The sequence below is a fragment of the Streptomyces daliensis genome, assembly GCF_054782395.1.
In genome coordinates, this window is sequence record NZ_BAAGSO010000135.1 from 1 (window position 1) to 41,056 (window position 41,056).

Consider the following 41,056-nt stretch of genomic DNA (forward strand, 5'->3'; position numbering starts at 1 on the left):
GGGGCTGGGGCTGGGGTTGGGGTTGGGGTCGGGGGCTGCGGGCTGAGAACCGGGGGCTGACTTTCGGGGGCGGAAGACGTGGTGGATGGGGGATCGGGGGTTCGGGGACCGGGGACTTTTCAGGGGTGGACGTCGGGGGCCGGGGGCTGGGGGGAGTCTGGATGTCGAGGCTGTCCAACCGAGGGATTCCATCGGTTGGACAGCCTTTTCCTGTGTCTGTTTCTGTGCTCGCGGCTGTTGCCGTGCGCCGAGCGTTCGCCGGGGGGAGGCGCCGCTCCGGCCGGGGGCGACCGGAGCGGCGCGGGGAAGGGTGTCCCGCCGCTCGGGGTGACGGCAGGGCCACCGTGGCCTCATGGGGTCACCCGGTGATCGGTCCCGCCCGCGGTGGTGACGGAGTCGGCGACGCCCAATGCGGTGCCGACCGTCGTCACGGTCTCGTTCGGGACAGGTGCGCGTACCCCGCCGACGGTGTGGCCGGGTACGACGGTGAACAGGCCCGTGTCCGGAGTGCCGAGCTTCTGGACGGGTGCCTGTGCGCCGGATGTGGAGGTGCTGACCACGCCGATCATCGCGGCGATGCCGATGCCTATGGCGATGCCAACGGCTATGGCGACGGCGATGGCGAGCGCGGGAAAGAACACGGGTGCGGGGCGTGAGCGCGTTCCCGAACCGTTCGCCCACTGTACGTCGGCGGGGCCCGCGATGGTTGGCCCGGATCTGTAGAGGGGACGCCCCTCGCCCACGGGTCCCTCGCCCACGGGTCCCTCGCCCACAGGCCCCGCGAGGCGGGAGGGGCTCGGCGTGCCCGAGGGGGCCCGCGCCTCCGCCGGGGCCAGGGCGCCCGGCGTGTCCGGGACCCGTGGTGTGTCCGAGGCGCGTGAGGCGTCCGGCCCGTCCGGCGCGTCCACGGAACCCGGTGTGTCCGAGCCGTCCGCCGCGCCCAAGCAGCCCGGCGTGTCCAGCGCGCCCGCGGCACCGCGCCGTGGGAACCGGCTCATCTCATGGCCTTCCGCGCCCGCCGCCCGCCGGACCGCGCGGTCTGCACATGGACGGCCCGGGAGGTGAGCGCCCGCGTGCCCACGGGCGCCCTCGGCGCCGGCACCGGGACCGGCACCGCGGCGGAGTCGTGCGCGATGTGTCCGTCGCGCAGCCTGACCTCGCGCGGCAGGGACGAGGCGAGGGCGTGGTCACGGGTGGCGACGACGACCGTCGTCCCTGCCCTGTGCCACGTGTGCAGCAGGCCGACGACCGCCTCGGCCTCGTCCGCTTCGAGCCCGCCGGTGGGCTCGTCGGCGAGCAGCAGCACCGGACCGCCGGCCATGGCGCGGGCCAGCGACACCCGCCGCCGCTCACCGGCGGAGAGCTGGTGCGGCTGGTGGAGCAGCCGGTGGCCGAGGCCGGCCCCGCGCAGCGTCAGCTCTGCGAGCTGCCGCCGTTCGTCGCGGGACCCGCCGCCGAAGAGCAGCCCGTCCGCGACGGTGTCCAGCGCCGCGACGCCGGAGGGGAGGCGGTCCCGCTGGGAGACGAAGCCGACCGTCTCGGCGCGCAGCGCCAGCAGTTCGCGGTCGCTCAGCCGGGCCACCTCGCGCCCGTCGACGCGGACCCTGCCCGCCGACGGGCGGCACAGGGCGCCCATGGTGTGGAGGAGAGTGGACTTGCCCGACCCCTCGGGCCCGACGACGGCGAGCAGTTCGCCGCGCCGGACGACCAGGTCGGCCGTGTTGAGTGCGGTGACATCCCCGTACTGCTGGGAGGTCCTTGTGAGTTCGGCAATGGGCGGGATCATTCGGGAACCACCACTTCCAGTCCCTCTTTGATGCCCTTTCCGGACACCTCGACCTTTCCGTTCGCGAACATGCCGAGCTTGACTGGCAGGTACTCCGACGTACCGTCGGCCTTCTCCGTCTCGACGGAGTAGCCGCCACCCGACTCGGCCAGCAGGGCGTTGACGGGCACCGCGAGGACGTCCTTCTTGGCCTCGGCCTGGAGGATGACGTCGACGCCGGCCGCCTGGTAGCGCCCCAGTTTCTTCTGGTCCTCGATCTTCAGCTCGACGGGCAGCGTGGCCTCGTCGTTCCCCTCGTCGCTCTCGCCGCCTCCGCCGCTTTCCCCGGAGCCCTGGGAGCCGGGGGAGGTCGGGGTGCCGACGTCGGTGACCTCGGCGTCCACGGTCTTTCCGTCGGGCAGTTCGATCTGGGCGCGCGTGCCGTTCTCGACGAGGTCCTCGTACTGGGTGTCGAGGTCCACGGTGACGACGCGTTCGGTGCCCGACCAGGTGAGCAGTTCCTCGCCGCCCGCGCCGCCCGTGGACGCCGTCACCTCCGTCACGCGCCGGGAGCCGCTCGCGACGACCGCCTCACCGGAGGCGACGACGCCGGTGGCGGAGCGGTTCAGGTCCCCCTGCCACTCCTGGACGGCCGCGGCGGTGCCGGAGGTGAACTCCTCGTCCACCGTGATCCCGGAGTAGCCGAGGGCGTCGAGGTTGCGCTCCAGCATCTCCACGTCGTTGCCCTCGGAGCCCACCGTCAGCTCGCGGTACAGCGGGGTGGAGCCGTACAGCAGCGGGGTCTTCTTCTCGTCCACGCTGTAGACGGTGTCGCCGCGCTCCAGCACGTCGCCGTCGTCGGGCAGCCAGGTGATGACTCCGGCTCCGCTTCCGGCGCTCTTGCTCCCGCTGCTCCCGCTGCCCCCGCCGCTCGCGTCCCGTACCTTCTCCGCCTCACCGAAACCGAGGCTTCCGTCGACGGTCTCGGTGCCGGTGAGCGTGGTCCGTTCCACGGGCGTGGTCGTCGTGGCGGTCTTGGCCGTGGCCGTGCTCGCCGGGTCCGCGTCGTCGCTGAAGGCGCCGGTGGCGGCCGTTCCGGCCGCCGCGACCGCGGTGATCGCGGCGAGTAGGGCCAGCGGGCCGCGCTTGCCGCGGGGCTTGCGTCTGTCGACGGGCGCCCGTACTTCCCCGTCCTCGTCGGCGGGCGGTAAATTCTCGTCTCTCAGCCGTGGATTCTCGGACGCGTCGGGGTGATTTCCTGTCTGTTCCTGTACGTTCACCGTCCACCGTCCTTGGTCATGCCGAATCCAGAAGCGACGTGCGTTCGGACGCCGTCGTTCCCTTTTTGCGGACCAAAGAATTCCGGAACGGTGGCGGGGCGCAGGCACGGGCCGGACCGGCTCGGAAGCGGTATCCCCGAATCCGTTCCGGCGGAGGGTGCCGAGGCGAGTGTTCCCGTGAGTCTGCGCCAGTGCGAGGTGAACATGGAGAGAGTTCTATGCGGTCGGTGGTTACACGGCGGGAACGGCCGCTGTATCTTCGCTGTTATCCCGCCTCGGGCAGAGTGACCCCATGCGCGTGCTGATTGTCGAGGACCACAGAGAACTGGCCGAGACCGTGGCCACCGGGTTACGGCGCGACGGCATGGCCGTCGACCTCGCATTCGACGGCGAGGAGGCCCTGGAAGCGGCCACCGTTCACGACTACGACGTGATCGTCCTCGACCGCGACCTCCCCCGTATGCACGGGGACGAGGTGTGCCGGACCCTGGCGCGGCAGGGCGGCCGTTCCCGGGTGCTGATGCTGACGGCGGCCTCCACCATCGAGGACCGGGTCGACGGGCTCGGGCTCGGGGCCGACGACTATCTGCCCAAGCCCTTCGCCTTCGCCGAACTGATCGCGCGGGTACGGGCGCTCGGCAGACGTTCGCAGCCCGCCGTTCCCCCCGTGCTCACCCACGGGGACATCTCCCTGATCCCGGCCCAGCGCGTCGCACGGCGCGGCGGGCGCAGGCTGGATCTCTCGCCCAAGGAAATGGCCGTCCTGGAGCTGCTGCTCGCGGCGCAGGGCTCGGTGGTCTCCGCCGAAGAGCTGCTGGAACGGGCCTGGGACCAGGCGGCCGACCCGTTCACCAACACCGTCAAGGTCACCGTCAGCCGCCTGCGCCGCAAGCTGGGCGATCCACCCGTGATCGAGACGGTTCCCCATGCCGGCTACCGCATCTGACCGCCCGCGCCCGCGCCTCATCCGCTGGTCGGCCCGGCTGCGGCTCACGCTGCTCTACGGGACCCTCTTCGTGCTCTCAGGAGCGGCGCTGCTGGCGTTCACCTACTTCCTGGTGGCCCGCAGTCCCGCTTCCAAGGGCAAGAAGATCCAGACGTACGGGAAGCAGAGCGGTCTCTCGGACGTGCAGCCCGATCTCAAGACGCACCTCAGCAGCATCGTCTCCGAGCAGCACGAGGCCGAACTCCGGGCCCTGCTGACCGAGTCCGGCATCGCGCTCGCCGTCATGACAGCCGTCTCGGTCGGGCTCGGCTGGCTGGTCGCGGGACGCGTGCTGCGTCCGGTGAGCCTCATGGCGGACAAGGCCCGCCGGATATCGGAGCAGAACCTCCACGAGCGGCTGGCCGTCACGGGCCCCGCGGACGAGCTGAAGGACCTGGGCGACACCTTCGACGGCCTGCTGGCCAGGCTGGACACCGCGTTCGAGGCCCAGAAGCGGTTCGTCGCGAACGCCTCGCACGAGTTACGCACGCCCCTCACCCTCCAACGGGCCATGATCGAGGTCGAACTGTCGGCGCCGGACGCCGACGCGGAGTCGCTGCGCGCGGTGTGCGAACGGGTGCTGGCGGCCGGGGAGAGCCAGGAGCGCCTGATCGAGGCGCTGCTGACACTGGCCAGCAGCCAGCGCGGCCTGGACCGCCGGGAGGCGTTCGATCTGGCCGAGGTCGTCGGCGACGTACTGCTGGACCGCTGGCAGCCGGAGCGCGAGGCGCGGCTGAAACTCGACTCGTCGCTCTCGCCCGCTTACACGATGGGGGACTCCCGGCTCGTCGAGCGGCTGGCCACCAACCTCGTCGAGAACGCCCTGCGTTACACCCCCGAGGGCGGCTGGATTCGGGTCTCCACCGGGCTGGAGGCGGACTGGCCCGTGCTGCGGGTCTCCAACAGCGGCCCGAAGATCCCGCACGAGAAGATCCCCGTGCTGTTCCAGCCGTTCCAGCGCCTGGAGTCGCGTTCCGGTTCCTCGGACGGGCACGGGCTCGGCCTGTCCATCGTCGCCGCCGTCGCCACCGCGCACGGCGCCGAGACCAGCGCGGTGTCCGGGCCCGAGGGCGGGCTCTCCATCACCGTCGTCTTCCCCGCGTAGACGGCGAAGCGCCGGTTCCGGTCCGTGGCCGGCCGCTGCTGGTGCTGCCCGTCACCGCTGTGCGGAGTGCCCTGTCCAAAAAGCCCGTGCCGGACGGCCGTTTTCCCGTGTTCCAGGGGCCGTTTCCGGCCGCCCGGGGCCCGGCGCGCATGCCCGGATGTGCCCGCCTGTGCCCGTCCCGTGCGCCGGAGTGCCCGTCACCTGGGCACGCCTGCCCGATCGCGGTCGGGTTCGACGGAAGCTCATAAGTGCCTTGTATAAAGGGGACGTTGGCCTTCCGCCACGATGGTACGATCATGAAACTTGTCAGGCGGGCTGACGGCGCGTGAGGCGCGATGAAGCCATGTGGATCAGCCCTGCGAGCCATCACCTCCGAGGAGCATCAAGCCAGCAGTGGGGCACAGGACCGGCACCCGGGAAGCGGAAGCCGCCTCCTTGGCCAGCCGAGAAGGCGCCCGCGCCCCGGCCAGTCGCTTGAAGAGAGTGTTATGACCCAATACATGCAGGATCCAGCGCTCTGGGCTCTGATCGCTGGAACTCCTCTTGCCGCTGCCGCGATCTATCGCGGGCGAAAACTGAACACGCGACTGCGCGAGGAGAACTCGGGGCTCCGGGACTACTACGCAGCTCTGGAGAGCGGCCACTCCGCAGCCGTCGCCGAAGCGCAGAGCAACGCGGAGGAAGCCACCAAGACCGCGCTGAAGACGGCGATGCGGACCCTCCAGGGTCTGGCGAACGAGCAGCAGCTGGTCATCTCGCGGCTCCAGAAGAAGTACGGCGACTCCCAGATACTCCAGGACCTGCTGGAGATCGACCACACCAACACGCAGTTCGGACGACGGGCCCAGTCCATCGCCGTACTCTGCGACGGGTGGCTGGGCCGCCAGCGCGCCGTGGCCTCCGTCTACGACGTGGCCCGCAGCGCGAAGGGCCGCATCAAGCACTACACCCGCGTCGAGATCCGCTCCCAGAGCAACTTCGCTGTGGTCAGCCGCGCCGTGGAACCCGTGGCACTGGCGCTCGCCGAGCTGCTGGACAACGCCACCAGTTACTCGGCACCCGAGACGCAGATCGAGATCAACATCCGCTCGGTCCCCAAGGGCGTCTGCATCATCGTCGACGACGCGGGTGTCGGCATGAACGAGGAGGAGAAGACCCGGGCCGCCCGGCTCCTCTCCCCGCAGCGGGCCACGGGCGTGACCGGCCTCGGCAACCCGCCGCAGTTCGGCTTCGCGGTCATCGGCGTGCTCGCGGCGCGGTACGGATTCAGCGTCTCCGTGGACACGGAGTCCCCCTACGGCGGCGTGCGCGCGGTGCTCCTCCTGCCCGAAGAGCTTCTGACGACCAGCATCCCCGAGCCGGAGAAGACGCCAGCAGCCAGCATGGAAACTCCGCAGACACCGCCGCAGGCAGCGCAAACCCCCGAGGTGACCGCGACCACGTCTGGCGGTCTGCCGAAGCGCCGACGCAAGGGCGCCATGGCCATCGTGCCGCCGTCCGACGCTCCGGGTTCCCCCGCCCGGTCCAGCGAGGAAACCGCGTCGATCATGGGCGCGTTCCAGCGGGGCACGCAGTCGGGCCGCGCGGCACACACGAACAGGGAAGGGCAGGAGTTTCAGTGAACAACGATCTGTCGTGGATGCTCGACAGCGCGCTGGAAGTACCCGGCGCGCGGCACGCGATCCTGGTCTCGGCCGACGGCCTGCTCATGGCGCGGTCGAACGACGTCGAGCGGGACCAGGCGGACACCGTCGCCGCCGCCATGAGCGGGATGCAGTCCCTCAGCCGCACGGTGGCGGGCTTCTGCGACCCGCGGCCCGGCCTCGAATGGCGCCAGACGCTGGTCGAGTTCAACGGCGGCTGGGTCTTCCTGATCTCCGCCGGTGAGGGCGCCTACCTCGCGCTCTCGGCCTCCGCCGACGTCGACATGGCCGACATCACCTTCCGTATGCAGCAGCTCGTCGGCCAGCTCGGCAAGGTGCTCACGACGCCACCGCGCGAGAACGCCGACAGCCGGGTATGAGCAGCCCCGACGAGCTCGGACCGACCGACGACGGATTAGTACGCCCGTATGTCATCACCAACGGGCGCGGACTCCCCGAGAGCGATCAGTTCTCCCTGATCACCTTGGTCACGATCTCCGGCGACCAGGAGCCACCGAAGGTCCTCTCCCCGGAGAAACGCAAGCTGTGGGACCTCTGTGCCGGAGGTTTCCTGTCGGTTGCGGAGATCGCGGGGCACATGGAACTGCCCATCGGCATCGTCAGGCTCCTCCTGTCGGACTTGGCGGAACAGGGTCACCTCCTGACCCGGGCCGCGCCGCCTCCCGCTCAGTTCGTCGACAGGCAGATCCTCCAGGAGGTGCTGTATGGGCTCCAGGCTCGCTTTGGATAAAGACGTGTACGTACGTGACGAAGTGCAGACGGCGGCGAAGATCCTCGTCGTCGGCCACTTCGCCGTGGGCAAGACCACGCTCATCGGAACCCTGTCTGAGATTCCCCCGCTGCGCACGGAGGAAACCATGACGCAGGCAGGTTCCGGAATCGATGACCTGAAAGGTGTCCGGGGGAAGACCACGACCACCGTGGCCATGGACTTCGGCCGTCTCACACTGAGCGAGAAACTCGTTCTCTATCTGTTCGGGACGCCGGGTCAGCAGCGCTTCATCCAGGTGTGGGAAGACATGACCCGGGGCGCGCTCGGGGCATTGGTGCTCGTGGACCCCGAGCGCCTCGAAGAATCCTTTCCCGTTATAGACCTGATCGAACAGTACGGCCTGGCATACGCCATTGCCGTCAACCATTTCGACGGTACTCAGAGCCGGACCAAGGAAGAGCTGAGGGAAGCACTCGACCTGTTTCCCGAAACGCCCGTCATCACCTGCGACGCCCGCGACCAGAAGTCGTCCGCAGGTGCTCTGATCACCCTGGTCCAATATCTGATGAACCGTGTCCCCTAGGAGCCCCCGAATGGAAACCCAGCCAGATCTCCAGGCCCCGCCGCCCGGCTGCCCCGCACACCAGGGCGGCGGCCAGCAGGGCGGAGGCGCAGTTCCGCTTTACGGGCCGGAATTCGCAGCCGCGCCCGAAGCGTTCTACGCCTTCCTGCGCCAGTACGGTGCCGCGGGGCCCGTCGAGCTGGCCCCGGGTGTCCAGGCCAGCCTCGTCACCCGGTACTCGGCAGCGCTCCAGGTGCTCCAGAACCCGGACCTCTTCGCGAAGGACTCGCGCCGCTGGCGCGCCCTCAACGAGGGCCGGGTGCCCGAGGACAGCCCCGCGCTGCCCATGCTCGCCTACCGGCCCAACTGCCTGTTCTCCGACGGCGCCGATCACGCGCGGCTGCGCCAGGCCGTCACCGACAGCCTCGCCAAGCTCGACCCGCACCGCCTGAGCCGGCACGTCGAGCGCGTCGCCGACTACCTCATCGGCCAGTTCAGCGCCCAGGGCAGTGTGGACCTGCTCAACGAGTACGCCAAGGTGCTGCCGCTGCTCGTCTTCAACGAGCTGTTCGGCTGCCCCAGCGAGATCGGCGACCGGCTCGTCCACGGGATGTCCGGCATCTTCGACGGTGTGGACGCCGAGCGGGCCAACGCGGAGCTCAGCCAGGCCCTCATCGAGCTGGTCACCTACAAGCGCGCGCACCCCGCCGAGGACGTCACCTCCTGGCTTATCGAGCACCCGGTGCGGCTGAACGACGAGGAGATGGTCCACCAGCTCGTCACCCTCATGGGCGCGGGCACCGAGCCGGTGCAGAACGTGATCGCCAACGCGCTGCGTCTGCTGCTGACCGACGAGGGCGGCTCGGCGCTCGGCGGCGGCCTCCTCGTCGAGGACGCGATCGACGACGTGCTGTGGAACAACCCGCCGCTCGCCAACTACGCAGCGCACTACCCCGTGACCGACACCGAGCTGGACGGCGTACCGCTGCGCGAAGGCGACCCCGTACTGATCAGCTTCGCGGCCGCCAACACGGACCCCTCGCTCTCGGACTCCCGTCAGATGCTCAGCAAGCGGGCCCACCTCGCCTGGGGCGCCGGGCCGCACGCCTGCCCGGCCAAGGACCCGGCACGGCTCATATGCGTCGCGGCGGTCGAGAAACTGCTGAATCAGCTGCCCGATATCGAGATGTCCGTGCCCGTCGAGAGCCTGACATGGCGTCCCGGGCCGTTTCACCGGGCACTGAACGAACTTCCCGCCCAATTCACGCCGGTAGTGGCGGAAAAGCCCAAGCCTGCCCCGTTCGTGCAGGGGTCCGTCCCTCAGCCGACGCCGCCCCAGCCCACCGCGCGCGGGCGCCAGGGTAGTTGGTGGAGTTCCTTCCTGTCGTGGTGGAAGGTGTAATACCTACAGTGTGACACTCAAGACACTCTGTGTTGCATGCATGTTCAACCAAAGGGGTAGATCGGGCGGGATAACCTCTGGTCCCGCTAAGGAGCCTTTCGTGGTGCCTGCCGCTGCCGACATATCCGTCGACCGCCGTCACCTGGTGTCCCTGTTGAACCGTCTGCGCACACCAAAGGGCCAGGCCGCGCCGTACCCCTTGTACGCGGAACTCAGGTCAATGGGAGATGTCGTTCCCGCTCCCTGGGACGGATTCCTGGTGACCGGTTTCGACGTGTCCGGCCAGATTCTCCGTAACAGGTCATGGCCGGTACCGGACTCCTCCTGGCGCGCCCGCCAGGAGGAGTCGGTCCGCTGGCACACGCCCGCCTCCATGGAGATGAGCAAGACCCTGGCGGGCCTCAACGGGCCGCAGCACGCCCGGCACCGGCGCTCACTCGGCCGGGTCTTCGACCGGGGCGTCATCGACACGCTGCGCCCCGTCGTCGAGCAGGCCGTCGGGGAACTGCTCGACATGCTCGGCGAGCGGCTGCACGAGGGCGAGGCGGACTTCGTGGCGCTCGTCAGCGAGGAGCTGCCGGTGGTCACCGTGGGCCACTGGCTCGGCATCCCGGCCGCCGACCACGCGCTCGTGCGGCAGTTCACCCACGACCAGGTCTACGCGCAGGAACTGCTGCCCACGAAGAGCCAACTGGCCCTCTCCGAAGCCGCCTCGGCCGGTCTGCGCGACTACTTCACGGCCTTCGTGCGCGACCGCCGCCGAAACCTCTCCGACGACGCGCTCTCGGGCTGGATCCGGACGTGGGACGAGCTGGAGCCCGACCGGGAGGCGGCCGACGACGCGCTCCAGCGCCTGACGATGTTCGTCACCATCGCGGCTCTGGAGACAGCGGCCACGCTGCTCTCCGCCGTGGTGTGGCTCCTGGACGCCAACCCCGAGCAGCGGGAGTGGCTGCGAGCGCACCCCGAGAAGGCGGGGGACGCGGTCGAGGAAGTGCTGCGCTACGACCCGGCGATCCACGTCAGCTCGCGGACGGCGCCGGAGGACACCGAACTGTGCGGGGTCCGCATCCCCAAGGACTCGCTGGTTCACGTCATGATCGGGGCCGCCAACCACGATCCGCGCAGGCATCAGGACCCGGAGACCTTCGACGTCCGCCGCAAGACCGGGCACCTCGCGTTCGGCGGCGGCCCGCACTACTGCCTCGGCGCCGCGCTCGCCCGCCTGGAGGCGACGACGCTCCTGCGCGGACTCCTGCGGCGCTTCCCCACCCTCCGCGTCAGCTCGCCGCCGTCCTTCTTCCCGCGCGTCGCCTTCCGGCGGATGGCCGAGCTGAACGTCGTCACGGCGTGAGCGGTACGTGGCCCGCGAGGAGCGCGCGGCGCGCCAGGAGTGCGAAGAGTACGTACAGAGAGCACCGGGAGAGACCATGTTCGCGGACCTGAAGAACCTCGACGTCGTGCGGGAAGGCCCGGTGCTGCACGTCGCGTTCGACGACCCGGACAACGGCAACGTCGTCACCGAGCCCCTGCTGGACGACCTGCTCACGGTGCTCACGGCACTGCCCGACCTGTCCGATGTGCGGGTGCTCGTGCTCTCGGGAACGGGCAACGACTTCTGCCTGGGCGGGGACCGCCGCGAGTTCACCGCGATGGTCGAGGAGGACGCGACGGGGGAGGGGATACGGGCCTCCGGCGACAAGGCGCGCCGGGTCTGCGAGGCGCTGTCCGCCTCCCGCGCCGTGACCATCGCCCGGGTGCAGGGCCAGGCGGTCGGCGCGGGGGTCGCCCTCGCGCTCCACTGCGACCTGAGGGTCGGCTCCGAGGACTCCCGCTTCCGGCTGCCCGAGCTGGCGCTGGGGCTGCCCACGGCGTGGGGCGGCGCACTCCCGCGCCTCCTGCACGAGGCGGGCGCCGCGCGGATACGGGAACTGATCCTGACAGGGCGCGCGTTCGGCGCGGAGGAGGCCGAGCGGCTCTCCGTGCTGCACCGCGTCGTCCCGGCTGACCAACTGGACGATGCCGTACGGGACTGGTCCAAGCCGATCGTGCGCCGGTCACCGACCGCGCTGCGGGTCACCAAGGCGCTGCTCAACTCGTACTCGGCGGGGACCCGGCTCGCCGATCCCGCGCTGCTGGACGCGGAGCTGATGGCGTCGGTGATCGCGTCGGGGCACTATGCGCGTTCCGTCGCGCGGGGCGGCGCGTAGGCGGTGGCGTGACGTGCCGTGTCGCGCGCGGCGGCGAGCTGCGGGGCGGGGTGGGGCCCGGGTTATCCGTGGGCGGTGCGCGCGGGGGCGTGCTCCGTGGCGGAGCCGACGTCGGGGTGGACCGCGAGAATCCTGACCAGCCCGCTGCGGTCCAGCGCGCCGAGCACGGCGGGGCCCGTCGCGACGACACGCAGCGCGCCACCGCGGGAGCGGGCCCTGCGGTCGGTGGCCACGAGCAGGGCCAGCAGCCGTACGTCGCAGTGGGCGACGGCCGACAGATCGACGACGAGCCGGTCGGCGGCCCCGTCGGCGAGGTGCGGCAGCAGCGTCCGGCGCAGCTTCGGCAGGGTGCTGAGCCCCGGGCTGCCGTGGACGGCGACGATGGACCACCCGTCGGCGGGGTGAGGCGAGGGCGGTGGTGGCGGGGAGGCATGCGAGGGTGCGGGCACGTGCTCCTGCCGTAGCGCGCTCCGGTCCGGACCTGGATCTGGGGGCGGGGGCTGGGACGGGAGCGGGGTTGGGCGGGGGTCGGTGGGTGCGGCAGGTGCACCGGTGCTCAGGTCCACCACGCGCCTCCTCCGGGCAGGCTCGACAAACCGTCTGACGGCCGGAACCGGGGCCTTGTGACCAGCGTAGACCGACCGGTAGAGGTGCCGACAGGCCAGAACCGGACTGCCTTCCACCGCAACAGCCGGGAGTGTGGCCAGCGTCTCGTTCCCATGGGAGAACCGCTTTCCTCTCAGACCTCTCTGAACACATGGAAAGTCCGGTAATTCAGACAGGTGGGGACGGCAGTGGACAAGAACCGGAGTCCGCGTATCAGCGGCATAGCGGTGACAGTGGGCACGACGACCACGCTGCTGGGGCTTCTGCTCGGGCTGCTCGTGCACGGCACGGGCTACGCCGGGACGAGCACGGGTCTCCCTCAGCGCGACACCGCCACCGCCCCGCCCGCCGAGCCGAAGAAGAAGCGGAAGCCGGTCGCGACGTCCATCTCGCACGGCGTGCAGAAGCCCGGGCCCGGAAGCGCGGGCGAGAGCGCGGAGAAGGGCGAGGGGAAGGGCGCAGGGAGGGGCGAAGGAAAGGGTGCGGAGAAGAGCCGTACGCCCCTCGCGCTCACCCTGGACGACGGGCCCGACCCGACGTGGACGCCGAAGGTGCTGGACCTGCTGCGGCAGGAGCGCGTCAAGGCGACGTTCTGCCTCATCGGCCCCAACGCGGAGCGCAACCCCGACCTCGTCAAGCGGATCGTCGCCGAGGGGCACAGGCTGTGCGACCACTCCATGCACCACGACACGGGCATGGACCAGAAGCCGGTCTCCTACCAGTCGAAGGAGATCCTCGACGCCAAGCGCATGATCGACAAGGCGTCGGGCGGGGCGCCGCTGCGCTACTACCGTGCGCCAGGCGGCGCGTTCACCCCCGAGAGCCGCAAGATCGCCGCCAAGAACGGCATGCGTCCGCTGGGCTGGACAGCGGACTCCGACGACTGGCGGCTGCCGGGCGCCGAGACCATCGTCGGCACCGTGCGGCAGCAGGTCGCCGACGGCGCCCGCATCATCCTCATGCACGACGGCGGCGGCGACCGCTCCGAGACCTACGCCGCGCTGGAGACCCTGATCCCTCAACTCAAGCAGGACGGTTACGCCTTCGGCTTCCCGGAGGCGTGAACGCGCTCTCCGGCCGCCCGGCCCTGTTCCGCGGGCTTCCGTGGGCCGGGCGGCGGGAGAAAAGCGTGCGGCACCTGCCTGCGGACAGCGGATCCGGACATGAAAAAGGGCCTTGCCTCACCGTAGTGAGAACAAGGCCCGTGACCTGCGAAAACGCTGGTCGGGACGGCGGGATTTGAACCCACGACCCCTTGACCCCCAGTCAAGTGCGCTACCAAACTGCGCCACGTCCCGGTGCCCGTCCGGCTGGGGTGTTCCCCTGGCCGCTCGCGCACAAAGAACAATACATGACGCGGAGTGGTGCTCGCGCACCCCTCCCACCAGGAACGCGCCGGTCCGCGGCGTACAGGGACGGACGGCGACGCGGGGGGCCCGCCCGGTCTCGATCCGGCCCCCCAGTGGTCCGTGCCCGGGGCTCTGTCCAGGGCCGGAACCGTGCGCGGGACTGCTCCCGGAACCGTCCCCGGGACGCGCCCGGGGCGGGTTTGTGCGGGTGGGCGCAGGGAACTGCGAGACCTGTCCACCGTGCCCTCCGAGGTTCTGGAGTCGACCGTGAGCCGGTCCCGCATCGTGATCGTTGGAGCTGGATTCGCCGGGTACCAGGCGGCGCGCACCCTGTCGCGCCGGTTCCGTGGCGCGGCGGAGATCGTGCTGGTGAATCCCAACGACTACTTCCTCTACCTGCCCCTGCTGCCCGAAGTGGCCGCCGGGGTGCTGGAGCCCCGGCGGGTCTCCGTATCGCTGGCCGGGACGCTCCGTAACACCCGGCTGGTGCTCGGCGAGGTCAGCGGCGTGGACCTCGACGGCAGGAAGATCACCTACACCGATCCCGAGGGACGCGACGGAGAGCTGGAGTACGACCGGCTCGTGCTGACCGTCGGCAGCGTGAACAAACTGCTGCCCATCCCCGGCGTGGCCGAGCACGCACACGGCTTCCGGGGCATGCCGGAGGCGCTCTACCTCCGCGACCACGTGACCCGGCAGGTCGCCCTCGCCGCCAACGAGTCCGACCCGGCCGAGGCAGACGCCCGCTGCACCTTCGTCGTCGTCGGCGCCGGGTACACCGGTACGGAGGTCGCCGCGCACGGCAAGCTGTTCACCGACTCGCTCGCCAAACAGCACCGGCGCGCGGGAAACGGCCTCCGTGACGACGCCCGCCCCCGCTGGATGCTGCTCGACATCGCCCCCCGCGTCCTCCCGGAACTCGACCGCAGGCTGTCGAAGACCGCGCACCGCGTCCTGCGGCGGCGCGGCGTGGACGTCCGCACGGAGATGTCCGTCAAGGAGGCCACGAAGGAGGGAGTCCTCCTGGACGACGGCGAGTTCATCCGGACACGCTCGCTGATCTGGTGCGTGGGCGTGCGCCCCGACCCGGTCGTGGAGCAACTGGGGCTGGCGACGGAGCGTGGTCGGCTCCTGGTCGACGAGTACCTGGAGGTGCCGGGCCACCCCGAGGTCCTGGCCTGCGGGGACGCGGCGGCGGTACCCGACCTGACCAGGCCGGGGGAGTTCACGCCGATGACGGCACAGCACGCCTCCCGCCAGGGCAAGGTCGCCGCCGACAACGTCGCGGCGTCGCTCGGGCGCGGAAAGCGGCGCCCGTACAAGCACCACGATCTCGGCTTCACCGTCGACCTCGGCGGGATCCAGGCCGCGGCCAACCCGCTCCACATCCCCCTCTCGGGGCCCCTCGCGAGCGTGGTCACCCGCGGTTACCACCTGGCGGCGATGCCGGGAAACCGGGTCAGGGTGGCGGCCGACTGGCTCCTGGACGCGGTACTGCCGCGCCAGGCCGCGCAGTTGGGGCTGGTGCGCTCCTGGTCCGTGCCCCTGGACACGGCGTCGCCCGAGGTCGCACGGGTGCCGGGGGGACCCGCGCGGGCGGGAGCCGAGCAGGGAGGGTCCGGAGCCGGGACCTAACCGGGACCTTGAGGCGGGGCCGGGCGGGATGAGCGGGGTGGGTCCTTCGTTCACCCGTGTGAGGGAGCGGCGTATCCACAGCCTCGCACTCATCCACTGAAAGCAAGCCCTCGCTACGCGGTGTGACCATCCCGGCTACCTTCATCTCCAGACGGCCGACGAAAGACGTCGGCCAAGGAAGAAGGGAGCCGGACCTATGCACGGGGGACTGCCCATCATCGGCATCAGCGTTCTGGCCTACGCCGCCGTGGGCGCCGTAGCCGTCTTACGCGGCGGCCTGACGGGGCTCCGGCGCCACCGCGCACGGGGCGGCACCACAGGGGATGCCAGGAGCGGCACGACCGGGGGTGCGGCATGCGCAGCGGCGTGACCGTGATCATCCCAGCTCACGACGAGGAGGCGGGACTGCCCGCCACCCTGGAATCGGTGCTGCGCCAGACCCTCCCGGCGGAGCGCGTCATCGTCGTGGACGACGAGTCGAAGGACCGCACGGGCGAGGTCGCCCGTGCCCACGGCGTCGAGGTCCTGCGGCCACCGAGCAACCTCGGCAGCAAGGCGAAGGCCCAGAACCACGCCCTCCCGCACTGCACCACCGAACTCGTGCTCGCCGTCGACGCGGACACCGTCCTCGCCCCCGACTACATCGAGCGGATCGTCCCCGCCTTCGAGGACCCGGACGTCGTGATCGCCGCGGGAAACGTACAGACCCGCTTCACCCGGACGGTATGGGAGCGGGGCCGCTCCACCGAATATCTCTTCGGCTTCCACTGGCACAGACCCATCCAGCAGCGCGCCAACAGCCCGATGGTGTGCTCCGGCTGCTGCTCCGTCTTCCGCCGCCGCGTCCTCGCGGACTTCGGCGGCTTCCCGGAGCGGACCATCGTCGAGGACATGGACTTCACCTGGACCCAGCAGATCGCCGGCCGCCGCGCGAGATACGTGGGCGAGGCGGTCGCCTGGGCCGCCGACCCCGAGACACTGTGCTATCTGCGCAAGCAGGTCTGGCGCTGGATGGCGGGCTTCTGCCAGAACGTGCGGCTGCACACGGGGCGGCTGATCCTGCGCAAGCCGATGCTGGCGCTCTGGGTCCTGCTCGCCATGCTGGAGATCCTCACGGCACCCCTGTGGTGGAGCGCCCCCTTCGTCCTCACCCTGGCCCTGGACCACCCGGTGCTGCCCACACTTGCCTGGTGGTTCGGCGCGGAACTGCTCTTCACGGTGCCACCACTGGTGTACGCGGCACGCAGACGCCGGCTGCCCCTGAGAAAGGTCCTGCTCGACATCCCCTGCGTCTACCCCACGAAGATCGTCAACCTCGTCTACGCGTGGAAGGCCGTCCTGGTCGAGCTGATCCTCGTGCCGCTGAGGCTCTCGCGAGGACTGACGGTCTACGAGAAGGGGAGGGGCTCCGCTCCGGGAAACGATCCGATAGCGCGGCCGCCCGTGCCCTGCCCGCCACCTGGCCTTCCGGCCTGACTTGCCCCGCCTCGCCACTCACGGCGCGGTGGCCGGGGGAGACGTGGGTGCGCCGAGGGCGAGAGGAAGCCCCGCGTAGTTCTCGGCCAGCTCCGCCGCCGCTGTCGGAGACGTCGCGATGCGGTCGAGCTGGGCGAGCTGGAGGCGGGTGTCGAAAGCGGACTGAGCAGGGGAGGTGTGCAGCGTGGTCGTCATGAAGTACGAGAAGTGCTCGGCGCGCCAGACACGGCGAAGACACGTGGCCGAGTAACCGTCGAGACCGCCGGTGTCGCCCGAGCTGTAGAACCGGGCGAAGGCGTCGGCCAGCACGGCGACATCGGCGACGGCGAGGTTGAGCCCTTTGGCACCCGTCGGCGGAACGATGTGCGCGGCGTCGCCCGCCAGGAACAACCGCCCGTGACGCATGGGTTCGACGACGCTGCTGCGCATGGGCAGCACCGCCTTCGAGGTGATGGGCCCGCGCCGCAGACGCCAGCCGGGGTCGTGGGTGAGAGCGAAACGGGCGTCCAGCTCGTCCCAGATCCGCTCGTCCGGCCACGATCCGGGATCGGTCCCGTTGGGGACCTGGAGATAGAGCCGGCTGACCGAAGGAGACCGCATGCTGTGCAGCGCGAACCCGCGGGGGGAGTGCGCGTAGATCAGCTCGTCGGAGGAGGGAGGGGCGTCGGCGAGGACGCCGAGCCAGGAGTAGGGGTAGTCACGCTCGTAGGTGCGGGTCACCTCGGCGGGCAGGGCGGAGCGGGACACGCCGTGCGAGCCGTCGCAACCGGCCACGAAGTCACACGACAGCGCTCGTTCCCGGCCCTCGTGGGTGTAGCGGACGGTCGCGTGACCGCTGCCGGTGGTTGTGCCGCTGCCGCTGGTTGTGCTTGCGCCCGTGATGTTCGCGGGCCCCGGGTCGATGCCGGTGACCTCGGCGTCGAAGAGGAGGGGCGCGCCGTCGGAGAGTTCGGAGAGCTGGAGGGAGATGAGGTCTTTGACGATCTCGGTCTGGGCGTAGATCATCACGCGGCGCCCGCCGGTCAGCGCGGGAAAGTCGAGGCGCTGCGAGCGTCCGTCGAACCGCAGCTCGATACCGTCGTGCACCAGACCCTCGCGCTCCATGCGGGCCCCCGCACCGCAGCGGCGCAGCACGTCCACGGTGGCGTGTTCGAGCATCCCGGCGCGCTGCCGCTGCTCCGCGTAGGCGCGGTCACGGCCCTCCAGGACCACGCAATCGACTCCCGAGCGGTACAGCAGCCGCGCCAGCAGCAGACCTGCCGGACCGCCGCCGATGATGCCGACGCGGGTGTGCCGAGGAACGCGCTCCGGCTCGCTCATGGGACCGATCGTGGCAGCAAGCGCGCCGCACTGACCAGACCGCTACCGGTGCGGGGCCGGTGCGCGAACGGGGCGCGGCCGGTGCGTGGAGCCGTGCGGAGAGTCAGCAAGGGGAGAGGGGCCAGAACTTACGGAACGCTGACAGGCGAGCGGAATCAGGGGGAAACGGAATGAACGGACCTAGCGTGAGCGCATGCGCGTATTGGTCACCGGCGGAGCCGGATTCATCGGCACCCACATCGTGGACGTGCTCGAAGCGACAGGACACGAGGCCGTGGTGTTCGACACGGCCGCGGGAGAGAGGGGAATCACCGGTGACGTCCGTGACGCGGACCGCCTGCCCGGCGCTCTGAGAGGAGTGGACGCCGTCTGCCACCAGGCCGCGATGGTCGGGCTCGGCAAGGGCTTCTCGGACGCCTCCGCGTATGTGAGCAACAACGACCTGGGAACGGCGGTACTCCTCGAAGCCATGGCGGGCGCCGGGGTGGGCCGACTGGTGCTGGCGGGGTCGATGGTGGTGTACGGGGAGGGGCGGTACCGCTGCCCGGCCCACGGGGAGGTCCGGCCCGGTCCGCGGTCCGTGCCGGATCTGGACAGTGGACGCTTCGAGCCTCCGTGCCCGGAGTGCGGGGCAGGACTGGAACCCGAACTGGTGGGGGAGGAGGCCCCCGTCGACCCCAGAAACGTCTACGCCACGACCAAGCTGGCGCAGGAGCACCTCGCGGCGGCCTGGGCGCGGGCCACGGGCGGCCGGGCTGTCAGCCTGAGGTACCACAACGTCTACGGCGACGGAATGCCGCGCGACACCCCGTACGCGGGAGTCGCCTCGTTCTTCCGCTCCGCATTGGAGCGGGGCGAGTCGCCACGGGTGTACGAAGACGGCGCGCAGCGGCGGGACTTCGTCCACGTCGAGGATGTGGCGGCGGCGAACCTCGTCGCGCTGGAAGCACTGTCCGAACGGCCGGAGGGTGAGTTGCGGGCCTACAACACCGGCAGCGGGCAGCCGCACACGGTAGGGGAGATGGCACACGCGCTGGCGGCGGCGCACGGAGGGCCCGAGCCGGTCGTCACGGGGGAGTACCGGCTCGGGGACGTACGGCACATCACCGCTTCCTCCGAACGCTTCCGGCGCGAGCTGGGCTGGCGGGCGCGCGTCGACTTCGCGGAGGGCATGACGCGTTTCGCCAAGGCCACGCTCGCCGGGGGCTGAACGAGGAAACGGCACACGCTGCCCGTGCCCGCCCCTCGGGGCACGGTGTCGCCGTCACGTCTCTGCCGTCGCACCGTCGGCTTCTGGCGGGCGGGGGATGTACGGGAAGGGGGTGGGGTGAGCGTGGGGTGGGGTTGGGGGAGGGGGGGGAGGGGCCCCACCCCCCCAGCGGCCGGGTTCAGAGCGCGCCCGGGAGTGTGACCTCGAAGCGGCAGCCGCCGGGGACGTTGCGTACGGTTGCCCGTCCTTCGTGGGCTTCCACGATGCCGCGGACGATGGCCAGTCCGAGTCCGGCGCCACCGGGCGGGGTGCGGGCGTCGGTTCCGCGCCAGCCGGTGTCGAAGACGCGGGGCAGGTCGTCGGCGGGGATGCCGCCGCAGCCGTCGGTGACCGAGAGCACCACGGCGTCGTCCTGGCGGTGTGCGGCGACCGCGACCGTGCCGTCCGCCGGAGTGCGGTGGATGGCGTTGACGAGGAGGTTGGCGAGGACCCGGGTCATCTCCCGGCCGTCGACCTCGACGGGGACGGGCTCCACCCCGTCGTCGGCCAGCCGCACCCCCTGTTCGGCGGCGAGGGGGTCGGCTCCGGCGATGGCGTCGCTGACCAGGTCGTAGACGGACATCCGGGCAGGGGTGAGGGCGAGTGAGCCCGCCTGGATCCGGGAGAGTTCGAAGAGGTCGCCGACCATGGAGGAGAGCCGCTCGACCTCGCCGCGGATCTGCCGGTGGTAGCGGCCCGGGTCCTCGGCGATGCCGTCCTCCAGCGCCTCCGCCATGGCACGCAGCCCGGCGAGAGGGGAGCGCAGGTCGTGGGAGATCCAGGCGACCAGTTCCCTGCGGGATGCTTCGAGGGAGCGTTCGCGCTGGCGTGAGGCGGCGAGCCGGGCGCTGGTGTCGGCCAGTTGGCGGGAGAGGGAGGCGAGTTCCGCCGGCATGGGGGTGGTGGGTTCGACGAAGCCGCCGTTCGCGTCGGCTTCCGCGGCTTCCGCGGCTTCCGCGGTTTCGCCGGGCGCGGCGACGGGTGGGGTGGCCCCGGCCAGGGTGCGGGCGGCCTGTTCCAGGGCGCGGTGGCCTCCGATGACCCAGCGGCCGAGCAGCAGCGCCGTGCCCGTGGCGGTGACCGCGGCCACCGCGCACACGGTGGTGACCACGCCGAGGTCGTGCTCGTTCAGGAACATCGCCCAGGCCACCGACAGTGTGCCCGCGAGCGTCGCGCCCACGGCCACCAGCGTCAGCACCGCGAGTGAGACCGCCACCGAGCGGCGGCGCAGTGCGCGCAGGGCCAGCGCGCCCGCGAGGCCGACGGTGGCGGCGCCGACCGCCGCGTACAGCGCGATCAGCAGCAGATCACGCACCGTCGCCACCCGCCCCCTGGGCCGAGTCGTCAGCACGGCGAGCCTCGTCGGCTCCGTCGGCCCCGGCCATCCCCTCGGCCTCGGCCCTCGTCCCGGGACCCGGCCCCGAGGTCACCCCAGCCTCGGCTTCCGCGCCCGCGCCCGTCCCCGCCGTGCCGTCGAAGCGGTAGCCGACGCCCCAGACGGTGGCGATCAGCCGAGGCGACGCGGGGTCGGCCTCGACCTTGTGGCGCAGTCTCCGTACGTGCACGGTCACGGTCGACAGGTCGCCGAACTCCCAGCCCCACACGTCGGCCATCAGTTCCTCCCGGCCGAAGGCGCGCCCCGGGTGGCGCAGGAAGTGTTCCAGCAGGTCGAACTCGCGCAGCGTCAGCGCGAGCGGCCCCCGCGGTCCGGTAGCCGTACGCGCGGCCGGGTCGAGGGTGAGGCCACCGCCCCGCAGCAGTGGCCCCTCCGGCGGCGGGGCCGCTGCCCTGCGCAGCACGGATTCGACGCGCAGCACCAGCTCGCGCGGGCTGAAGGGCTTGGTGACATAGTCGTCGGCCCCCACTTCGAGGCCCAGGATGCGGTCCTCCTCGTCGCCGCGTGCCGTCAGCATCACCACGGGGACAGGCGCGTGCCCGTGCTCGCGCAGCCTGCGGCAGACCTGGAGTCCGTCGAGGCCGGGCAGCATCAGGTCCAGCACCACCAGGTCGGGCGGCGCGGTGCGTGCCCGCGCGAGCGCGTCCGGGCCGTCGGCGGCCCGCTCGACGGTGAAGCCCGCCCGGTGGAGGTAGCCGGAGACGACCTCGGTCACGGTCGGATCGTCGTCCACGACGAGGATCCGGCGCCGACGGGCGTCCGGGGACGGGGCGGGGGGCTGGGGTCGCATGTGGCCGAGTTTCGCACCCGTACGGGCGCACGGAACGGTTCCGGTGAGGTCAGAGGGCGGACGTCCGTGTTTCGTAAGGACAGGGTGTCCGGTATGCCCGAAGTGTGCTCGTAGGGTGAGGCAGATGACCAACTCCCACTCCGTGCGGGGGGATCTCGTCCTCCCCTGCCTGAACGAGGCCGACGCGCTGCCCTGGGTACTGGCACGCGTCCCGGCCGGATGGCGGGCCATCGTCGTCGACAACGGCTCGGACGACGGCTCCGCCGACATCGCCCGCGCCCACGGGGCCACCGTGGTCCACGAGGCGCGGCGCGGCTTCGGCGCCGCCTGCCACGCGGGACTGACGGCCGCCGAGGCCGAGTTCGTGGCCTTCTGCGACTGCGACGCCTCCCTCGACCCCGGCATGCTGCCCCGCGTCGCGCGGCCCGTCCTCGACGGAGTGGCCGACCTCGTGCTCGCACGCCGACGGCCGACGGCGCGCAGCGCCTGGCCGCTGCACGCGCGCCTCGGCAACAGGGCGCTCTCGCGCATGGTCCGGCGCCGTACGGGCGTCCGGCTGCGCGACCTGGGCCCGCTGCGCGTCGCGCGACGGCAGCCGCTGCTGGACCTCCAGCTCTCGGACCGGCGCAGCGGATACCCGTTGCAAATGGTGGTGCGGGCCGCTGACGCGGGCTGGCGCATCGAGGAGACGGAGGTCGACTACCTGCCCCGTACCGGCAAGTCGAAGGTCACCGGCACATGGCTGGGCACCTGGCACGCGGTACGCGACATGAGGGCGGTCCTGCGATGACGGCCTTCCCCGCACCAGCCGAGACCGCGAAGACGACGGCCTCTCGCGAACGGACCCGCGAACGGACCCGCGGACGGACCGGGGCCGGGACCGGTCAGGCGACGGCCTCTCGCGCACCGGCCGGGGCCGACGCCGACGCGCGGCCCGCGCCCCGCGAGCCCGGCGATCGGCCGCTCTCACCGGTCACTCTCCTGGTGATCGCCAAGGAGCCGGTCCCCGGCAAGGTGAAGACGCGGCTGACACCCCCGTACACGCCCCGCGAGGCCGCGCTGCTCGCCGAGGCGGCGCTCGCGGACACGCTGGCGACGGTCGCGCGGCTGCCCGTGCGGCGGCGCGTGCTGGTACTGGCCGGGCGCCCGGGTCCGTGGCTGCCTGCGGGCGGCGGGTTTGACGTCGTGCCGCAGAGCGGGGGCGGCCTCGACGAGCGCATCGCTGCGGCGTTCGCGCTGTGCGAGGGACCCGCGTTGCTCATCGGCATGGACACGCCCCAGGTCACGCCCGAACTCCTCGCCCCCGTCACGGCCCCCGACGCGTGGCACGGCTGCGACGCCTGGTTCGGCCCTGCCGAGGACGGCGGGTTCTGGGCCCTGGGCCTCGCGCGGCCCGTCCCCGGCCTGGTCCGGGGTGTCCCGATGTCGCGGGACGACACGGGCGCCGTGCAGCGCGAGCGGCTCGTGGCAGCCGGTCTCACGGTGCGGGACCTGCCGGTGCTGTGCGACGTGGACACCGCCGAGGACGCGGCACGCATCGCCGCGCTCACCTCCGACCACTGCTCCTGTCCCGGCGGCCGGGCCTCTTGCTCCGGCCGGGGTTCCTGCTCAGGTCACCGCTCCCGTTTCGCCGACGCGCACGCGGGTCTCGGCCGGGTGGTGGTGCCGTGAGCGCGCCTCCCGCGCCCTGGTGCACGGACCCGTACGCCGACGCGCTGCGCATCGGCCGCGGCCCCCTCTATCTGCGCCGTCAGGACGGCTGGCTGCTGCCGCTGGAGGTGGAACGCTGGTGTGCGCGGGCCGACTCCGCCGACATGAGCGTGCTGCGACGCTGCACGGGCGCGGTGCTCGACATCGGCTGCGGCCCGGGACGGCTGGTCGCGGCGCTCGCCGCGCTGGGCCACCCCGTACTCGGCATCGACCCGTCACCCGCGGCTGTCGCCCGTACCCGCGGGCTGGGCGGTACGGCGCTGCGGCGCTCGGTGTTCGAGCGGCTGCCGGGGGAGGGGCGCTGGAGCAGTGCGCTGCTCCTCGACGGGAACATCGGCATCGGCGGCGACCCCGTGGCCCTGCTGACCCGCGTGGCGGAACTCCTCGCGCCCGGCGGACTGCTGCTCGTCGAGGCGGCGGCGGACGAGGTCGAGGAGACGGTGGAGGTACGCCTGGACGACGGCAGTGGCGGGCGCGGGCCCGCCTTCCCGTGGGCCCGTCTGGGCCGGAAGGCACTGCGCGCACGGGCTAGGGAGGCGGGCTGGAGCGTCCTCGACGAGTGGTCGGGCGGCGAACTCTCCCCGCACCAACTCCGCCCGCACGAGCCCCCCAACCACGAGCCCCCCAACCACGAACCTCGCGCCCACCAACCTCGCGCCCACCAACCCGCCGACCGTGAACCGTCCCGCTATGAACGCCCCTTCCTCTGCCTGCGCAACGACCGGCCCCCACCGGCCCGGCCCGTGACCGTCCCGCGCACCAGCAGTACGCAGGCGGTGATCAGCACCGTCGCCACCAGCGTCAGGGCCCAGCCGCGCGGATAGTCCAGGGGCAGCACGGTCGGGTTGCGCGGGACGCCGGGGCGCAGCAGCACGGGCAGGGCCACCAGGGTCAGACAGCCCGCCGTGATCAGCCCTCCGCGCAGTACGCCCCGGCCCCCGCGCGGGAGCGCCCTGCGCAGTAGCAGCCCGCACAGCAGCACGAGCGGCGCGAGCAGCAGATCGTGCACCCCCACAGCACCCGCGAGCCACAGCGCGGTCCAGCCCGCCGTGCCCTCGCGGGTGCCCGACGCCAACAGCCAGACGCCCACGGCCAGCAGAGCCGTACCGGTGACCCCGAGCGAAACCCGCACCCTTTTCACGACACTCCCCACGTCATCCTTCACGGCGGTACCTCCATCCGGTGCACCCACTTGGTCTGGAGGACGCCGGGTCGGTTGGGCGCGATGATCCGGGCCGGGTAGCCGTGGTCGAGGTTGAGCACCTCGCCGTTGAGACGCAGCGCCAGCAGCGTGAGCGGATCGCGCGCGTAGCCGGGGCCCATCTCCATCACCCGGTAGTTGCCGGTGCGCTGGAGGGAGACCACGCGTACCGAGGCATCCGACGGCGCCCCGGCGCGGTCGAGCAGGTCACGGACGCGTACCCCGCTCCAGTGTGCCGACTTGCTCCAGCCCTCCACGCACGCGATGGGCAGCTCCGCCGGGTGCTGGGGCAGTGCCCGCAGCTCTTCCAGCGTCAGCTCGTACGCGCGGGGGCCCGCGACGGTCAGGCGCCACTCGCGTACGGCCGTCGCCGAGACGCGCGCGGCGGCGGCCGTACGGTTCACGGGCAGGCCCTGAGTACCGTGGTCCTGGTGCCGTGGTGCGAGCAGGGTCAGCTTCCGCAGCGGGGTCAGGGTCTGGCCCACGGTCACCACGGTCACCGCGCCGACAGCCGCGCCCACGCCCAGCATCAGCGACCTCCGGTCCCGTGCCACGGCCTCCGCACGTCCGTCGGAGGCCGCTTCGGGGGTCGCTTCGAGGGCCGCGTCGGAGGTCGCTTCCGTCACCCCTCTCCGGCGCCAATGTGCCGCGACGAGCGGCAGCTTGACGGCGAGATGGAGCAGCAGCGAGCCGGTCAGCACCCAGGCGAGGGCCCAGTGCACCTGCCGGAAGGAGAACGGCCACGGGTACCACTGCACGGTGTTGAGCAGCCCCATGAAGAGCTGCAACAGCGCTGTGGACACCAGCACCGCGATCGACAGCCGCTCCAGCGCGTGCCGGACACCGCGTACGGGCGGCCACTCGAAGAGCCGGGGATACACCGTCCACAGCTTGGCCAGCAGCAGTGGCACCGCTGCGATGCCGGTGGCCACGTGCAGGCCCTGCGTCAGCCGGTAGCCCCATACGGGGCGGCTCGTCAGCCGGGCGGCCAGCCAGGCGGGCGGCTCCTGGAGGAGGTGACTGATCAGACCCGTCACGAAGCACACGAGAACCGCCGCGCCCAGCCATCGCCCGACGGCTGTCGCGGTACGCGGATCGTGCAGCGCACCCCGGAAGCGCGGCAGCACCCCCGCGACGCGCCCCACCATGCCGGCAGTGCGACGTGTGCGCGTGTTCTTCGGCGCGTCGGAACGAGAGAGGCCCACGGCTCACTCACCACCCGGTGATCAGCAGATGATTGACGGTCAGGGCGAGCGCGGCCTGTGCCGCGAGCCACCGGGGTGCTGTCCGCGCGGGCAGCAGTGCCGCCGCCGGGAGCAGCCAGAGCGAGAACGGCAGCCAGATCCGCTCCGTCTCCGCCTTGCTCATCCCGGACAGGTCGGCCAGCAGCACCGCGCACATCCCGCCCGCCACGAGCACCGTCAGCGCCCCGGCCCGCGCGGTGACCGCCCTGCGCAGTCCGGCGACAGTGGCGAGCCCGACCACGGCGACCTGCGCGGCGAGGTTGCCCCACACGAAGTACCCGTACGGGCGAATCCCGGCGGCGCCCTGGTAGTAGCGGTCCACCAGCGTGAAGTAGCCGTCGAACCACCAGAACCCGGCAGCGGCGAACCCCGCGAACCAGGCCGCCAGCCCGGCCAGTACGAGCGGAACCGGACGTACCGTGCGCGCGGCCACCAGCACGGCCAGGGCGACGCAGCCGAGCAGCACGAGCCCGTACGAGAGGAAGCACAGCAGCCCGAACAGCAGCCCCGCACCCAGCGCCGCCGCCCAGGGCACCCGTACGGCACGCTTCGCCGACAGGGTCAGCAGCGCCACCGCCCAGGCGCCGACGGCCGTGAACCAGCCGTCGGCCGAGACGCCCGTCCACACGGCGGCGGGCGCGAGGACGAGGAACGGCGCGGCCCGTCGCGCCACCTCTTCCCCGTCCGCCTCCCCGTCCGCCTCCCCGTCCGTCTCCTCGCCCGTCTCCCCGCCCCCGGCGCCGCACAGGGCACGCACCGTCACCAGCACAGCGGCCGTTGCCGACGAACCGGCCACGATGACGAACGCGGCGGCCCAGCCACCGCCGCCCAGCCCGGCGCGGTCCAGCCCCACGAAGGTCAGCAGCGCGCCGGGCGGGTGCCCGGCCACGTGCGCGGGCCAGTGGTCGGGCGCGTCGATGAGGATGCGGCCTGTGAAGCCGCGCAGCGTGGCGCCGATGTCGCGCACCTCGTCGACGGAGCGGAGGTACTCGTACTTCGTCGTCAGCCGCCCGGCCACCCCGCGCTGCCACCCGTCGACGAGCGCCAGCGACCAGCTCCACGCCATCGCCCCGCCCCACCCGGCCATGACGAGGCCGCGCCACGGGAGGCGCCGGGCGAGACCGGGCCCGTACGCCACCGTCAGGACCGCGAAGGCGAGCGCGGCGGGTGTGCCGGGGCCCACGTGCGGCAGCCAGTACGCGTACAGGGGCGGCCAGCGCAGGCGCAGCGTCCCGTCCCGCTGTTCGACGGAGCGTCCGACGGCCAGGGCGACGGTGAACAGGAGGGCGGCGGCGGTGGCCGCGACCAGGTCGTACAGATTCCGCCGGCGCGCCCGCCGGCACGGCTCCACCGCTTCGGATGTGTCGGACTTCTCGGGCGTACAGGTGCTCACCGGCTCACCGTAGGGCGCTGACCAGCCCGTCAGGGCGCACGGCGTGCGGACGTCACCAGGACGTCAGATCTCGCCCCGCCGCCAGGGGCCCCGGCCCGCGCACGGCCGACGCGCTCATGCCCGACGTCCCCGTACCGGAGGCAGGAACTCGCGCACCAGGGTGCGGTCCCACCAGTCGCCCGTGGCGCGCCGCTCCTGGCGGGTGGTGAAGCGGTACCGGTACAGCAGCGCCCGCACATGCGTGGGCGGCCCGTCGGGGAAGGGGTTGTGGCCGAGGAGCCGCAGCGTGTCGCGGTCGCCCTCCAGCAGGCGTGCGACGAAGGGCTCGAACCAGGAGCGGGCGTACGCGGGCGAGAGCGCCGCGAACCACATCAGCCAGTCCAGCCGCAGATGGTACGGCGCGAACTGACGCGGCAGCCGCGCCACGTCACCCGGCTTCCCCCTGAACCCGTACGCGCGCCAGACCGTGTCCTCCGTCAACAGCTCCTCGTCGGTGCCCTCGACGACGATCTCGTGGCGTACGCGGGTGACGCTGCCGAAGGCGCCGTAGGAGTTGACGAGATGGAACGCGTTGAAGGAGCTGTTCATGCGCTGGTGACGGCTCAGCAGATTGCGGACGGGCCAGTAGCTGAGCACCACCACCAGCGCGGTCGCCGCGCACACCAGGACGGCGTACCAGAGCGGCGGCCCGCCGCCCGTGCCCTGCCACGGGCTCTTCCCCGCGCCGCCCGTCAGCGCGGGAACGTCCACGACGGACAGGGCGAGGGCGATCGTCAGCCAGTTCAGCCACGCGAAGTTGCCCGACAGCACGAGCCACAGCTGGGTGACCACGATGATGCCGGCGGCGACGGTGGCGCCGGGCTGGGGAAGGAACAGCCCGAAGGGGACGATGAGCTGCGCGACGTGGTTGGCGCCGGTCTCCACGCGGTGCAGAGGCTTCGGCAGCCGGTGGAAGTACCAGCTCAGCGGCCCCGGCATGGGCTGGGTCTCATGGTGGTAGTCGAGGCACGTCAGCTCGCGCCAGCAGCGGTCGCCCCGCCACTTGATGAGCCCCGCGCCGAACTCGACGCGGAACAGCAGCCACCGCAGCAGCCACATCGTCAGGACGGGCGGCGCGGTGTCCGCGTTGCCGAGGAAGACGGCGAGGAAACCGGTCTCCAGCAGCAGCGACTCCCAGCCGAACCCGTACCAGATCTGCCCCACGTTGACGACGGACAGATACAGCGCCCACAGCACCGCCCACATCAGCATCGCCGCCCACAGCGGTACCGCGTCGGCGGCGCCCACGAGCACGGCGGCGGACAGTGCGGCGCCCGCCCACGCGCAGCACGCGAAGAGCCGGTCCGAGTAGCGCCACTGGAAGAGGCCGGGCGCGGACCGGAAGGGGACCCGGCGCACGAACTCCGGCACCGGGGTCATGCCCCGTTCGCCGATCAGCGCACGGAACTGCCGGGCCGCCGCCAGGAAGGCGACGAGGTAGACGGCCGCGAGGGCGCGCTGGAACACCAGCCTGCTCAGCCAGTGCTCGGGCGCCGTGAACCACTCCATGGCGGCCATGAGTACCACCGTGCGGCCGGTCCATGACCGAGGCAGGCGGGCGAGCGGCCGATCGCCCGCCGACCGGCAGCCCGTCCGGCGATTGACGGGAGGCGGCGCGGCGCGGTCCCGGCGTGCGGCAACGTCGCGGCGAACCCGGCGGCGACGCCGGTTACGGCGGCGTCCCGCCCAGCAGCTTCGTGAGTTCGCGGCTCGCCGTCCGTGCCGCCTCGGCGCGGTCCGCGCCGTTCAGCACGGCGGTCTGGTACGTCTTCAGCGGGTTGTCGGCCTCGACGGCGCCCCAGTCGGGCGAGTTGGGCGCCGTGTGCCCGTTCGCCGCGCCCTTCGCCATCGCCGCCGCGCCCGGGTCGTCGGCGACGGCGGGGGCGAGGCTGGTCCGGTTGGGGACGTAGCTCATCGCCCTGGCCAGCTTCTTCTGCCAGCGCTTGCCCGTCAGCAGCTCGATGACGTCGTACCCTTCCCGCTGGTGCTCGGCCCGCTCCGGGACGATCAGCACGGAGCCCCCGGTGAAGACGGCGCCGGGCTTCTTGGCGCTCTTGCCCGGTACGGGGAAGTAGCCGAGCTTGCCGCGCAGCTCGGGGTTGGCCTCGACGACCTGGCGGGCCTCGCCCGGGGTGCCGATCATCTGGGCCACGTCGCCACGCGCGAACGCGTCGCTCTGGAGTGGCCGCGCCTCGTCGGAGTCCTTGGGCGCGTCGCCGAGCGACTGGAGCCGTTCGTAGAAGTCCATGCCGCGCAGCGCTTCCGGCGTGTCGAGCGAACCGCTCCACTGCCCGCTGCGCTCGATGGCGAGGTCGCCTCCCTCGTCCCAGATGAACCCCGCCAGCACGTACCAGTTCTGGCCCGGCAGATAGATGCCCTGCTGCCCGGGGACGGCGTCGAGGGCTGCCGTCTGCTCCAGCCACTTCTTCCTGGCCGTGGGAGGCCGCTCGATGCCCGCCTTCGCGAAGAGGTCCTTGCGGTAGATGACGACGCGGTTGGCGGCGTAGTACGGCACTCCGTACTGGGCCCCGCCGACCTTGCCCGACTCGGCGAGCCCCGGCACCCAGTCCGTGCCCGCGGGATCGAAGACCTCCAGCGTGAGGTCCTTGACGTGGCCGGTCTCCACGTACTGGGCCACCTGTGTGTTGCCGACCTCGATGACGTCCGGCGCGACGTCCGACTCCAGCGCCTTGGTCACCTTCCCGCCGATGCCGTCCCAGGGCTGGACCGTCAGCTCGACGCGCTGGCCGGGGTTCCGCTTCTCGTAGTCGCGGACGAAGGCGTCGGTGAACTCCTTGGTGGCGCTGTCCTTCATCAGCCAGACGTCGACCGTGATCTCGTCGTCACCGCCGGGCCCGGAGAGCCCGCACGCGGCCAGCAGCACCGCCGCCGACGCCACGGCCACGCCCCTGACCAGCGGCCCCAGTGGCCCCAGCGGACCGGGCAGGCCCACCGGACGCGGCCGACGCAGCGGCCGGAGCGGCCGGGGCGGGCGAAGGGGACGGGAACGGGCCGAATCTCTCGACGCGTGGCGGACTGAGACTGACGATCTTGGCACGGCTACCCTCCGTGAACATGTGAGGGTAGACATTGGCCCAGACCAATGCGCACGTCAAGGACTTACCGTGCGGAAACTTGATTTGCGTACTACATGAGGCGGGGGACCCCCGGACAGCGGCGACCCGCGCATTGCCCGATCATGGACGGATGAGCGAGGACGGATACGTACGGGTGCGGGGCGCCCGCGAGCACAATCTGCGGAACGTCGCGACGGCCGTCCCCCGGGACGCGCTCGTCGCCTTCACCGGCGTCTCGGGCTCCGGCAAGTCCTCCCTCGCCTTCGGCACGCTGTACGCGGAGGCGCAGCGCCGCTACTTCGAGTCCGTCGCCCCCTACGCGCGGCGGCTGATCCACCAGGTCGGCGCCCCGAAGGTCGAGGAGATCACCGGACTGCCCCCTGCCGTGGCGCTGGAGCAGCGCCGCTCGACCCCCACGGGCCGCTCCTCGGTCGGCACGGTCACCACCGTGTCCAACTCCCTGCGCATGCTCTTCTCCCGCGCGGGCACCTACCCCGAGGGCGCGGAACGGCTCGACTCCGACGCGTTCTCACCGAACACCGCCGCGGGCGCGTGCCCGGAGTGCCACGGCCTGGGCGCCGTCCACCGTGTCACCGAGGACTCCCTCGTCCCCGACCCTTCCCTCTCCATCCGCGAGGGCGCCATCGCCGCCTGGCCTGGAGCCTGGCTCGGCAAGAACCTCCGCGACATCCTCGCCACGCTCGGCCACGACATCGACCGCCCCTGGCGCGAACTGCCCCGCGAGGAGCGGGAGTGGATCCTCTTCACCGACGAGCAGCCGGTCGTCACCGTGCACCCGGTGCGCGAGGCGGCCCGTATCCACCGGCCCTACCAGGGCACGTACCAGAGCGCGAAGCGCTATGTGCTGCACACCTACGCCGACACCAAGAGCACCACGCTCCGCAGGCGCGTGCAGCGGTACCTGGTCAGCGCCGACTGCCCCGCCTGCGAAGGGCGCAGGCTGCGCCCCGAGGCGCTGGCGGTGACCTTCGCAGGGCGGGACATCGCGGAACTCGCCGCGCTGCCGCTGGAGCGGCTGGCCGAGGTGCTGCGGCCCGTGGCGGGGAGCGATCCGGAAGAAGCCACGTCGCAGGGGGAGGCCGTCGCGGCGGGTCTCGCCCGCGACCTCGTCTCGCGCATCGAGGTGCTGACCGAACTGGGCCTCGGCTACCTCGGCACCGACCGCCCCACCCCCACCCTGTCGCCCGGCGAACTCCAGCGGCTCCGGCTCGCGACGCAGTTGCGCTCCGGGCTCTTCGGCGTCGTCTACGTGCTGGACGAGCCCTCGGCCGGACTCCATCCGGCCGACACCGAGGCGCTGTTCACCGTGCTGGAGCGGCTCAGGGAGGCGGGCAACTCGCTGTTCGTCGTCGAGCACGACATGGCCCTGGTGCGGCGGGCCGACTGGGTCGTGGACGTCGGCCCCGGCGCGGGCGAGCACGGCGGCGAGGTGCTCTACAGCGGCCCGGTCCCGGGCCTGGCGCGGACCGCGCGTTCCGCGACCCGCCGCTACCTCTTCCCGGGCGACGGCGACGGCGACGGCGACAGCGGCGACGGGCACGGGCACGGGAACGACGTGGGCGCACCCGTGCGCACGCCCCGCACCCCCGACCCGGACCGCTGGCTGCGGCTGACCGGTGTCACCTGCCACAACCTCGACGGACTCGACGCTGCCTTCCCGCTCGGGCTGTTCACGGCGGTCACCGGAGTCTCCGGATCCGGGAAGTCGACGCTGGTCAGCCAGGTGCTCTCCGACCTCGTCGCCGAACACACGGGAGGCGAGGACCGGAACGCCGACGCCACCGGGGACACCGACGAGGACGGGGAGAACGGCGCGCCACGGCTGCCCGGCGCGACCGTGGCGGGGGCCAAGGGACTGGAGGCCGTCGACCGTCTCGTACGCGTCGACCAGAAGCCCATCGGCCGCACCCCGCGCTCCAACCTGGCCACCTACACGGGCCTGTTCGACGCGGTACGCAAGGTCTTCGCCGCGACGGACGAGGCCAGGGCTCAGGGCTACACCACGGGCCGCTTCTCCTTCAACGTCGCCGAGGGGCGCTGCCCCACCTGCCAGGGCGAGGGCTTCGTCGCCGTCGAACTCCTCTTCCTTCCCGGCACCTACGCGCCCTGCGGCGACTGCCACGGTGCCCGCTACAACCCCGAGACCCTGCGGATCACCTACCGGGGCGCGACCGTCGCCGACGTGCTGGGGATGACCGTCGACCACGCGGCGGAGTTCCTCGGCGATGTGCCCGCGGCGGCGCGCAGCCTGCGCACCCTCCAGCGCGTCGGCCTCGGCTACCTCCGGCTCGGCCAGCCCGCGACGGAGCTGTCGGGCGGCGAGGCCCAGCGGATCAAGCTGGCCAGCGAACTCCAGCGCTCCCGTCGCGGGCACACCCTCTATGTGCTCGACGAGCCGACGACGGGTCTGCACCCCGCCGACACCGAAGTGCTGATGGGGCAGTTGCACGGGCTGGCGGAGGCCGGGCACACCGTCATCGTCGTGGAGCACGACATGGGTGTCGTCGCGGGCGCCGACTGGGTCATCGACCTCGGCCCCGGCGGCGGCGACAGCGGCGGCCGGATCGTCGCCACGGGCACCCCGGCCGAGGTGTCCCGCGCCGGGGACAGCGCGACAGCGCCCTATCTGCGCGCAGCGCTCACCGGGCCGGGCCCGCGGGCAACCGCGCGAGGCTGAACACCGTCACCCCAGGGGGACCCGTGCGATAGACAGAGCACGTAACACACGCGGCATACGCGGCACATGACGGAGAACAGAGCAACAGAGCAGCAGCCCCGGGAGGCCATATGACCCACGCCCTGATCGTCGGAGGCGGCATCGCCGGAGCGGTGACCGCGATGGCGCTGCGCAAGGCGGGCATCGGTTCCACGGTCTACGAGGCGTACGAGACGGGGGCCGACGACGTCGGCGCCTTCCTCGTCGTCTTCAACAACGGGCTGGAGGCGCTGCGCACCGTCGACGCACACCAGCCGGTCCTCGACGCCGCCTTCCCCGCCGAGCACGTCGAACTCCTCTCCCACACCGGCCAACTGCTGGGCTCGCGCCCGTCGTCGGGCACGGCGCCGGTGCCGGGCACGGAAGGGGAGCACGCGCGCGCGGTGCTCGGCCCGCACACCCTCAAGCGCGCCACCCTCTACCGCGTCCTGCACGACGAGGCCGCCAGGCGCGGTGTCACCATCGAGCACGGCAAGCGCCTGACGACGGCCGAGCAGCACCCCGACGGCGCCGTCACCGCGCACTTCGCCGACGGCACCAGCGCCACGGGCGACCTCCTCATCGGCGCCGACGGCATCCACTCCACCACCCGAGCGCTCATCGACCCCGGCGCGCCGCGCCCCCGCCACACGGGCCAGACCACGGTCTGCGGCTACGCGCGCGGCGTCGGCCCCGAGGCGACACCGCCCCCTGCCACGTACCGCATGGTCTTCGGCAAGCGCGCCTTCCTCGGCTGCACCCTCGCCCCGGACGGCGAGGTGTGGTGGTTCGCGAACACCCCGGGCGAGGAGCGCACCAGGGCCGAACTCGCCGCCGTCACCCCAGCGCAGTGGCGCGAGCACGTCAGCGGGCTCTTCGCCGACGACGACTCACCGGCCGCCGAGATCGTCCGCGCCACGGGCGACGGCATCGTGGGCAGCAACGCCTACGACATCGCCAGCACCCCCGTGTGGCACCGCGGCTCCATGGTCGTGATCGGCGACGCGGCACACGCCGCAGCGCCCAACGCCGCGCAGGGCGCCTCGATGGCCATCGAGGACAGCGTGGTCCTGGCCAAGTGCCTGCGCGATCTGCCGGACCCGGCCGCGGCGTTCGCCGCGTACGAGGGGCTGCGACGGGAGCGGGTGGAGCGGGTCGTCGCCGACAGCGCGCGCATGAGCGGGCGTTCCACCCCCAGGCCGGAGGAGCGCGAGCGGCGCGACGCCGAGGTGGAGAGCCGTACGAAGAGCCGCGAGGCGGGCGGGACGGGCGGGGAGGGCTCGACGGAGTGGCTCACGCACTACCGCGTCGACTGGGACGAGCCCGTCACGACGACGCGCTCCTGACCTTGTCCGACGCGGCGCCCACCGCCACCCCCGCGACGAGCAGCACGATGCTCGCGTAGACCTCGTAGCCCTCCAGAAAGCCGATCCGGTACAGCAGTCCGCCGCCGAACCAGCCGGTGAAGTGGTGGACGAGACCGATCACGCCCTGCGCGATCAGCACGAAGCTCACGAAGCCCAGAAGATTCCTCATGGCACCGAGGCTATGAGCGTGCGGAGGAGCGGGGAGTCGGCCGAAAGTATCGGCGCCGCTGACTTCGGTAGCGTCCTCGCGTGCGAGGGGTGGCCCGGCGCCCGTGCACGCGTAGGTTCGGTGACCATGGACGGCATTCACCCCGCTCGCCCCGGTCTCCCCGCCACCGCGCCTGACGGGTCCGTCGGAAGGGGCCCGCGCACCCGCCGCTCCGCGCGTGACTGGGCGGTCGACATCAGCGCCTTCCTGCTCGCCGCGGCGTTCAGCGTGCTGACGTCGGAGGCGTACGTCAACGACCCGCGCCTTTCGGAGGACGCGCTCGCGCTGGACCAGATCCTCGGCGCGCTGGCCTGCTGCGCGCTGTGGCTGCGCAAGCGCTGGCCGGTGGGCGTCGCGCTGGCGTGTGCCCCGGTCAGCGTCTTCTCGCACTTCGTCAGCGGTCCGCAGATGTTCGCGCTGTTCTCGCTCGCCGTGCACCGGCGCCTGCGCACCGTCGCGCTCGTGCTCGCGGCGACCTTCGCGGCGGGCCCGTTCCAGCAGTGGGTGCGCCCGGACCCGGAACTGTCCCCGGCCCTCAGCTTCCTCGTCGGGGGGCTGCTGCTGGTGGCGCCCGTCGGCTGGGGGATGTTCGTACGCTCCAGGCGTCAGCTCGTCGCCTCGCTGGAGGAGCGCGCGGTACGCGCAGAGACGGAGGCCGCGCTGCGCGCCGAACAGGCGCAGCGGGCCGCCCGCGAGGCCATCGCGCGCGAGATGCACGACGTGCTCGCGCACCGGCTCTCGCTGCTCAGCGTGCACGCTGGCGCGCTCGAATTCCGCCCCGACGCTCCGCCGGAAGAGATCGCGGGCGCCGCCGGAGTGATCCGCGGGAGCGCCCACCAGGCGCTGGAGGAGCTGCGCGAGGTGATCGGGGTGCTACGGGCGGGCAGCCCCGTGCGACGGGACGGTCCGGCGGGACCGGAACCGGAGGGCGCGGGGAGCGCCGGGCCCGGAACCGGAACCGGGGGCGGGGAGCCCGAGGGTTCGGGGCGGCCCCAGCCGAGGCTGGCCGACGTGGCACGCCTGGTGCGCGAGTCCCGCGAGGCGGGCACCCGGGTCACCCTGCGCCAGCGCGTGCCCGATCCCGCCACGGCCCCGGAGACCCTCGGCCGCACCGCGTACCGCGTCGTCCAGGAGGGCCTGACGAACGCCCGCAAGCACGCGCCGGGCGCGCGGGTCACGGTCACGGTGGACGGCGCTCCGGGAAAGGGCCTGACGGTGGAGATCCACACCACGGTTCCTGGCGCACAGGAAGCGTCCGACGGCCCTGACGCCCCCGGTGCACCGCACGCGCCCGGAGCACCCGACGCACCGGACGTGCCCGGAGCATCCAGCACACCGCACGCGCTCGGAGCACCCGACGCACCGGAAGCATCCGACGGGCTTGACGCACTCGGCGGACCTGGCGTGTCCGGAGCGCCCGGCGCATCCGACGCAGCTGGCACGCCTGGTGTGCCCGGCGGACCTGACGTGTCCGGTGTACCGGATGCACTTGGCGCACCGGCGGACGTGCCTGGCGCACCCCACGGACCGTACGTGTCCGGCGTACCGGATGCACCCGGCGCATCCGACGCGCCTCATGGACCTGACGCACTCGGCGGACCTGACGCACTGGGTGCACAGGATGTGCCCGGCGGACCCGGCGGACCCGGCGCACCCGGCGCACCGGACGTGCCCGGTGCGTCCCACGAACCGCACGCACCCCGCCCCGCCTCCGCGAACCCGCCCCGCACGGACCCGACCGAGCGGCCCGGGCCGCCCATACCCGGCTCGGGGCAGGGCCTGATCGGCCTGGCCGAGCGTGCCGCGCTCGCGGGTGGCCGGCTCGACCACGGGCACACCGCCGACGGCTTCCGGCTGCACGCCTGGCTACCGTGGGCCCCATGACCATCCGCCTCCTCCTCGTCGACGACGATCCGCTCGTACGCGCCGGGCTCCGCCTCATGCTCGGGGGCCTGCCCGACGTCGAGATCGTCGGCGAGGCCGCTGACGGCGCCGAGGTGCCGTCAGCGGTGGAGCGGCTCGCGCCCGACGTCGTGCTCATGGACATCCGGATGCCCGGCACGGACGGCCTCACCGCCACCGAGGAGCTGCGCGCCCGCGCGCACCCGCCCGAGGCCGCCCCCGAGGTCATCGTGCTGACCACCTTCCACGCCGACGAGCACGTGCTGCGCGCCCTCCGGGTCGGCGCGGCGGGCTATCTGCTCAAGGACACGCCGCCCGCCGAGATCCTGGACGCGGTGCGGAAGGTCGTCGCGGGCGACCCCGTGCTCTCGCCCGCCGTGACGCAGCAGCTCATCGCCCACGTCGCCGCCTCCGGCGAGGACACCCGCCGCAGCCGTGCCCGCGCGGCGCTCGACGGGCTCGCCGAGCGGGAACGCGAGGTCGCCGTCGCCGTCGGCCAGGGCAGGTCCAACGCGGAGATCGCCGCCACGCTGTATATGAGCGTCCCCACGGTCAAGACCCACGTCTCCCGCATCCTGACGAAGCTCGGCCTGAACAACCGCGTCCAGATCGCGCTCCTCGCCCACGACGCGGGCCTCCTGGAAGGCCGCTGACCAGCCCCGTACTCCCGGGTCCCGGAGCGCCGGGAATCCTCACGCGCCGTGTGCGTTGAAGGGAGCGTGACCACCTCGACCCCGGACCCGGCCCCCGCCCCCATTACGCTCCCGCCCGCGACGCGCCTGTCCGTCCTGGACCGCGCGCTGACGAGGGAGGGCGAGCACCCGAGGCAGGCGCTGCGCGAGACGGTGCGTTTTGCGCGGGACGCCGAGGCTCTCGGCTACCACCGCTTCTGGGTCGCGGAGCACCACGGCGTCCCCGGCGTCGCCGGATCGGCACCGACGGTGCTCGCCTCGGCCGTCGCGTCGGCCACCTCCCGCATCCGGGTCGGCACGGGCGGCGTGATGCTGCCCAACCACCAGCCGCTCGTGGTGGCGGAGCAGTTCGGGGTGCTGGAGTCGCTGTTCCCCGGCCGTATCGACATGGGCCTGGGCCGCTCGGTCGGCTTCACCGACGGGGTGCGCAAGGCGCTCGGCGTCGGCAAGGACGCGGCCGAGCGCTTCGGCGAGCAGATCACCGAACTGCTCGGCTACTTCGACGGCGGCAACACCGTGCGGGCCGCGCCCGCCGAGGGGCTGCGCGTGCCCGCGTTCCTGCTCGCGATCGGCACGGGCGCCGACCTCGCGGCGCGGCACGGGCTCCCCCTGGTCATCGGCGTCCATCGCGACGAGTCGCGGACCCTGGCCGCCATCGAGCGCTACCGGGCTGCCTTCCGCCCCTCCGCACAGGCCCTCGAGCCCTACGTCGTCGCCTCGGTCAACGCGGCGGCGGCCGCCACCGCCGAACAGGCCGAGACGTTGCAGATCCCGGAGGCGTGGGCCACGGTACGCTCGCGCACCCACGGCGTCTTCGCGCCGATGATCCCCGCCGCCGACGTCCTCGCCCGCGACATGACGGAGCGGGAGCGCACCTTCTACGACGAGGCCCGCGCGTCCCAGTTGCGCGGCACGGCGGAGGAGACGGCCCGCGCGCTGGCCGGACTGGCGGCGCGCACGGGCGCGGACGAACTGCTGCTGACCCTCAACACCTACGACCCCGCCGACCGCCTCGACTCCTACCGCCGCCTCGCCCGCGCGGCGGGGCTCACGTCCCGTGCCGTCAAGTCCCCTTCCTTGGCGGGACGTTCGTGACCTCTGGGCGGCGAGGGGAGGGTGTGACGAACGCCCCGATTTCGTAGCGGTGGGGGGTACTCTGTGCGCCGGGAAGACGAAACGCTGGGGCGTGCAGACGCGGGACGTGACGACGCGAGCGGTGACCGGTGAGGCCGGATTCGGGTGCCTGGTCCGTCAGGATCAGCTTCCGCCTCCGCCCTCTCCTCCCGGACACCCAGGTCGCGGCTGTCCCGCCGGGTGGGGGTGGCGATGAGGGTACTGGTGGTTGAGGACCATGCCGAGCTCGCGGATTCCGTGGCCAGGGTGCTGCGCCGCGAGGGCATGGCGGTCGATGTCGCATACGACGGCATGGCCGCGCTGGAACAGACGGCCGAGGTCGAATACGACGTCGTCGTGCTCGACCGCGACCTGCCCAAGGTCCACGGCGACGAGGTGTGCAGCTCTCTGACGTCGCAGCCGCTGCGCACCAGGGTGCTGATGCTGACGGCGTCCGGCACGATCGCCGACCGCGTCGCGGGACTCGGGCTCGGCGCCGACGACTACCTTCCCAAACCGTTCGCGTACGCCGAACTCGTCGCGCGTATCCGTGCGATGGCCCGGCGCTCCCAGCCGCCGCTGCCGCCCGTACTGGAACACGGCGACCTCCGGCTGGACCCCGCCCAGCGGATCGCGACCCGGGCCGGGCAACGCTTAGGGCTCACCACGAAGGAATTCGCGGTGCTGGAGTATCTGCTCACCGCGCAGGGCCGACCGGTGTCGGCCGAGGAACTCCTCCAGAAGGTGTGGGACGAGGCCGCCGACCCGTTCACGACCACGGTCAAGGCGACCATCAACCGCCTGCGCTCCAAGCTCGGTGACCCGCCCGTGATCGAGACCGTTCCCCGGAGCGGCTACCGGATTTGAGATGCCGATGCGCCTGTCACCTCTCTCTGCGCTGTCCCGCTCCGCCCTCGTCACCCGGCTGCTGCCACGTCGGGTACGGATGCGCCTCACCCTGCTCTACGGGGGACTGTTCGTCGCCTCGGGCGCGGTGCTGCTCGGGATCACGTATCTGCTGGTCCTGCGGACGCCGAAGAAGATCATCTCGATCGAGAAGGGCGGCAGCCCCCGAGTGTCCACGGGGGCCCCGGGAACCGGAAGGGAAAGGCTCGACGGCTTCTCCGAGAAGCTGCGTGAACAGGCGGAGAGCCAGCACGGCGCCCAGATGCACGATCTCCTGGTCCAGTCCGGAATAGCGCTGCTGATCACCACCTTCATCGCCATCGCCATCGGATGGCTCGTCGCCGGTCGAGTCCTCCGGCCGCTGCGGATGATGACCTCCACCATCCGTAAGATTTCCGCGCGCAATGTGCACAAGCGTCTCGATGTGACGGGTCCCGCCGACGAGTTGAAGGATCTCGCGGACACCGTCGACGGCCTGCTCGGACGTCTGGAGGCGGCGCTCGACTCCCACAAGCGCTTCGTCGCCAATGCCGCGCACGAGCTGCGTACTCCGCTCACCCTGGAACGCGCGCTGCTCGAAGAGACGCTGATGGACCACGACGCGACGCTGGAATCGTTCAGGGCCAACTTCGAACGGCTGCTGAACATCAGCGATCAACAGGGCTGCCTGCTGGAATCGCTGCTCACGCTGTCCAGCAGCGAGCGCGGTCTGGAACGGCAGGACGAGCTGGACCTGGCCGAGATCGCCGAGCGGGTGCTGCTGGTCTCCCGTCCGGAGATGGAACGCAAGGGACTCAGCGTCGAGCCCGCGCTCCAGCCCGCTCGCATCGAGGGCGATTCGGCGCTCGTCGAACGGCTGGTGGCCAACCTCGTCGACAACGCCGCGGACTACAACGTCCCCGGCGGCCGGGTGGAGATCGTCACCCGCGTCGCGGAAGGGCGTCCGGTGGTCTCCGTGTCCAACACCGGGCCCGAGGTCCCGGCCGATCAGGTGGACCGCCTCTTCGAGCCCTTCCAGCGGCTGCGTCGAACGGCGGGCGACGGGCACCACGGGCTCGGACTGTCCATCGTGCGCGCCATCGCCACTGCCCACGGCGCCGCGCTCTCCGCGGACGCCCGGCCGAGCGGCGGCCTCGTGGTGGAGGCGGTCTTCCCCCTGGGTGAGAGCCCGTCCACGTCCGGTGAGCACGACAACCGGAACGCGGAACGGGATACGGCCCCGCGTGACGGCTCCTTCCTCGTCCGCCTCCCGAAGAGGGACGACGCCGACGCGAAGGTATTGAGGTAGACCGAATCCGGGCCGAAAGCGGATTCCTCTGAGGGGGTCCGCTGCTTCGGACGCGCGCTTCGGGAGTGCGGGCGCCGTGGGCCGTGGTGCGCGGATTCTACGTCCAAGTGCGGGAAGCAATCGGTTAGACAAGCGTGAGATCCGCCATGCGGTGCGTGGTGCGTGGCGAGCCGCGGTGGTTACGGGACGGATCTCGTAAACCCGTGATTGCCGATTGAATTATCCCAGCCGACCGGATTCGCGCGAGGGGCGCCTATTGTGCCGTGCGCTGTCCACGGGGCGCCCTGGGCGGGAACTTTTCGAGGAAAGAGTGCCCGGAGAGAACAAGTCGGCAGCCGTTGGGGACCGCGTGGGCCGGTCTGTATCGTTCGAGGCGAGCGCACCCCGACCCGCCTTTCCTCACCTGTTCGAAGAAGCAGTCATGTCGGATTGCCCATGGAAAGCTGCCCATCGGAAGGGGAAAGATGAAGGGCCAGGACGGTTACGCTTTGCCCCTGTCCGATTGCCAAGAGGGAATTTGGCTGGCGCAGCGGATCGAAAACACTCGTGCTCTGTACAACGTCGGTCAGTTCACGGAGATCCGTGGGGTGCTGGACGTCGAGGTCTTCGAGGCGGCTCTGCGACGGGTCGTCGCGGAGACGGAGACCCTGGGTGTGCGGTTCGTCGAGGACGGCGACGGGGTGTCCCAGGTGCT

General features: G+C 71.9%; 35 protein-coding genes, 1 tRNA gene and 2 pseudogenes. 25 read left to right on the forward strand and 13 right to left on the reverse strand.

What is annotated here, in order from left to right; genetic code table 11:
• Positions 1 to 350 precede the first annotated feature (350 nt).
• Genes ACYVOO_RS38675 through ACYVOO_RS38685 form a run of 3 tightly spaced genes read right to left on the reverse strand, consistent with a single transcriptional unit; the run spans position 351 to position 3,045 of the window.
• Positions 351 to 998: a hypothetical protein gene (locus tag ACYVOO_RS38675; protein ID WP_461020414.1), complete on the reverse strand. Its 648-nt coding sequence runs from the start codon at positions 996 to 998 to the stop codon at positions 351 to 353.
• Positions 995 to 1,786 carry an ABC transporter ATP-binding protein gene (locus ACYVOO_RS38680; RefSeq protein WP_461020415.1) on the reverse strand — a complete coding sequence of 264 codons (792 nt, stop codon included), beginning with the start codon at positions 1,784 to 1,786 and terminating at the stop codon, positions 995 to 997. The genes ACYVOO_RS38675 and ACYVOO_RS38680 overlap by 4 nt, the downstream gene beginning before the upstream one ends.
• A complete protein-coding gene (locus tag ACYVOO_RS38685) occupies positions 1,783 to 3,045 on the reverse strand; it encodes a peptidoglycan-binding protein (protein ID WP_461020416.1) in 1,263 nt (420 codons plus the stop codon). The genes ACYVOO_RS38680 and ACYVOO_RS38685 overlap by 4 nt, the downstream gene beginning before the upstream one ends.
• A gap of 292 nt (positions 3,046 to 3,337) precedes the next feature.
• Here ACYVOO_RS38685 and ACYVOO_RS38690 point away from each other — a divergent pair, with 292 nt between their 5' ends.
• The 9 genes from ACYVOO_RS38690 (at position 3,338) to ACYVOO_RS38730 (ending at position 11,685) form a co-directional block, all read left to right on the forward strand.
• Positions 3,338 to 3,991 (forward strand): response regulator transcription factor, encoded by a 654-nt coding sequence (locus tag ACYVOO_RS38690; protein WP_453350302.1) that lies wholly within the window; start codon positions 3,338 to 3,340, stop codon positions 3,989 to 3,991.
• Positions 3,972 to 5,135 carry a sensor histidine kinase gene (locus ACYVOO_RS38695; protein WP_461020417.1) on the forward strand — a complete coding sequence of 388 codons (1,164 nt, stop codon included), beginning with the start codon at positions 3,972 to 3,974 and terminating at the stop codon, positions 5,133 to 5,135. Before ACYVOO_RS38690 ends, ACYVOO_RS38695 begins: the two co-directional genes overlap by 20 nt.
• A 488-nt stretch (positions 5,136 to 5,623) precedes the next feature.
• Complete coding sequence (locus ACYVOO_RS38700) at positions 5,624 to 6,757, forward strand: ATP-binding protein (protein WP_453350300.1); 1,134 nt, start codon at positions 5,624 to 5,626, stop codon at positions 6,755 to 6,757.
• Entirely contained in the window at positions 6,754 to 7,158 is a 405-nt protein-coding gene (locus tag ACYVOO_RS38705) for a roadblock/LC7 domain-containing protein (protein WP_453350299.1), read from the forward strand. The genes ACYVOO_RS38700 and ACYVOO_RS38705 overlap by 4 nt, the downstream gene beginning before the upstream one ends.
• Positions 7,155 to 7,529 carry a DUF742 domain-containing protein gene (locus ACYVOO_RS38710; RefSeq protein WP_453350298.1) on the forward strand — a complete coding sequence of 125 codons (375 nt, stop codon included), beginning with the start codon at positions 7,155 to 7,157 and terminating at the stop codon, positions 7,527 to 7,529. Before ACYVOO_RS38705 ends, ACYVOO_RS38710 begins: the two co-directional genes overlap by 4 nt.
• Positions 7,504 to 8,094: a GTP-binding protein gene (locus ACYVOO_RS38715; protein WP_453350297.1), complete on the forward strand. Its 591-nt coding sequence runs from the start codon at positions 7,504 to 7,506 to the stop codon at positions 8,092 to 8,094. Before ACYVOO_RS38710 ends, ACYVOO_RS38715 begins: the two co-directional genes overlap by 26 nt.
• Before the next feature lie 10 nt (positions 8,095 to 8,104).
• Complete coding sequence (locus ACYVOO_RS38720; protein ID WP_461020418.1) at positions 8,105 to 9,475, forward strand: cytochrome P450; 1,371 nt, start codon at positions 8,105 to 8,107, stop codon at positions 9,473 to 9,475.
• Positions 9,476 to 9,695: 220 nt separating this feature from the next.
• Entirely contained in the window at positions 9,696 to 10,829 is a 1,134-nt protein-coding gene (locus ACYVOO_RS38725; RefSeq protein WP_461020419.1) for a cytochrome P450, read from the forward strand.
• Positions 10,830 to 10,905: 76 nt separating this feature from the next.
• Positions 10,906 to 11,685: an enoyl-CoA hydratase/isomerase family protein gene (locus ACYVOO_RS38730; RefSeq protein ID WP_461020420.1), complete on the forward strand. Its 780-nt coding sequence runs from the start codon at positions 10,906 to 10,908 to the stop codon at positions 11,683 to 11,685.
• Between the two features lie 62 nt (positions 11,686 to 11,747).
• On the opposite strand, the gene ACYVOO_RS38735 is transcribed toward ACYVOO_RS38730, so the two are convergent.
• On the reverse strand, positions 11,748 to 12,134 hold the full coding sequence (locus ACYVOO_RS38735) for an STAS domain-containing protein (protein ID WP_461020421.1): 387 nt from the start codon (positions 12,132 to 12,134) through the stop codon (positions 11,748 to 11,750).
• 345 nt (positions 12,135 to 12,479) lie between these two features.
• Between ACYVOO_RS38735 and ACYVOO_RS38740 the strand changes: the two genes are divergently transcribed.
• Positions 12,480 to 13,355 carry a polysaccharide deacetylase family protein gene (locus tag ACYVOO_RS38740; protein WP_461020422.1) on the forward strand — a complete coding sequence of 292 codons (876 nt, stop codon included), beginning with the start codon at positions 12,480 to 12,482 and terminating at the stop codon, positions 13,353 to 13,355.
• A gap of 157 nt (positions 13,356 to 13,512) precedes the next feature.
• Here the strand turns inward: ACYVOO_RS38740 and ACYVOO_RS38745 are convergent.
• Positions 13,513 to 13,589: transfer RNA gene (locus ACYVOO_RS38745), tRNA-Pro, on the reverse strand.
• Positions 13,590 to 13,907: 318 nt separating this feature from the next.
• On the opposite strand from ACYVOO_RS38745, the gene ACYVOO_RS38750 reads away from it, so the two are divergent.
• Entirely contained in the window at positions 13,908 to 15,275 is a 1,368-nt protein-coding gene (locus tag ACYVOO_RS38750) for an NAD(P)/FAD-dependent oxidoreductase (protein ID WP_461020423.1), read from the forward strand.
• 354 nt (positions 15,276 to 15,629) lie between these two features.
• Positions 15,630 to 16,751 carry a glycosyltransferase family 2 protein gene (locus ACYVOO_RS38755; RefSeq protein ID WP_461020424.1) on the forward strand — a complete coding sequence of 374 codons (1,122 nt, stop codon included), beginning with the start codon at positions 15,630 to 15,632 and terminating at the stop codon, positions 16,749 to 16,751.
• A gap of 18 nt (positions 16,752 to 16,769) precedes the next feature.
• Here the strand turns inward: ACYVOO_RS38755 and ACYVOO_RS38760 are convergent, their stop codons facing one another.
• A complete protein-coding gene (locus ACYVOO_RS38760; protein ID WP_461020425.1) occupies positions 16,770 to 18,071 on the reverse strand; it encodes a 4-hydroxybenzoate 3-monooxygenase in 1,302 nt (433 codons plus the stop codon).
• A 193-nt stretch (positions 18,072 to 18,264) separates the two neighbouring features.
• Here ACYVOO_RS38760 and ACYVOO_RS38765 point away from each other — a divergent pair, with 193 nt between their 5' ends.
• Positions 18,265 to 19,281 (forward strand): NAD-dependent epimerase/dehydratase family protein, encoded by a 1,017-nt coding sequence (locus ACYVOO_RS38765; protein WP_461020426.1) that lies wholly within the window; start codon positions 18,265 to 18,267, stop codon positions 19,279 to 19,281.
• A 178-nt stretch (positions 19,282 to 19,459) separates the two neighbouring features.
• Here ACYVOO_RS38765 and ACYVOO_RS38770 read toward each other — a convergent pair whose 3' ends face one another.
• Positions 19,460 to 20,635: a sensor histidine kinase gene (locus ACYVOO_RS38770; protein WP_461020441.1), complete on the reverse strand. Its 1,176-nt coding sequence runs from the start codon at positions 20,633 to 20,635 to the stop codon at positions 19,460 to 19,462.
• A complete protein-coding gene (locus tag ACYVOO_RS38775; RefSeq protein ID WP_461020427.1) occupies positions 20,628 to 21,506 on the reverse strand; it encodes a response regulator transcription factor in 879 nt (292 codons plus the stop codon). The genes ACYVOO_RS38770 and ACYVOO_RS38775 overlap by 8 nt, the downstream gene beginning before the upstream one ends.
• A 124-nt stretch (positions 21,507 to 21,630) precedes the next feature.
• Here ACYVOO_RS38775 and ACYVOO_RS38780 point away from each other — a divergent pair, with 124 nt between their 5' ends.
• The 3 genes from ACYVOO_RS38780 (at position 21,631) to ACYVOO_RS38790 (ending at position 24,040) form a co-directional block, all read left to right on the forward strand.
• On the forward strand, positions 21,631 to 22,296 hold the full coding sequence (locus ACYVOO_RS38780; RefSeq protein WP_461020428.1) for a glycosyltransferase family 2 protein: 666 nt from the start codon (positions 21,631 to 21,633) through the stop codon (positions 22,294 to 22,296).
• A 191-nt stretch (positions 22,297 to 22,487) separates the two neighbouring features.
• On the forward strand, positions 22,488 to 23,177 hold the full coding sequence (locus ACYVOO_RS38785) for a TIGR04282 family arsenosugar biosynthesis glycosyltransferase (protein WP_461020442.1): 690 nt from the start codon (positions 22,488 to 22,490) through the stop codon (positions 23,175 to 23,177).
• Complete coding sequence (locus tag ACYVOO_RS38790; protein ID WP_461020429.1) at positions 23,174 to 24,040, forward strand: class I SAM-dependent methyltransferase; 867 nt, start codon at positions 23,174 to 23,176, stop codon at positions 24,038 to 24,040. The genes ACYVOO_RS38785 and ACYVOO_RS38790 overlap by 4 nt, the downstream gene beginning before the upstream one ends.
• Before the next feature lie 337 nt (positions 24,041 to 24,377).
• Here the strand turns inward: ACYVOO_RS38790 and ACYVOO_RS38795 are convergent, their stop codons facing one another.
• The 4 genes from ACYVOO_RS38795 to ACYVOO_RS38810 form a co-directional block, all read right to left on the reverse strand.
• On the reverse strand, positions 24,378 to 25,565 hold the full coding sequence (locus ACYVOO_RS38795) for a molybdopterin-dependent oxidoreductase (protein WP_461020430.1): 1,188 nt from the start codon (positions 25,563 to 25,565) through the stop codon (positions 24,378 to 24,380).
• Positions 25,566 to 25,629: 64 nt separating this feature from the next.
• A complete protein-coding gene (locus tag ACYVOO_RS38800) occupies positions 25,630 to 27,054 on the reverse strand; it encodes a hypothetical protein (RefSeq protein WP_461020431.1) in 1,425 nt (474 codons plus the stop codon).
• 114 nt (positions 27,055 to 27,168) lie between these two features.
• Positions 27,169 to 28,602 (reverse strand): lipase maturation factor family protein, encoded by a 1,434-nt coding sequence (locus tag ACYVOO_RS38805; RefSeq protein ID WP_461020443.1) that lies wholly within the window; start codon positions 28,600 to 28,602, stop codon positions 27,169 to 27,171.
• 160 nt (positions 28,603 to 28,762) lie between these two features.
• A complete protein-coding gene (locus tag ACYVOO_RS38810; RefSeq protein ID WP_461020432.1) occupies positions 28,763 to 29,992 on the reverse strand; it encodes an extracellular solute-binding protein in 1,230 nt (409 codons plus the stop codon).
• A gap of 308 nt (positions 29,993 to 30,300) precedes the next feature.
• On the opposite strand from ACYVOO_RS38810, the gene ACYVOO_RS38815 reads away from it, so the two are divergent.
• On the forward strand, positions 30,301 to 32,868 hold the full coding sequence (locus ACYVOO_RS38815) for an excinuclease ABC subunit UvrA (protein ID WP_461020433.1): 2,568 nt from the start codon (positions 30,301 to 30,303) through the stop codon (positions 32,866 to 32,868).
• Positions 32,869 to 32,978: 110 nt separating this feature from the next.
• Positions 32,979 to 34,232, forward strand: a complete 1,254-nt coding sequence (locus tag ACYVOO_RS38820) for an FAD-dependent monooxygenase (protein WP_461020434.1) — start codon at positions 32,979 to 32,981, stop codon at positions 34,230 to 34,232.
• Here ACYVOO_RS38820 and ACYVOO_RS38825 read toward each other — a convergent pair.
• Positions 34,213 to 34,422, reverse strand: a complete 210-nt coding sequence (locus ACYVOO_RS38825; RefSeq protein WP_461020435.1) for a hypothetical protein — start codon at positions 34,420 to 34,422, stop codon at positions 34,213 to 34,215. The two genes, ACYVOO_RS38820 and ACYVOO_RS38825, sit on opposite strands and share 20 nt — an antisense overlap.
• Positions 34,423 to 34,548: 126 nt before the next feature.
• Here ACYVOO_RS38825 and ACYVOO_RS38830 point away from each other — a divergent pair.
• The 7 genes and pseudogenes from ACYVOO_RS38830 to ACYVOO_RS38860 all read left to right on the forward strand — a co-directional run.
• A pseudogene (locus ACYVOO_RS38830) lies at positions 34,549 to 35,742 on the forward strand (sensor histidine kinase); the annotation flags it as partial.
• A gap of 444 nt (positions 35,743 to 36,186) precedes the next feature.
• Positions 36,187 to 36,345, forward strand: a pseudogene (locus ACYVOO_RS38835) (sensor histidine kinase); the annotation flags it as partial.
• A complete protein-coding gene (locus ACYVOO_RS38840; RefSeq protein WP_461020436.1) occupies positions 36,342 to 37,016 on the forward strand; it encodes a response regulator in 675 nt (224 codons plus the stop codon). The pseudogene ACYVOO_RS38835 and the gene ACYVOO_RS38840, both read left to right, overlap by 4 nt.
• Before the next feature lie 66 nt (positions 37,017 to 37,082).
• The gene (locus ACYVOO_RS38845) at positions 37,083 to 38,150 is read left to right on the forward strand and encodes an MsnO8 family LLM class oxidoreductase (protein WP_461020437.1); all 1,068 of its coding nucleotides are present in this window, start codon (positions 37,083 to 37,085) and stop codon (positions 38,148 to 38,150) included.
• A 231-nt stretch (positions 38,151 to 38,381) separates the two neighbouring features.
• The gene (locus ACYVOO_RS38850) at positions 38,382 to 39,035 is read left to right on the forward strand and encodes a response regulator transcription factor (protein ID WP_461020438.1); all 654 of its coding nucleotides are present in this window, start codon (positions 38,382 to 38,384) and stop codon (positions 39,033 to 39,035) included.
• Between the two features lie 7 nt (positions 39,036 to 39,042).
• The gene (locus ACYVOO_RS38855) at positions 39,043 to 40,362 is read left to right on the forward strand and encodes a sensor histidine kinase (RefSeq protein ID WP_461020439.1); all 1,320 of its coding nucleotides are present in this window, start codon (positions 39,043 to 39,045) and stop codon (positions 40,360 to 40,362) included.
• Between the two features lie 464 nt (positions 40,363 to 40,826).
• Positions 40,827 to 41,056, forward strand: a 230-nt coding sequence (locus ACYVOO_RS38860; protein WP_461020440.1) for a condensation domain-containing protein, incomplete at its 3' end; no start/stop codon positions are given.

Excerpts from the sequence above, each read along its gene's own strand:
- ACYVOO_RS38675 (WP_461020414.1), bottom strand. The coding sequence starts at position 998 with ATGAGCCGGTTCCCACGGCGCGGTGCCGCGGGCGCGCTGGACACGCCG.
- ACYVOO_RS38680 (WP_461020415.1), bottom strand. The coding sequence starts at position 1,786 with ATGATCCCGCCCATTGCCGAACTCACAAGGACCTCCCAGCAGTACGGG.
- ACYVOO_RS38690 (WP_453350302.1), top strand. The coding sequence starts at position 3,338 with ATGCGCGTGCTGATTGTCGAGGACCACAGAGAACTGGCCGAGACCGTG.
- ACYVOO_RS38695 (WP_461020417.1), top strand. The coding sequence starts at position 3,972 with ATGCCGGCTACCGCATCTGACCGCCCGCGCCCGCGCCTCATCCGCTGG.
- ACYVOO_RS38700 (WP_453350300.1), top strand. The coding sequence starts at position 5,624 with ATGACCCAATACATGCAGGATCCAGCGCTCTGGGCTCTGATCGCTGGA.
- ACYVOO_RS38710 (WP_453350298.1), top strand. The coding sequence starts at position 7,155 with ATGAGCAGCCCCGACGAGCTCGGACCGACCGACGACGGATTAGTACGC.
- ACYVOO_RS38715 (WP_453350297.1), top strand. The coding sequence starts at position 7,504 with ATGGGCTCCAGGCTCGCTTTGGATAAAGACGTGTACGTACGTGACGAA.
- ACYVOO_RS38720 (WP_461020418.1), top strand. The coding sequence starts at position 8,105 with ATGGAAACCCAGCCAGATCTCCAGGCCCCGCCGCCCGGCTGCCCCGCA.
- ACYVOO_RS38725 (WP_461020419.1), top strand. The coding sequence starts at position 9,696 with ATGGGAGATGTCGTTCCCGCTCCCTGGGACGGATTCCTGGTGACCGGT.
- ACYVOO_RS38730 (WP_461020420.1), top strand. The coding sequence starts at position 10,906 with ATGTTCGCGGACCTGAAGAACCTCGACGTCGTGCGGGAAGGCCCGGTG.
- ACYVOO_RS38755 (WP_461020424.1), top strand. The coding sequence starts at position 15,630 with ATGCGCAGCGGCGTGACCGTGATCATCCCAGCTCACGACGAGGAGGCG.
- ACYVOO_RS38760 (WP_461020425.1), bottom strand. The coding sequence starts at position 18,071 with ATGAGCGAGCCGGAGCGCGTTCCTCGGCACACCCGCGTCGGCATCATC.
- ACYVOO_RS38765 (WP_461020426.1), top strand. The coding sequence starts at position 18,265 with ATGCGCGTATTGGTCACCGGCGGAGCCGGATTCATCGGCACCCACATC.
- ACYVOO_RS38775 (WP_461020427.1), bottom strand. The coding sequence starts at position 21,506 with ATGCGACCCCAGCCCCCCGCCCCGTCCCCGGACGCCCGTCGGCGCCGG.
- ACYVOO_RS38780 (WP_461020428.1), top strand. The coding sequence starts at position 21,631 with ATGACCAACTCCCACTCCGTGCGGGGGGATCTCGTCCTCCCCTGCCTG.
- ACYVOO_RS38795 (WP_461020430.1), bottom strand. The coding sequence starts at position 25,565 with ATGGTGGGGCGCGTCGCGGGGGTGCTGCCGCGCTTCCGGGGTGCGCTG.
- ACYVOO_RS38805 (WP_461020443.1), bottom strand. The coding sequence starts at position 28,602 with ATGGAGTGGTTCACGGCGCCCGAGCACTGGCTGAGCAGGCTGGTGTTC.
- ACYVOO_RS38815 (WP_461020433.1), top strand. The coding sequence starts at position 30,301 with ATGAGCGAGGACGGATACGTACGGGTGCGGGGCGCCCGCGAGCACAAT.
- ACYVOO_RS38820 (WP_461020434.1), top strand. The coding sequence starts at position 32,979 with ATGACCCACGCCCTGATCGTCGGAGGCGGCATCGCCGGAGCGGTGACC.
- ACYVOO_RS38825 (WP_461020435.1), bottom strand. The coding sequence starts at position 34,422 with ATGAGGAATCTTCTGGGCTTCGTGAGCTTCGTGCTGATCGCGCAGGGC.
- ACYVOO_RS38840 (WP_461020436.1), top strand. The coding sequence starts at position 36,342 with ATGACCATCCGCCTCCTCCTCGTCGACGACGATCCGCTCGTACGCGCC.
- ACYVOO_RS38850 (WP_461020438.1), top strand. The coding sequence starts at position 38,382 with ATGAGGGTACTGGTGGTTGAGGACCATGCCGAGCTCGCGGATTCCGTG.
- ACYVOO_RS38855 (WP_461020439.1), top strand. The coding sequence starts at position 39,043 with ATGCGCCTGTCACCTCTCTCTGCGCTGTCCCGCTCCGCCCTCGTCACC.